The 57,671-nt window shown below is 62.9% G+C and carries 47 protein-coding genes and 1 pseudogene (1 of these 48 running past the window's edge); 17 read left to right on the top strand and 31 right to left on the bottom strand.

The window, feature by feature from the left end:
* A protein-coding gene (locus GYH35_RS15730; protein ID WP_161828932.1) for a DEAD/DEAH box helicase crosses the window boundary here: on the top strand, positions 1-975 show its 3' portion. 540 nt of this gene lie to the left of the window's left edge; 975 of the gene's 1,515 nt are visible here — the last part of the coding sequence; the start codon falls outside the window, past its left edge; it ends in the stop codon at positions 973-975.
* Between the two features lie 21 nt (positions 976-996).
* On the opposite strand, the gene yrfG is transcribed toward GYH35_RS15730, so the two are convergent.
* Positions 997-1,668: a GMP/IMP nucleotidase gene (yrfG, locus tag GYH35_RS15725; RefSeq protein WP_407700218.1), complete on the bottom strand. Its 672-nt coding sequence runs from the start codon at positions 1,666-1,668 to the stop codon at positions 997-999.
* Between the two features lie 127 nt (positions 1,669-1,795).
* Here yrfG and GYH35_RS15720 point away from each other — a divergent pair, with 127 nt between their 5' ends.
* From GYH35_RS15720 to arfB, 4 genes are read left to right on the top strand one after another with little or no spacing between them, the layout of a single operon-like run.
* The gene (locus tag GYH35_RS15720) at positions 1,796-2,332 is read left to right on the top strand and encodes a DUF3301 domain-containing protein (RefSeq protein ID WP_235936790.1); all 537 of its coding nucleotides are present in this window, start codon (positions 1,796-1,798) and stop codon (positions 2,330-2,332) included.
* Between the two features lie 26 nt (positions 2,333-2,358).
* Entirely contained in the window at positions 2,359-2,583 is a 225-nt protein-coding gene (locus GYH35_RS15715) for a YdcH family protein (RefSeq protein ID WP_116808299.1), read from the top strand.
* 9 nt (positions 2,584-2,592) lie between these two features.
* A complete protein-coding gene (locus GYH35_RS15710) occupies positions 2,593-3,909 on the top strand; it encodes a mechanosensitive ion channel family protein (protein WP_161810853.1) in 1,317 nt (438 codons plus the stop codon).
* Complete coding sequence (arfB, locus tag GYH35_RS15705) at positions 3,909-4,328, top strand: alternative ribosome rescue aminoacyl-tRNA hydrolase ArfB (protein ID WP_407700217.1); 420 nt, start codon at positions 3,909-3,911, stop codon at positions 4,326-4,328. The genes GYH35_RS15710 and arfB overlap by 1 nt, the downstream gene beginning before the upstream one ends.
* 13 nt (positions 4,329-4,341) lie before the next feature.
* On the opposite strand, the gene GYH35_RS15700 is transcribed toward arfB, so the two are convergent.
* A complete protein-coding gene (locus GYH35_RS15700) occupies positions 4,342-5,190 on the bottom strand; it encodes a DUF1444 family protein (RefSeq protein WP_161810851.1) in 849 nt (282 codons plus the stop codon).
* A 90-nt stretch (positions 5,191-5,280) separates the two neighbouring features.
* Between GYH35_RS15700 and GYH35_RS15695 the strand changes: the two genes are divergently transcribed.
* Both GYH35_RS15695 and GYH35_RS15690 read left to right on the top strand, forming a co-directional pair.
* Positions 5,281-5,937: a CPBP family intramembrane glutamic endopeptidase gene (locus tag GYH35_RS15695; RefSeq protein ID WP_202624347.1), complete on the top strand. Its 657-nt coding sequence runs from the start codon at positions 5,281-5,283 to the stop codon at positions 5,935-5,937.
* Between the two features lie 18 nt (positions 5,938-5,955).
* Complete coding sequence (locus tag GYH35_RS15690) at positions 5,956-6,414, top strand: hypothetical protein (protein WP_161810850.1); 459 nt, start codon at positions 5,956-5,958, stop codon at positions 6,412-6,414.
* A gap of 10 nt (positions 6,415-6,424) precedes the next feature.
* On the opposite strand, the gene GYH35_RS15685 is transcribed toward GYH35_RS15690, so the two are convergent.
* From GYH35_RS15685 to GYH35_RS15635, 11 genes are all read right to left on the bottom strand, one after another.
* Positions 6,425-7,615 (bottom strand): phospholipase A, encoded by a 1,191-nt coding sequence (locus GYH35_RS15685; RefSeq protein ID WP_161810849.1) that lies wholly within the window; start codon positions 7,613-7,615, stop codon positions 6,425-6,427.
* A 96-nt stretch (positions 7,616-7,711) separates the two neighbouring features.
* Positions 7,712-10,165 (bottom strand): glycerol-3-phosphate 1-O-acyltransferase PlsB, encoded by a 2,454-nt coding sequence (plsB, locus tag GYH35_RS15680; RefSeq protein WP_161810848.1) that lies wholly within the window; start codon positions 10,163-10,165, stop codon positions 7,712-7,714.
* Positions 10,166-10,183: 18 nt separating this feature from the next.
* The gene (locus GYH35_RS15675) at positions 10,184-10,417 is read right to left on the bottom strand and encodes a hypothetical protein (RefSeq protein ID WP_161810847.1); all 234 of its coding nucleotides are present in this window, start codon (positions 10,415-10,417) and stop codon (positions 10,184-10,186) included.
* 62 nt (positions 10,418-10,479) lie between these two features.
* Positions 10,480-10,992 carry an alpha/beta hydrolase gene (locus GYH35_RS15670; protein ID WP_161810846.1) on the bottom strand — a complete coding sequence of 171 codons (513 nt, stop codon included), beginning with the start codon at positions 10,990-10,992 and terminating at the stop codon, positions 10,480-10,482.
* Positions 10,992-11,822 carry a tRNA 2-thiocytidine(32) synthetase TtcA gene (gene ttcA / locus GYH35_RS15665; protein ID WP_161810845.1) on the bottom strand — a complete coding sequence of 277 codons (831 nt, stop codon included), beginning with the start codon at positions 11,820-11,822 and terminating at the stop codon, positions 10,992-10,994. The genes GYH35_RS15670 and ttcA overlap by 1 nt, the downstream gene beginning before the upstream one ends.
* Position 11,823: 1 nt before the next feature.
* Positions 11,824-13,320 carry a carboxypeptidase M32 gene (locus GYH35_RS15660; protein ID WP_202624346.1) on the bottom strand — a complete coding sequence of 499 codons (1,497 nt, stop codon included), beginning with the start codon at positions 13,318-13,320 and terminating at the stop codon, positions 11,824-11,826.
* 423 nt (positions 13,321-13,743) lie between these two features.
* On the bottom strand, positions 13,744-16,887 hold the full coding sequence (locus GYH35_RS15655; protein ID WP_161810844.1) for an efflux RND transporter permease subunit: 3,144 nt from the start codon (positions 16,885-16,887) through the stop codon (positions 13,744-13,746).
* A complete protein-coding gene (locus GYH35_RS15650; RefSeq protein ID WP_161810843.1) occupies positions 16,884-17,969 on the bottom strand; it encodes an efflux RND transporter periplasmic adaptor subunit in 1,086 nt (361 codons plus the stop codon). Before GYH35_RS15650 ends, GYH35_RS15655 begins: the two co-directional genes overlap by 4 nt.
* Positions 17,970-18,162: 193 nt before the next feature.
* Positions 18,163-19,110, bottom strand: a complete 948-nt coding sequence (gene cysK, locus GYH35_RS15645) for a cysteine synthase A (protein ID WP_161810842.1) — start codon at positions 19,108-19,110, stop codon at positions 18,163-18,165.
* 106 nt (positions 19,111-19,216) lie between these two features.
* On the bottom strand, positions 19,217-20,311 hold the full coding sequence (phaC, locus tag GYH35_RS15640) for a class III poly(R)-hydroxyalkanoic acid synthase subunit PhaC (RefSeq protein WP_161810841.1): 1,095 nt from the start codon (positions 20,309-20,311) through the stop codon (positions 19,217-19,219).
* Positions 20,308-21,123 (bottom strand): poly(R)-hydroxyalkanoic acid synthase subunit PhaE, encoded by an 816-nt coding sequence (locus GYH35_RS15635; RefSeq protein WP_161810840.1) that lies wholly within the window; start codon positions 21,121-21,123, stop codon positions 20,308-20,310. Before GYH35_RS15635 ends, phaC begins: the two co-directional genes overlap by 4 nt.
* A 178-nt stretch (positions 21,124-21,301) precedes the next feature.
* Here GYH35_RS15635 and phaR point away from each other — a divergent pair, with 178 nt between their 5' ends.
* Positions 21,302-21,838, top strand: coding sequence for a polyhydroxyalkanoate synthesis repressor PhaR (gene phaR, locus GYH35_RS15630; RefSeq protein ID WP_161810839.1), 537 nt, complete (start codon positions 21,302-21,304; stop codon positions 21,836-21,838).
* Between the two features lie 19 nt (positions 21,839-21,857).
* Positions 21,858-23,321, top strand: coding sequence for a glycogen synthase (locus GYH35_RS15625; RefSeq protein WP_161810838.1), 1,464 nt, complete (start codon positions 21,858-21,860; stop codon positions 23,319-23,321).
* Positions 23,322-23,354: 33 nt separating this feature from the next.
* Here the strand turns inward: GYH35_RS15625 and GYH35_RS15620 are convergent, their stop codons facing one another.
* A complete protein-coding gene (locus GYH35_RS15620; RefSeq protein ID WP_161828931.1) occupies positions 23,355-23,825 on the bottom strand; it encodes an LEA type 2 family protein in 471 nt (156 codons plus the stop codon).
* 80 nt (positions 23,826-23,905) lie between these two features.
* Entirely contained in the window at positions 23,906-25,225 is a 1,320-nt protein-coding gene (gene glgC / locus GYH35_RS15615; RefSeq protein ID WP_161828930.1) for a glucose-1-phosphate adenylyltransferase, read from the bottom strand.
* A 219-nt stretch (positions 25,226-25,444) separates the two neighbouring features.
* On the opposite strand from glgC, the gene GYH35_RS15610 reads away from it, so the two are divergent.
* The 4 genes from GYH35_RS15610 to GYH35_RS15595 are packed head-to-tail and all read left to right on the top strand — an operon-like array spanning position 25,445 to position 28,036.
* Positions 25,445-26,164 (top strand): hypothetical protein, encoded by a 720-nt coding sequence (locus GYH35_RS15610; RefSeq protein ID WP_161828929.1) that lies wholly within the window; start codon positions 25,445-25,447, stop codon positions 26,162-26,164.
* Positions 26,161-26,703 (top strand): DUF192 domain-containing protein, encoded by a 543-nt coding sequence (locus GYH35_RS15605; RefSeq protein WP_161828928.1) that lies wholly within the window; start codon positions 26,161-26,163, stop codon positions 26,701-26,703. The genes GYH35_RS15610 and GYH35_RS15605 overlap by 4 nt, the downstream gene beginning before the upstream one ends.
* A gap of 2 nt (positions 26,704-26,705) precedes the next feature.
* Positions 26,706-27,350, top strand: coding sequence for an aspartyl/asparaginyl beta-hydroxylase domain-containing protein (locus GYH35_RS15600; RefSeq protein WP_161828927.1), 645 nt, complete (start codon positions 26,706-26,708; stop codon positions 27,348-27,350).
* Entirely contained in the window at positions 27,347-28,036 is a 690-nt protein-coding gene (locus GYH35_RS15595) for a hypothetical protein (RefSeq protein ID WP_161828926.1), read from the top strand. The genes GYH35_RS15600 and GYH35_RS15595 overlap by 4 nt, the downstream gene beginning before the upstream one ends.
* Before the next feature lie 21 nt (positions 28,037-28,057).
* On the opposite strand, the gene GYH35_RS15590 is transcribed toward GYH35_RS15595, so the two are convergent.
* Genes GYH35_RS15590 through GYH35_RS15580 form a run of 3 tightly spaced genes read right to left on the bottom strand, consistent with a single transcriptional unit; the run spans position 28,058 to position 31,591 of the window.
* Positions 28,058-28,477 (bottom strand): hypothetical protein, encoded by a 420-nt coding sequence (locus GYH35_RS15590; protein WP_161828925.1) that lies wholly within the window; start codon positions 28,475-28,477, stop codon positions 28,058-28,060.
* Positions 28,478-28,502: 25 nt separating this feature from the next.
* A complete protein-coding gene (locus GYH35_RS15585; protein ID WP_161810830.1) occupies positions 28,503-30,317 on the bottom strand; it encodes a sulfotransferase in 1,815 nt (604 codons plus the stop codon).
* Positions 30,318-30,319: 2 nt separating this feature from the next.
* Positions 30,320-31,591 (bottom strand): aspartyl/asparaginyl beta-hydroxylase domain-containing protein, encoded by a 1,272-nt coding sequence (locus GYH35_RS15580; RefSeq protein ID WP_161828924.1) that lies wholly within the window; start codon positions 31,589-31,591, stop codon positions 30,320-30,322.
* A 21-nt stretch (positions 31,592-31,612) separates the two neighbouring features.
* Here GYH35_RS15580 and GYH35_RS15575 point away from each other — a divergent pair, with 21 nt between their 5' ends.
* The gene (locus tag GYH35_RS15575) at positions 31,613-32,227 is read left to right on the top strand and encodes a 2OG-Fe(II) oxygenase (RefSeq protein WP_161810828.1); all 615 of its coding nucleotides are present in this window, start codon (positions 31,613-31,615) and stop codon (positions 32,225-32,227) included.
* On the opposite strand, the gene GYH35_RS15570 is transcribed toward GYH35_RS15575, so the two are convergent.
* Together GYH35_RS15570 and GYH35_RS15565 are read right to left on the bottom strand one after the other, a co-directional pair.
* Complete coding sequence (locus GYH35_RS15570; RefSeq protein ID WP_161810827.1) at positions 32,175-34,016, bottom strand: tetratricopeptide repeat-containing sulfotransferase family protein; 1,842 nt, start codon at positions 34,014-34,016, stop codon at positions 32,175-32,177. The two genes, GYH35_RS15575 and GYH35_RS15570, sit on opposite strands and share 53 nt — an antisense overlap.
* Positions 34,017-34,094: 78 nt before the next feature.
* On the bottom strand, positions 34,095-36,971 hold the full coding sequence (locus GYH35_RS15565; RefSeq protein WP_161810826.1) for a TonB-dependent receptor plug domain-containing protein: 2,877 nt from the start codon (positions 36,969-36,971) through the stop codon (positions 34,095-34,097).
* 761 nt (positions 36,972-37,732) lie between these two features.
* On the opposite strand from GYH35_RS15565, the gene GYH35_RS15560 reads away from it, so the two are divergent.
* Positions 37,733-38,215: a hypothetical protein gene (locus GYH35_RS15560; protein WP_161810825.1), complete on the top strand. Its 483-nt coding sequence runs from the start codon at positions 37,733-37,735 to the stop codon at positions 38,213-38,215.
* A gap of 137 nt (positions 38,216-38,352) precedes the next feature.
* Positions 38,353-38,697 (top strand): hypothetical protein, encoded by a 345-nt coding sequence (locus tag GYH35_RS34610; RefSeq protein ID WP_202624345.1) that lies wholly within the window; start codon positions 38,353-38,355, stop codon positions 38,695-38,697.
* Positions 38,698-38,748: 51 nt separating this feature from the next.
* On the opposite strand, the gene GYH35_RS15555 is transcribed toward GYH35_RS34610, so the two are convergent.
* From GYH35_RS15555 to GYH35_RS15515, 9 genes are all read right to left on the bottom strand, one after another.
* Positions 38,749-39,066 carry a hypothetical protein gene (locus GYH35_RS15555; RefSeq protein WP_161810824.1) on the bottom strand — a complete coding sequence of 106 codons (318 nt, stop codon included), beginning with the start codon at positions 39,064-39,066 and terminating at the stop codon, positions 38,749-38,751.
* Between the two features lie 119 nt (positions 39,067-39,185).
* Entirely contained in the window at positions 39,186-40,364 is a 1,179-nt protein-coding gene (locus tag GYH35_RS15550; RefSeq protein ID WP_161810823.1) for an aspartyl/asparaginyl beta-hydroxylase domain-containing protein, read from the bottom strand.
* A gap of 15 nt (positions 40,365-40,379) precedes the next feature.
* Positions 40,380-41,636 carry an aspartyl/asparaginyl beta-hydroxylase domain-containing protein gene (locus tag GYH35_RS15545; protein ID WP_161828923.1) on the bottom strand — a complete coding sequence of 419 codons (1,257 nt, stop codon included), beginning with the start codon at positions 41,634-41,636 and terminating at the stop codon, positions 40,380-40,382.
* Positions 41,637-41,735: 99 nt separating this feature from the next.
* The gene (locus tag GYH35_RS15540; protein WP_161810821.1) at positions 41,736-44,717 is read right to left on the bottom strand and encodes a TonB-dependent receptor domain-containing protein; all 2,982 of its coding nucleotides are present in this window, start codon (positions 44,715-44,717) and stop codon (positions 41,736-41,738) included.
* A gap of 423 nt (positions 44,718-45,140) precedes the next feature.
* Entirely contained in the window at positions 45,141-50,927 is a 5,787-nt protein-coding gene (uvrA, locus tag GYH35_RS15535) for an excinuclease ABC subunit UvrA (protein WP_161828922.1), read from the bottom strand.
* Positions 50,928-51,195: 268 nt separating this feature from the next.
* Positions 51,196-53,124: a M48 family metallopeptidase gene (locus GYH35_RS15530; protein ID WP_161810819.1), complete on the bottom strand. Its 1,929-nt coding sequence runs from the start codon at positions 53,122-53,124 to the stop codon at positions 51,196-51,198.
* A 7-nt stretch (positions 53,125-53,131) separates the two neighbouring features.
* On the bottom strand, positions 53,132-53,713 hold the full coding sequence (locus tag GYH35_RS15525; protein WP_161810818.1) for a LemA family protein: 582 nt from the start codon (positions 53,711-53,713) through the stop codon (positions 53,132-53,134).
* A gap of 123 nt (positions 53,714-53,836) precedes the next feature.
* On the bottom strand, positions 53,837-55,171 hold the full coding sequence (aroQ, locus tag GYH35_RS15520; RefSeq protein WP_161810817.1) for a gamma subclass chorismate mutase AroQ: 1,335 nt from the start codon (positions 55,169-55,171) through the stop codon (positions 53,837-53,839).
* Positions 55,172-55,266: 95 nt separating this feature from the next.
* A complete protein-coding gene (locus tag GYH35_RS15515) occupies positions 55,267-55,488 on the bottom strand; it encodes a hypothetical protein (RefSeq protein WP_161810816.1) in 222 nt (73 codons plus the stop codon).
* A gap of 211 nt (positions 55,489-55,699) precedes the next feature.
* Between GYH35_RS15515 and GYH35_RS15510 the strand changes: the two genes are divergently transcribed.
* A complete protein-coding gene (locus GYH35_RS15510) occupies positions 55,700-56,182 on the top strand; it encodes a hypothetical protein (protein WP_161810815.1) in 483 nt (160 codons plus the stop codon).
* Here GYH35_RS15510 and GYH35_RS15505 read toward each other — a convergent pair.
* Together GYH35_RS15505 and GYH35_RS34935 are read right to left on the bottom strand one after the other, a co-directional pair.
* On the bottom strand, positions 56,179-57,534 hold the full coding sequence (locus GYH35_RS15505) for an ATP-binding protein (RefSeq protein WP_161810814.1): 1,356 nt from the start codon (positions 57,532-57,534) through the stop codon (positions 56,179-56,181). The two genes, GYH35_RS15510 and GYH35_RS15505, sit on opposite strands and share 4 nt — an antisense overlap.
* A gap of 3 nt (positions 57,535-57,537) precedes the next feature.
* Positions 57,538-57,671 (bottom strand): annotated as a pseudogene (locus GYH35_RS34935) (DNA-binding response regulator); the annotation flags it as partial.

Here is a 57,671-nt window from a genome sequence, read left to right as displayed (position 1 = left end):
TACATATTGAGGCGGCTGCCGGATCCTCAAGCCCGTCTCAACATGTTGTTCTCGGCAACGCTCTCCCATCGCGTGCTCGAGCTCGCCTACGAGCACATGAACGAGCCGACGCTGGTGCGCATCGAGCCGGACAAGATGACGGTGGATCGCGTCCGTCAGGTGATCTACTACCCATCCAACGATGAGAAGCCGCGCTTGTTGGTCGGCTTGCTCAAGCACATGGACCCGCGCCGCAGTATGGTGTTCGTGAACACCCGACGCGCGGCCGAGGAAATCGAAGGGCTGTTGCGCGGCAATGGCATCAACGCCGAAGCGATTTCAGGCGACGTGCCTCAGCGCAAACGCCTGCGAATGCTTCGTGATTTTCATGAAGGCACGCTCGCGGTTCTCATCGGCACCGACGTCGCTTCGCGCGGTTTGCACATTCCCGATGTGAGTCACGTATTCAACTACGATTTGCCGCAGGATCCCGAGGACTACGTGCATCGCATCGGCCGAACCGCGCGCGCCGGCACCGAAGGCGATGCGATCAGCTTCGGTTGCGAGGAGTACGTGATTTCCCTGCCGGACATCGAGGCGTACATCGGTCGCAAGCTGCCCGTCGCGGCTGTCGCAACTGACATGCTTCCCGAGATCGTTTCCCCTGCTCCACTGCCGAGACGTCGCTTCGGTGGTGGCGGCGGTCGTGGCAAACCAGGACGTGGCGGTGGTGGTCGCTCAGGCGGCGGCGGTCGCGGAGGCGGTGGAGGCCGTGGCGATCGGCGTCGTGGTGGTGGAAGTGGCGGTGGTCATTCATCACCTCGTCCGCCCGCGGCAGAAGCGCCCGCGGCTGTCGTCTCCAACGAAGCCGATGCGAGCGGAGCCAACGGCGAAGCTGCGCACGAAGCGCCGCCGAGAAAGAGACGCCGCAGACGTCGTAGCAAACGTTCGAACAGCACTAGCCCAGGCACGCCGCCGGCGCCGGAAGCGACTTGATCGGAGCGCGGCGAGCCGGCGTTATTCAGCCAGCTCGCCGAGCAGATGGCTCACGGCTTCGACCGACATGAATTCCGTGACCTCGCGCTTGTCCATCCCGGAATCCGGCTTCGAAATGGCGAAGATGTGCGCGATGCCGTGGTTCTTCGCGGCGCGCAGCACCGAGTGACTGTCATCGACAAACAACGTCCGCTGCGGATCGAATCCCAATGCCGCTTCGAGCTGCTGCCAGAACGCCGGATGTTCCTTCGGCATGCCGAAGCTGTGCGAGCTGAACACCACGTCGAAATAGTTCAGCAAGCCGGTCTGGGTCGCCTTCACTTTCAACGAGTCGCGATGCGCATTGGTTACCAACGCGATGCGCACGTCCTTCTCTCGTAACGCGCGCAGAAATTCCTCCGCGCCCGGCAGGAACCGCACGTGTTCGCACACTTCGCGCTTCATGCCGGCGATATCCAGCGACAGCGCGCGCGTCCAGAAATCCGTGCAGTACCAGTCCAACGTGCCCTGCCGGTCCGCGAACATCGGGCGCAACACCTCGCGTGCCTCGTCCAGTGTCAGTCCGTGCTTGGCGGCGTAACGCTCCGGAACCAGATCCAGCCAGAAATAATTGTCAAATCGCAGGTCCAGCAGCGTGCCGTCCATGTCCAGCAACACAGTATCGATAGCCTGCCAGCGCGGCAGGGAAGCCACGGACCGGGCTGCGGAAATCAGGGAGGAGCTCAAGCGCAAATTCTCGGTTCGTGGCGGCGGCGGGTGGCCGTATGATAGGGCAACCTTTGTGGCAGCTTGAGTCGGCAATGTCGGGGGATGCGGGTTAATGCAATTGGGTTGGGGCGCACTGGTGCTGATCGTGATGAGCGCCGCAGGTCTTTGGTTCCTGCGGGACAGTCTCGCGGCCCGTGAACGCGCCAATGCCGCGGCCATGGAGGCCTGCCAGCGCCTGAGCCTGCAATTCCTGGACGGTACTGTCGCATTCGCGCGACTGGCGTTCACCCGTGAGCAGGGTCAACTCGCCATCCGTAGAACGTACGTGTTCGATTACACCGCCAACAGTATCGAGCGGCGTCAAGGATTCGTCATATTGCTCGGTCGGCGCGTCGAGTCAGTAGGTTACGCACCCGGCGAGGAGCGGCGCGGTCAGCCGCAGCCGCCGGCGCCATCGATTTCGCTGTCGGCGACCTTCACTCCGCCACCGCCCGCCGAACCTCCGGCGCCCGGCCCGGTGGAAAGCGCCCAGGTCTTCGACCTTGCGGACTGGCGTGCGCGTCGCCGCGGGACCGAACAACAGCAACCGCCCTCACAGCGGCGCACGGGCGCGACCGACCACACAAACGGTCAGGATCACCATCAGTAGTGCGGCTTGCGCTAAAGTACGCGCCGATGAGCGAAGCGGAAAACAACGTCGAGACTGAAACTTTCCGTCGCCTGGAGCGGCTGCGGGAGTTACGCATCGAGCATCGCGACCTGGATGACGTCATCCACCGGTTGCAGATGGACTTGTACGTCAACGAAGTGCAACTGCGACGCCTCAAGAAACGAAAACTCATGTTGAAGGACCAGATCGCCCGCCTGGAAAGCGAGCTGATCCCCGACCTCAACGCTTGATCCCCACTCATGCAGGAATTGCTGCATAACGCAGGCCTGGCTCTGGAGGCCCTGCTCACTCCTACATCGCTTCTGCAACTGGCAGCGATCGCCATCGCCATTCTGGTGGCCTGGTGGTTCGGCCGGCAGGTGCGCAATACCGAGCGCGGCAAGCTTGCGCTGGTGCAGACCGGGTTTCAGGCACGCCTGACCGAAGCGCTGATGATCACCGCTCCGCACCTCGCGGCGCTGGTGCTCATTGCGGCATTCGGCGGCGCTTTGCATGCGCTCAAGGCCGACAGCAAGCTGGTCGACCTGGCGATCACACTGTCCGGCCTGCTGCTGCTGATCCGCTTCGCCGTCTATGTGGTGCGCGTGTCGCTCGGCAACCGCACCAAGGGCTGGGGCAACTTCATCACGTTCGCGATCTGGAGCTTGCTGGCGCTGCACGTGCTGGGCTGGTTCGATCCGCTGGTGCAGGCATTCGACAGCGTCGGCATCAACGCCGGCAACCGGCGCATCACGCTGTGGTCGGTGATCAAGATCCTGTTCACTGTCGGCGCGTTCATCCTGGTCGCGGTGTGGATCGCGCGCTGGTTCGAGCGGCGGCTGATGTCGATGCAGGGTCTCGCGCTCAGCATGCGCATCGGCATTGCGAAGTTCTCGCAGGCGTTCCTGATCGGCTTGTCGATCCTGCTGGGCCTGAATGCCGCGGGCCTGGATCTCACCACCCTGAACATTTTCACCGGCGCGCTCGGCATCGGCCTGGGCTTCGGCCTGCAAGCCATCGCGGCGAACTTCGTCAGCGGCTTCGTGCTGCTGATGGATCGCTCGATCAAGCCGGGCGATGTCATCAGCTTCACGGGCACGACCGGCACCAGCACCGAAGGCTTCGGCTGGGTGCAGGAGCTGCGCGGCCGTTACGTCGTCGTGCGCGACCGCGACGGCGTCGAGACGCTGGTGCCGAACCAGAATTTGATCACCAGTCCGGTGATCAACTGGAGCTATACCGATCCGCGCGTTCGCCTCAAGCTGCCCGTGCGCGTCAGTTACAAGTGCGATCCGGAGAAGGCGCTGGAGCTGCTGCTCAAGGCGGCGGAGGACCAGCCTCGCATCCTGCGCGATCCCAAGCCGGTGTCGCGCATGATGGGCTTCAACGATTACGGTTTCGACCTGGAGCTGCGCTTCTGGATCGCCGATCCGCAGGAGGGCGTGAACAACGTGCGCTCCGAAGCGAATCGCGCCATCTGGCGGCTGTTCAAGGAGAACGACATCATCATTCCGGTCGCCCAGCGCGAAGTCATTCTGGAAATGCGCGAGCGCGGCCCGGTCGCGCGCGATGTTTGATCATGGCGCTCGAGAATGAGCTGGGCATCCCGGAAGAAGCCATCGACCTGCGCTTCATCCGCTCCGGAGGCCCAGGCGGACAGAACGTCAACAAGGTCGCCACCGCGGCCCAACTCCGCTGCGACTTGAAGTTATGGCCCGCGTTGCCGGAGCGCGTTCGCGCTCGCCTGCGCACCCTCGCCGGCCGCCGGCTCACCAGCGACGACGTGATCGTCATCAGCGCGCAGCGCTTCCGCACGCAGGAACATAACAAACGCGACGCGCTGGAACGGCTGGGCGAGATGATCGCCCAAGCCCGCATCGAGCCTCGCGTTCGCAAGGCGACCAAGCCGACTCGCGCGTCGAAGGAACGACGGCTGGAAGGCAAACAGAAGCGCAGCGACGTGAAGAAAGGACGGAAGGTCACGCACGACTGGTGACCCGCGCCGTCTCCTAGAAGCGCTCGAACTTCCCGCCGCGATAAACAAACAACCGATCGGTGAGTGAGTACGGGCCGTCGGCGGCGGTCTTCTTGGCCAGCTCGCGGAGCTTCTTTACGCCTTCCTTGTTGTTCGAGCCGGTGAACAACAGCACATCGCGCGTCGGCACCGCGATGACGATCTCGCCCTCGACGCCGAGCTCCTCGGCGCTCCAGACCTCATCGAGCAACAGCAAGCTCGGCACATAATCGCTGCCCGCGGTCATCATGGAGACCAGCGGCCCCTTCACAGCTTCGTGATGCGGCAGGATCCGGCGCAGATTCTCGATCGCCAGCGCCCGCAGCTTGTCTTTCTGTACGCCGGCTTCCTGCAGATCCTTCGGGCCGAAATAACGGATGTTCTGCGGAGTGTCTTCGGCGTAGACGATCACCAGGTCATCGTTCAACTCCTCGATCACCTGCTCCGCGGGCGCCTTGCCGCCGCGCGCTCTGGCGGCGCGTCGCGCCTCTTTCGACCACGCGCGATCTTTGACCACCGGCACGATTTGCTGTGGATCCAGCGGCCCCGGCTCCTTCGTGCTCTCGGCGAACGAGGCGACGTAGCGTGCAATCACGTCCGACTTGTCTTCAGGCGCGCGCGAATATTCGCTATAGGCATTGTCGAGAAACGCGCGCGCTGTTTCCCCTTCCGGCGCCTTGATCGTCAGATGCAGCGGCTCGACGACGGCAACCGTCGCATCCGGCAAAGCTGCCGCGAGCGCCGCCCTGAATTCTTCCGTGAATTGCTGGGGCGATAACACATCCGACGCCGCATGCACGCCCAGCGCCAGCAGCAGGCCCACCAGTGCAAAGATCCGTTTCATCGCCCGTTCCTCGAATTGCCAAGCATGCCTCACCCCGTTGCGTCGACCTGAGATATTTTCTGCAGCTGAACGAGCCACGGACGACCGATCTTGAGACAGATCATCGAGTCATTATCGCCACGCGCCGAGTTTGCCACGGTGATGCTGGGCGCGTTCGGCATGTTCGTGATGAGCAGCCTCACGGCGGCCTTCGACGGCGGACCGTCCAGCCCGCTCACCAACGATGCCCTGCTCGATCTGGTCGCCTATGAGGCGGTCCTGTTGGCCATGCTGGGAATCTTCCTGTCGCTGCGCGGCTGGCGCCCGGCCGATGTGGGCCTCTCGCCCACCCTGAAGGACACCGCCATCGGCGGTGTCATCGTTCTGGCAGACTACATGGTTTATATCGTCGCCTGGTCGATCTACAGCCAGTTCGCCGCGGCGGGCGGCAATCTGCCGATCTCGGCAGGTCTGCAGGCATCGAACGTAGTGCTGCTGTCGCTGGTGAACGGATTCTTCGAGGAACTGTTCGTTTGCGGCTATCTGATCACCGCGGTGAAGAAACGTCGCAGCGTGGTGTTCGCGATCAACGTGAGCGTCGCGATACGACTGGCGTATCACCTGTATCAAGGCCCGATCGCCGTGCCGAGCATCGTCCCCATGGGGCTGATCTTCGGTTACTGGTTCGCGAAGACCGGCCGACTGTGGCCGCTGGTGGTCGCGCACGCGCTCATGGACTTCCTGGCGCTGTGGCCGCATGTTGAATGAACTGTCACCGAGGCAACCATGGAACCGGCCCGCAAAAGAGATCTACTGCAAGCAACGGCGCTGGCGCTGCCGGCGCCGATTGCGGTTCTGACCCTGGGAGATCCGCTCTTCATCGGTCTTTGGTATTACCTGGCCATTCCGGCATTCATCATTGGCACCGGGCTGCTGATGAAAGCGCCGCCGCCCTATCTCACGGGCGCGTCGCTAACCGTCGCTGCGGCGTTTTTCGTTTATATGATGGTGAACTACACGGCAACGCGGCCGGAAGGCCTGCTCGGCCTGGGCCACTTGTGCTCTATCCCCGGCGGCGCGATCGGCCATCTGCTCGGCCTGGTATTGGCCCGGCGGCACGCGGTGGCGATTCCGATGCTCGCACTCGGCGCGTTCGGCTGGGGCGCAGGCTTCTTCCTGAACAACCTCGTCATCTGCAACACCGTTATGTATTGCGGCCCGCTGTCGCTGAAAGCGTTGCTTTGACTCGAGTCGTCTACAACGCCACCGCGATGCCCAGACGCAGCTGCGAATCCAGCTTGCGGTTGTAATCCAGCAGGCTCTCGCCGTAGCCGTTGAAGTACTGCAGGGTCAGCCAGCCGGTGAGATCGCCGCCGCTGAGCTTGGACAGCGGATAGGAAACATTCAGCTCGACGCTGCCATTGTTGCCGCGCTTGCCCTTGCGCAGCGTGGTCCAGAAATCCAGGCCGCCTCTCGCGCCGAAGCCGAGCACCCAGTCGACATAGCCCCGATAGTCCGCGATGTCCGGATTCTCGTCGGCGGAAATGTAGTTGTGGACCAGCGGCGCGGCATAGAACCGCAGGCCGGCCGGGTCGCCGAAAGTCAGAATGGGTCGCACATAGAACATGTTGAAGCTGCGCGAGTCCTCGCCTTCCTTGCCGTTGGACTCGTGACCGAAGCCAGTCTCCACGCCCAGACGCAGTTGGCCATCGAACAGCCGGGTGAGATCGGTATTCGAGTAGAACAGCCGGGGCCGGTAGCTCGAGTCCTTGAACGGCTTGGAGAGATCGCCGAGGTCCCACAACGACGTCTGCGAATACGAAAGATACAAATCGTCGATCCAGGGCAGCCGGCTGGCCAGCCGGCCCCGATTGTCGAACAGCTGATAGCGCAGACTGATCTGAAACTTCGCGTTCAGGCCGCCGTCGCCGCCGACGATGAAATAAACCGGCTCATACACCGACACCGCCAGCGGCGGCGGCTTATCCACGAGCGCCGTCGTGTACGTCTGCTTCGCCGGCTCGGCAGGACGGGTAGCCTCGTTAGCCGCGACCGCCTCCGCGTTGGCCGCAGGCGGAAGAATTTGCAGAGCGACCGAGTTCGACGCCAGCCCCGTGGGCACGAGTGTTGCGACCCCTTCGACGTTCGGCGGCAACGCACCTTGCAACTTCATGCGCGTGAAGCCGCCTGAAGCAACCTCGATATGCCCGGTGCGCTCCGGCGTCATCTCGATGACGGACAGCCCGGTAGGCGTCTCGAAGCGCACATGAAGCTTGTCCGGCAGTTCCACGATGAGCGGCTCCGGGTCGCTGTTCGTCAAAGTCAGATCGAGCTGCAGCGGTGTGCCTGAAACGACCTGGGCGTGAGGCGTGGAAAGAATGATGTCGGCGCGCGCGCCCCAGCTGATGAATACAGCGAGCACGAGTAACAGCTTGGAAATATTCATGACACCGGGCGACCGCGAGCAGGCAATGGAGCCGAAGCCTACCGGGCCGCGCCTGATCCGGCCAGCGTGGGTAGTTGGGGAATCTCCGACTGCACGTCAGCGGTGTGTAACCTGGAGCACGCTGTTCCGGATCTGTTCGTGCAAAACCAACTGCGCGTCGTCGGCCACCGCCGGCAGCATGTCCGTATAGGTCAAGCGTCCCTCGGCGTTCACCCCCAGCACATTGCGAGCACGCAGCAGATCGATGAAGTTCTTGAACAGGATTTTGTCGTGGAACTCCGGTGAGTTCAGCTCGTACAGCAGCGACATCCGCTGCGCCATGAGCTGGCATTGGGTTTCGAGGGCGTCCTGGCTGATGCGGCCGCTGCCATGTTTCAACAGCACGGCGATCACCAGATAGTAACGCTCGATGATCTGCACCGTGACCTGCGCGAGGTTCGACAGCTGCACGGCCTCGGCGGATCCGGTCGGCGGACGCCGCCATTGCGCGCCGGCTTCGACCGACTCGAGCAGGCCATGATTCGCCAGGTCATCCAGCGTTTCGAGCGTGACCGCGCTCATTTCCTCTTCCGTCCAGCGCAGGAACAACTCGTCCCGGACATAGGGATAGATTCGCCACATCAGACGCTGGATATCCTCGGTGCGCATGGTGCGGTTGTTCAGGAAGCAGCACGCGATCAGCGACGGCAGCGCCATCAGATGCAGCACGTTGTTGCGGAAGTAAGTCATGAGCACGGAGTTCTCCTCCGTCATCTGCATGACATCGCCCAGCTGATGTTTGAGCCGCTGGATCACGCCCATGCGCTCGCCATGGCGCACGATCGACGCGCCATCGATCTCGGTGACCCAGATCAAAGACGAATACGGCGCCTGTCGCAGCAGCGACGCATACAACTCCAACTGCCGCGCCAGATCGCTTTCGAGCATCGACTGCTTCGGTGTCGCGAGCAATGCCGTCGCAATCAAATTCATCGGCGCGACGCAGGCGGCGCCGTTGATGTTCGTCATGATGCGCGTCGCGAGCTCGTCGACCGCCGGCGACAGCCACGCCGGCCGCTCTATTTTCTCGACCAGATGACGACCGTCCGGATCGTGACGCTTCAGGATCTCGTTCAGATGAATGGCTTCGCCGAAGCTCACATGCACCTTGCCGAAGCGTTTGCGCAGCGCCGGCAACGTCCGCAGCATGGTGAAGATGGATTCCTTCTCCTTGGGCTTGCCGAGCATCTCGTTGACGTAGGTCTTGCCTTCGATCAGTCGCTCGTAGCCGAAGTACACCGGCAGGAACACGATGGGCCGCCGCGGATCGCGCAAGTAGCTGCGTAAAGTCATCGACAGCATGCCGGTCTTGGGCTGTAACAAGCGCCCGGTGCGGCTGCGCCCGCCTTCGATGAAATATTCGATCGAATGACCGCGCGCCATCATCAAACCCAGGTATTTCATGAACACCATGGTGTACAGCGCATTGCCCTTGAAGCTACGGCGCATGAAGAACGCGCCGCCCTTGCGCAGGAAGCGCCCGACGCCGGCCATGTTCAGGTTGATGCCGGCCGCGATGTGCGGAATGGCGTAGCCCTTGTAATAGATGACGTAGGACAGCAGCAGATAGTCGATGTGACTGCGGTGGCACGGCACGTAGATCACTTCGTTGCCGTCGATCACTTTCTGCAGCTGTTCGACGTGATGCAACTCGACGCCATCGTAGAGCCGCGTCCAGAACCAGCTGAGCCCCTTGGCCATGAAGGCCACGAAGATGTGCGAATAGTTGGCGGCAATCTCCCAAACGTAGTCCTGCGCCAGCTTCAACGCTTCGCGGCGGGAGATTTTCTTCGAGCGCATCTCGTCGGCCATCGCACGACGCACGGCGCCCGCACGCAGCACTTGCGTCGCCATCGTCCGTCGATGCGAAAGATCGGGCCCGAGGGTCGCCGCACGCTGGCGCGCCAGGTTGAGCCGCAACGCGCGAGTGAGACGCCGAACGGTGCGCGCCTTGTCGGTGCCTTCGTTCACGGCCGCCCGCAGCGAGACCGGCTCGCCAAACTGAACGAACAGATTGCGGCCATTCACCATCAGCGACAGCAACCGACGGAAGCGCCCGACGCGCTCCCAGTTCTCGGACAGCAGGATGCGCAGCCACGAGTCTTTGCGATTGGGCGCACGGCCCCACAGAACGGTGACGGGGATCAAATCGACATCGAGCGTGGGATCGTCGAACGCCGCGGCGACCAGCGAGCGCATCGAGTCGGAAATACGATAGTCGGTGCGATCTCCCCAAAAACCCGCGCGGCGCTCGAGGAACAGCACGGATTCCGACGGCAGAGGCTTTTTCAACGCCTGCGACGGCGCTGGCAACCCATGCGCGGCACACACCTTTTCGAGCACGACCAGGTCGGCGATCGCGGACTCGCTCAGGACATAGCAGATCGGCCGTTCCCGCTGGGCATAGCGGGCGCGCAGATCTTCGGGCAAAACGTGCGGACGCGCCCACATCGAAACGGGCGCGCGCAGCAAGCTCAACCAGAGTCTGTCGAGTCCGGAGAAATCAGCCATGGGTGGGTTCGCGCCGCGTTATTCGGCGGTCGGGTTCTCGTTCTGTTCGAGCGCGCGGTCGATCGCTTGCTTGTGATCCTGAACCTGGCCCTCGACGGCGCGCGCCTTGTCGACGGCGCCCGCCATGTCACCGAACGCGGTTTCTTCGACCGGCGGCGGCTCGCTCGGTTGCTGCTCGGAACCGCAAGCGGCGAGCAATGACGCCATGAGCGCCAGCGACAGTAGGCTGCGATTCCTGCTCTTCTTGGTCATATGGGAACTCCTGTCGATCGACCTCGCCACGTCCGGTCGCGAATATTAGCAGGAGCGCAAATTCATGCGCTGGCCGCCAGGCGCCGCAGGAAATTGTCCAGTAGCGCGCACACATCGGTCAGGTTGGCTGTCAGCCGGTGATCTGAATCGAGAATATGCAGCGCGCTCTTGTATTGGCGCGCATAACGGATGCTGTTTTCCACCGGAACGATGTCGTCGTTCCAGCCGTGCACGATATCCACGGGACAGGCCGGGGGCGCCGGCGTGTATTTTTCATAGCCCGGCATGAAGAACGCCGGCGCGAGCAGGAACAGGCCGCGCGTGACGACCTGAGTCGACACCGTCGTGCACACGTGCGCGCCGAGACTCGAGCCCACCAGCAGCAACTCGCCCGGCAACTTCTTGCAGACCTCGAGCAGCTTGGTGACGCGCGCGGCCGGATCGGCCATGCCGCGATAGTCCACCGACTCGACCGTCAGACCATGTTTCTTCGCGACCTCGGCCATGGCGACGATCTTCGTGCCCCAAGGGTCGCCATCCTGGCCATGCGAGAACACGATGTATTGCTGACTCACTAAAACAGCTCCCCGGGATTGTTGGTGACCTCGCCTGCCGGGGTCGGTCGTTCGTTGAAATCGTAGCGTGTCGGGTCGGCGAGGTGCGACGGCACCACGTTGCGCAGGCTGGAGAAGATCGACTCGGTGCGGCCCGGGTACTGGCGCTCCCATTCGCGCAGCATCTTCTTGATCTCGACCCGCTGCATGTTCTCCTGCGAGCCGCATAGCGAGCACGGAATCAAGGGGAACTCCCGGGCGCGCGCGTAGCGCTCGATGTCCTGCTCGGCGACATAGGCCAGCGGACGGATCACGATGTGCCGGCCATCTTCCGAATGCAGCTTCGGCGGCATGGCCTTGAGCTTGCCGCCGAAGAACATGTTCAGGAACAACGTCTCGATGATGTCGTCGCGATGGTGGCCGAGCGCGATCTTGGTGATGCCATTGTCCGCCGCGAACCGATACAAGGCGCCTCGACGCAGCCGCGAGCACAGGCCGCACATGGTCCTGCCTTCGGGAATCACGCGTTTGACGACGCTGTAGGTGTCCTGCTCGATGATATGAAACGGAATGCCCAGCGCCTTCAGATAACCGGGCAATACATGCTCGGGAAAGCCCGGCTGTTTCTGATCCAGGTTCACCGCGATCAGCTCGAAGTGCACCGGCGCGCTGCGCTGGAGCGACATCAGGATGTCGAGCATGGTGTACGAATCCTTGCCGCCCGACAGGCACACCATCACCTTGTCGCCCGCTTCGATCATGCGGAAATCTTCGATGGCCTTGCCGGCAAGGCTGCGCAGCCGTGCTTGCAGGCGCTTGAAGTTGTTCGAGTAGTCAGGAACGGCGGACATGTCAGGCTTCCAGGTATTTGCCTTCGATATAGCGCAGCCAGGCGGCCGCGGACAGCGGCTTGCCGGTGGCGTTGCGGATCAGGTCGGGCGTGCTCACGCTCGCGGCGAGCGAATGTACATTCTGCCGCAACCAGTCGAATAATCCCCCGAATTGTCCCGCGGCGATCTCCTCATCGAGCTGCGGACGATCGGAGCGCAGGCTTTCGTACAGCTGGCCGGCGATCACCGCGCCGATCGCGTACGACGGGAAATACCCGAACGAGCCCACCGCCCAATGCACATCTTGCAGGCAACCCTCGGCATCGTTCGCGGGCCGCACGCCGAGCCGGTCGCCCATGCGGGTATTCCAGGCTTCGGGCAGATCCCGGATCTTCAGCTCGCCCTTCAGGATCTCCTGCTCCAACTCATAGCGCAGCAGAATGTGCACTGTATACGTGACCTCGTCGGCGTCGACGCGAATCAGGCTGCGGCGAACCCGCGTCAGCAGCCGATATAGATTTTCCACTTCCCATTCCGGCCCGGTGACGCCGAAGGCCTTTTCCATGAGCGGCTTCAGATAGCGCAGGAACGGCCGGTTCCGGCAGATCAGCATCTCCAGCAGCAGCGACTGACTTTCCTGCATGGCCATGCCGCGGTCACGCCCCACAGGCTGACCGCGCCACTGCTCCGGCAGGCCCACGTCGTACATCGCATGACCTGTCTCATGCAGCACGCCCATCAAGCCGGTCAGCGGCTCGGCTGGATTGAAACGGGTGGTGATGCGGATATCGCCGGGAATGCCGCCGGTGAACGGATGCTCGCTCTCGTCCAGTCGACCGCGATCGAAGGGAAAGCCCATGACCTTCATCAATTCGTTCGCCAGGTGCCGCTGCTTGCTGGCGGAAAATCGTCCGGTGATTTCCAGCGGCGCATGCTTGGCCTGCGTGTCGATGGCTTCTTGAATCAGGCCGGGCAAGCGCCGACCGACTGTAGTGAAAATGGCGTCGATCTCGGCGGTGGTCATGCCCGGACTGAACTCATCCAGCAGGGCGTCGTAGGGATGGAGCTTGAGCGCTTTGCCGAGCAGGTCGGCCTTATTCCGCACCAGCGCCGTGACTTCCTCCAGATGTGGAGCGAACAAGGAGAAATCGCTCTTCTGACGAGCCTCGATCCATTTGATTTCGGCGCGTGCGGTCGCTTTAGCGAGCCGTGAGACGAGGTTCTGGGGGGTGGCAATAGCGTGGTCGCGCTCCCGACGCATCTCCTTCAGGTTGGCCTGCTGCCAATCCTCGAGCCCCTGCAGATTGGCCTCGGCGCGGTCGAGCAGCCGCGACACCCGCGGGGAGGTCACCAGCGAGTGCGATTCGGTCTCCAAAGCAGCGAGCTGTTCGCCCCGGAGTTCCGAGCTGCCGCGGGGCATCATGACCGCGGAATCCCAGCGCAGCAGGCTGGCAGCGCTGCGAAAGGCGTGCAGACGCCGGAATTCCTGTTCGAGTTGTTGATAAGGCGTCAGAGCCATGGCGCGATCCGAAAGCTAGGTTGCCCGATGCGGGCCCATCCTCGAAAGGCGCCATTCTAGCAATGCCCGTTTGGCCACTAGCGCTGCCGGGCCGCAATCGATTTTTAAATTTTCCTAATTAATGCGACAAGCAGGTGCCGCAATGATGCGGCTTCCATTCCAAAAAAGTATTTCTGAATTACAAAATATTTAGGGAACACACAGTATCTGCCGTGGTCTCATACATCGTCCTCCTGCGAGAGTGGTGCAAGCCACTCTGGGACATGAGCCGGTATGTGTTGCAGCCTACCGGCTCTTTCTTTTTATCGGGCACCGGATCGGGGCTCCTGCCCCGCCCGGCGCGCGACGTTGCAAAAAGGCGTGACTTTTTGCTCGTCGCCGCCGCCAGACGGCGGCGGGTACATCCGTGTACCTGGGGCTGCACTAAGTCCCGTCGGTTTGTTCTTTTGGCGCGGCGATCGGCTTGGTACCTGCCGTCGTGCGCAGCTTGTCGATCATGTGGCTGATGTACTCCGGCGACTTCGTGTTGCGAGCGACGAAGGCGTAGATCACGGGCACGACATACAGCGTCAGCAGCAACGAGAACGTGACGCCATAGACGATCACCGAGCCGATGGTGCTCCGACTCTCCGAACCCGCGCCTGAAGCGACCAACAAAGGCACCGCGCCGAACACTGTACACAAGCTGGTCATCAGCACCGGGCGCAGACGAATCGCGGACGATTCGATGATCGACTCGTAGAACTCCACGCCGCGGTCGCGCAGTTGGTTGGCGAACTCCACGATCAAAATACCGTTCTTGGCCGCCAGGCCGATCAGCATGATGCAGCCGATCTGACTGTATACGTTGATCGATCGATCCGTTAACCATAGCCCCGACAATGCGCCGGCCACCGCGAGCGGCACCGTCATCATGATGATCAGCGGATGGCGGAAGCTCTCGAACTGCGCCGCCAGCACCAGGAACACGATCAGCAGCGCGAGCATGAAGGTGACATACAAGGCGTCGCCGGAGCGCTTGAACTCGCGAGACTCGCCGTCGTAGTTGATCACGGCGTGCGCCGGCAACTCGGTGCGAATCAAATTTTCCATGTAGTCGAGCGCCTCGCCGAGCGAATAGCCGGGCGTGAGGTTCGCGGACAGCGTGATCGAGCGCAGTCGGTTGAAGCGCTTCAACTCGGTCGGACCCGCGGTCTCCTCGATGGTGACCAGGTTGGACAGCGGCACGAGCTGACGCGTCGTCGCCGAGCGCACGTAGATATTCGTCAGGTCGCTCGTCGTCGCGCGATCCGTATCCTTGGCCTGCAGGACCACGTTGTATTCCTCGCCACGGTCCAGATACGTCGTGACGATGCGCGAGCCCATCATGGTTTCCAGCGTGCGTCCCACGGCAGTGAGCGACACACCCAGGTCGCCGGCGCGATTGCGATCGACCATGACGCGGATCTGCGGCTTGCGGGCGTAGAAATCCGAATCGAGGTTGGTGAGCCCGGGATTCTCCGCCGCCTTGGCGAGAATGATGTCGCGCCACTTGGCCAATTCCGCGTAGTCGCTGCCGCCGAGCACCACCTGCACCGGAATACCCGAGCCGCGGATACCCAAACCGCCGGGCATGCCGACGTTGACGCGCACGCCCACCAGATTGGACAGACGTTGACGCATGCGAGCCGCGATCTCCTGCGCCGATTCCTTGCGCTCATCCCACTCGCTCAGGTTCAGCGAGACGAAGCCCGTATTCATATCGCTGCCGCCGCCGAAACTCGGAGCACGGGAGTTGTAGCGGCGCACGTTGCCGCGCTCCACTTCCTCCGCCACCACTTCTTCCACCTGCCGCAGGTAACGATCGAGATATTGCAGGCTCGAGCCTTCCGGCGCGGTGACGCGGATGAACACGCGCTGGCGATCCTCGCTGGGCGTGTATTCGGACGGCAGGTCTTTGAATAGAACGAGCGCGAGACCGAAGGCGAGCGCGCCGGCCACGACGACCAGCAAGGGCGCAGCGAGCGCGCGACGCAGGCTGCGCTCATACATATTCGACAGCCATTGGAAAAAGCGATCGACCGCATGCGCCACACGGCCGCGCACGATGCCGTTGGCGAAGATCTTCGAACACATCATCGGCACCAACGTCAGCGACACGAGCGCCGAGATGCCGATTGCGGCCGCGATGGTGATGCCAAACTCGCCGAACAGCCGGCCGACATTGCCCGGAATGAACGAGATCGGCAGGAACACCGCCATCAGGACCAGCGTGGTCGCGATGACGGCGAAGCCGATTTCACGACTGCCGTCCACGGAAGCCAGCAGCGGCGCCTCGCCCAGCTCCATCCGACGCACGATGTTTTCGAGCACGACGATCGCGTCGTCGACGACCAGGCCGATGGCCAGCACCGCGCCCAGCAGCGTCAGCACGTTGACCGAGAAGCCGGCGATCGCCATGACGATACAGGCGGAGATGATGGATACCGGAATCGTCACCGCCGGAATGACGGTGGCACGCACCGTGCCGAGGAACAAATAGATCACGACCAGCACCAGCAGCAGCGCCACGACCAGTGCGTGCTCCACTTCGTAGATCGACTTGCTGACGAACACCGAGTCGTCGATGCTGATATCGAGGGTGAGGTCCTTGGGCAGCGTCTTCTGCACCTCGGCCATCTCCGCATACACGCCCTTGGAGACATCGAGCACGTTGGCCGTCGATTGAGGAACGATGCCGAGACTCACGCCTGCATTGCCATCGGTGCGCGCGATCGATCGCAAATCTTCGGCCGCCACCTCCACGCTCGCGACTTCACCGAGCCGCACCAGATAGCCATCGCCGCCGCGCCCGACCACGAGCTGACGGAAATCGTCCGGGGTGCGGAAGCCGGTGTCGGTGCGCAATGTGAATTCGCGCTCCAGCGATTCGATGCGGCCCGCGGGCAGCTCGATGTTCTCCTGTCGCAACGAATCTTCGACGTCCTGCACGGTCAGCTGACGGGCTGCCAGCGACTTGCGATCCAGCCACACGCGCATCGCATAGCGCCGCTGGCCGCCGATGAAGATGTTCGCCACGCCCGGCACGACCGACAGACGGTCGACGAGGTAACGATCTGCATAATCGGTCAGCTCCAGCTGGGTGCGCGTGGCGCTGGTCAGCGCCAGCCACATCACCGCCTCGGAGGATGTATCGACTTTCGCGATCTGCGGCTGCTCGGCTTCGTCCGGCAACTGCTGCACGACTCGCGCGACGCGATCGCGCACATCGTTCGCCGCTGCCTCGATATCGCGATCCAACGCGAATTCGATGGTGATGCGCGAGCGCTCGTCGAAGCTGGAGGAACGCAACGTCTCGACGCCTTCGAGGCCGGCGATCTGGTTCTCGATCAGCTGAGTGATCTTCGATTCGATGACCGCGGCCGACGCGCCTCGATAAACGGTGTCGATGCTGACGACCGGCGGCTGCACGTTGGGCGTCTCACGCACCGTCAGGCGGCTGAGCGCCATCAAGCCGATGATGGTCAGCAGCAGGCTCACCACCATCGCGAAGACGGGGCGGCGGACCGAGATTTCCGAGAGGATCATGACGCGGCCTGAGGAGCGGCTTCGGAGCGTGCGACCACCGGCGTGCCATCGTGCACGTTCAATGTGCCATCGGTGACGACCACGTCCTGATCGGTGACACCGTTGAGGATCTCGACTTCGCCCGGGCGACGACGGCCAATGGTCACTGCCCGTTTCTGCGCCTTGCCGTCAGCCACGACGAACACGAAATGCTTGCTGTCCTCCGGCACGATCGCAGTCTCGGGCAGCATCAACGCTTTGCCTTCGGAGCGCACCAGCCGCAGCGTCATGAACATGCCCGGTCGCAAGCGGCTGTCCTGATTGTCGACCAGCGCGCGGACCACGACGGCGCGGGTGGTGGGATCGACTCGCGTGTCCACGCTGTCCACCCGGCCTTTGAAGGTCGAGTTCGGATACGCATCGCTGTGGGCTTCGACCGTCAGGCCGGGCTTCAAGCTGGAAAGAAACAACTCGGGCACCGCGAAGTCGAGCTTCACGACACTGAGATCGTCGAGCGTCGTGATGACGCCGCCCGGGTTTACCAATCCGCCCAAGCTCACATTGCGCAGGCCGACGCGTCCATTGAACGGCGCAGTGATGGTGCGATCTCTGACACGCGAACGGGCGGCAGCGACGCGAGCCTGATTGGCGAGCATCGTCGCTTCGAGCTGATCGAGCTGCGCCTCGGACAGCGCCTTGGTCTGGAACAGTTCCTGGCTGCGCTTGTATTGGCTGCGGCTGTCGCGCTCGGCCGCTTCGGCGGCGGCGAGATCGGCCAGTGCTTCGGTGTTGTCGAGCTCGACCAGCACGTCGCCCTTGCGGACCTGCTTGCCTTCCTCGAAATGAATGGCGGTGACGCGGTCGGCGATCTTGGCGGTGATGTCGACCGATTCCTTGGCCCGCACGGTGCCGAGCGCTTCGACCTCGAGCGCGAAATCCTTCAGCTTGGGTTGCGCCGTCATGACCGGCACTTCACGCGCGCCGGGAGCACGGGCGCCGGCCGGCGCCTGGCCTGCGCCTGAGTCGGAACGCCCGAAGTAATACCAGGCGCCCGCGCCGACGACGACAGCCAGCGCCACCGCCACGATGTTATTGCGATTCACGAATCCGCCACGGAGTCAGCTAGGAAGAACGAGTCATTCTCCCAGCTGCAGTGCAGCTTGTCTTCGCAACGTTCATGCGAAAATTCGTAAGACTTGTGCCGAACGTTGCAAAGTTACGCAAATCGGAACGACCGCGCCCGAGGTTCAGAAATTCGAACCGCGGGGCGGGTTCTAGCTGACAGAAATGTAAGCTTTAAATCGTCGGTTCGGCGTCGGAGGCGTCCGGGATGCCTTCGAACAGCGCGGTCGACAAATAACGCTCGGCGGTATCCGGCAGCATCGCCAGAATGACCGAGCCCTGCGGCGCCTTCTGCGCGACCTTCAACGCCGCCGCAATCGTGCCGCCGGCGGAAATGCCGCAGAAGATGCCTTCTTTCGCCGCGAGCTGACGCGATGTCTGAATCGCCTCGTCATCGGTCACAGTCAGGATCTCATCGGCCACCTCGCGATTCAGCACACCCGGCACGAAGTCCGGCGTCCAGCCCTGAATCTTGTGAGGCTTGAACTCGGCGCCGGCGAGCAGCGAAGCCGACGCCGGCTCGGCCGCGATGATGCGCACATCGGGACGCGCCTTCTTGATCATTTCGCCGGCGCCCGTGAGCGTGCCGCCCGTGCCCCAGCCCGTGACCCAGAAATCCAGCTTGCGGCCGGCGAAATCGCTGAGGATCTCGGGACCGGTGGTGTTGCGGTGATATTCGGGATTTGCCTGGTTCTCGAACTGACGGGCGAGGAACCAGCCGTGCTTCTCCGACAGTTCTTTCGCCTTGCGCACCATGCCGGAGCCGCGCTCCGCGGCCGGTGTGAGAATGACCTTCGCACCGAGCAGGCGCATGATCTTGCGACGCTCGACCGAGAACGTCTCGGCCATGACCGCGACGAACGGATAACCCTTGGCCGCGCACACCATCGCCAGCGCGATGCCAGTGTTGCCCGACGTGGCTTCGACCACAGTCTGGCCCGGCTTCAGCGTGCCCCGACGCTCCGCGTCCTCGATGATGGCGATGGCCAACCGGTCCTTGACCGACGACATCGGATTGAAGAACTCGCACTTGGCATACAGCGTCACGTTCGCCGGTGCGAGCCGGTTGATTCTGACGATCGGGGTGCGGCCGATGGTGCCGAGAATGTTGTCGTAGATCATGGCGAGGAACTACTTGGTTTTGGGGGAGGAGCGGCAGATTGCGCGCGGGCCGAAACGGCGTCAACAACCCTTTTGCATGTGACGATTCACTTACTTTCGTGATGGTCTAGGATCGATCCCGCTCTCTCAGCCAGCCGGCAATCTTGTCCGGAATCTGCCGCTGCGCGGTGCCACTCACGTAGATGCCGATGTGGCCGCCCTGGAATTCGTGGGTGCTGTAGTCGCTGCTGCCCGTGAGCTCACCCAGCGGCTTGCTGCTCGACGGCGGCACCAGGTGATCCTGCATGGCATAGATGTTCAGCACCGGCATGGTGATCTGCTTCAGATCCACCTTGCGGCCGCCCACTTCCAGCGTGCCCTTCGACAACCGGTTTTGTTTGACGAACAACGTCAGGAACTGGCGAAACATCTCGCCGGCCTGGTCGGGACTGTCGAAAATCCACTTTTCCATGCGCAGGAAATTCTCCAGCGCCGCGGCGCTGGTGTTCGGGTCGTTGAGCTGATGCAACAGGTCGACGTACTTCTGGCTGTTCAGCCGGAACGGCATCAGGCTCACGAACAATGCATTGAGCGCTTCGCCCGAAACATTGCCCGTCGCCGCAACCAGCGCATCGACATCGACATGTTTCGCCCACTTGGTGAGCAGATTTTCCGGCGTATGGAAATCCACCGGCGTGACCATCGTGATCAGATTACGCAGCCGCTGCGGATGGAGCGCCGCGTAACACAGGCTCATCGAGCCGCCCTGGCAGACGCCGAGCAGATTGATCCGATCCTGACCGCTGGCCTTGCGCACGAAGTCCACACAGTGCGACATGTAACGCAACACGTAATCTTCCAGCGCCAGGTAACGATCGGCGCCGTCGGGATAGCCCCAATCGATGAGATAAACATCGACGCCCCGTTGCAACAGGCCGCGGATCAACGAGCGATCGGCCTGCAGATCCATCATGTACGGCCGATTGACCAGCGCGTAACTGATCAGCACCGGCGTATGCACGCGGTTCTCGGGCGCGACGACTTCCGAGGGCCGATAGCGATACAACGTGATTTTGTCTTCGGTGAAGACGGCCTCTTTGGCCGAGCTGCCGATCGTCACTTCGCCGGCGTTCGCAAGCGCCGCGAGCCCCTGCGACATGCGCCGCATGAAATCGTTGGTGATGGCAGCAAGCTCGGCCGAGCCCGGCGTGGCGCCGCTCATGATCGTTCCTCCCCACGCGCTGCAGCCAGCTGACTTTCCAGCGTGGCAATGCGTTCGCGCAACTCGCGCATCTGCTTATGCACCGTGTTCAACTCGGAGCGCGTCGGCAGATCGAACTGTTTCAACGTGCGCTCCAACACGGCTTGCTGGCGCGTCTTCAAGCGGATGGCTGCATTGCCGAGCTGCGCCTGCAGTTTGCAGTACGATTCGCTGTGCGCCACCTGTGCAAACACTTTCTCTCCGCACTCCACCCACAAGTTGTACAGCTCGCGATAATCGTCGATGCCCGGCGCAGCGCCGTGCTTCGCGCGCCGCTCGCGAATGGCCGCTTCCAACATCGCCAGCGCATCGGTCTGGACCTTGGACCACACCGTGCGCAGCTCTTGCTCCAGGTGTTGATACTCGGCTTGCGCGGCCAGCAGCTCTCGCCATGCTTCGGTCTGTTCGCGAGCCAGACCCAGCGCCGGCATGCGCGAGATCAAGTCGGCGAATTGACGAGTCGCGCCCTCGCCGGCCGAAGCCGCGCCGGCCCAAGTGCCTTGCCACGCATTGAGCATTTCTTCGCCGAACTTCAGCGGCGTCTCGCCTCCCGCACTTCGCTGCGCGAACTGCTGCCATCCCTGCAGATAGGACTGCCCGGCTTCCAGCCAGCGCATGCCGAGATCGCGGTACTGGTCCGAGACGCCTTCAGATTGCGGGCCGCCGGTGCTTGCTGCATCGGCGCCAGGCATGCCGGCGCGGCGCAACTGCTCGCGCTGTTGCTCGATCCAGGCCTGGATCCAGTCGGATCCGTCGTTTTTCGACTCGGTCATTGCCGCTTCCGAAGCTCATCGACACGGCATTATCAATGGTCCTGGCGCGAATTGCCTCAACTCGGTGGTCTTCTGTTGCACCGCCAAATGCACGTCGTTACAGTAGCCCGCCCCCGACGCTCGAGGGTTGTATTGTGTCCACCATGCCGGAGCGCGCCGAAAGCCTGTCGAGCTGAGCATGAGCGAAGAACGACTGATCAAAAAATACGCGAACCGGCGCCTGTACGACGCCGCGCAAAGTCGTCACATCACGATCGACGACATCCGTGACATGGTGATTGCCGGCACGCGCGTGAAGGTGATCGAGGACAAAAGCAATGAGGACATCACGCGCCTCGTGCTCTTGCAGGTGATCGCCGATCAGGAACAATTCGGCCGTCCCATCCTTTCGACCTCGTTGCTCGAATCGATGATCCGCTTTTATGGCAACTCCATGCAGAGCTATTTCAGCAGCTATCTCGAGAAGAGCGTCGAGACGTTCATCCGCCAGCAGGAAGTCATGCAGCAGCAGATGAATCGGACCGGCTCTCCGGGCAGCGCGCCCAATCCGCTCGCCGAGCTGGCTCGACAGAACCTGGAGCTGTGGGCCAAGATGCAGGAGACGCTGTTGGCGACGTTCACGCCGCCTCGCGATCAAGCTCGCGACACCCAAGCCAACAATACGAAGAGCAAGACTGGCGGCAAAGCTCCCGATAGCGACGCCGACGAGTCCTGACGTTTTCGTCCGCGCACGCATGCCGCTGAAGATCTGTTTCGTCGCTTCGGAAATCGCGCCGCTGGCCAAGACTGGCGGGCTTGCCGACGTCGCCGGCGTGTTGCCGCGCCATCTGCATGCGCTGGGTCACGAGGTGCGCGTGTTCATGCCGTTGTACTCGAGCATGAGCAACGGCGTGTTGCGAGATGCGCGGCCGGTGGCCGCCGCACAGAATGTGCCGTTGGCGCTGGGCGCGCATCGTTATTCGTTCACCATTCTCGAATCGCGGCTGCCGAACTCCTCGGTGCCTTTGTATTTAGTGCACTGTCCGGAAGTTTACGATCGGCCGTCCATCTATACCTCGGGCGTCGATGAGCATCTGCGCTTCCTGGTGTTGCAACGAGCGACGCTCGACGCCTGCCAGCGGATGCAGTTCGCACCGGACATCCTGCACTGTAATGACTGGCACACGGCGCTGATGCCGATGATGCTCAAGAGCGTGTACGCCTGGGACAGCCTGTTCGCGGCGACCCGCCCGGTGCTGTCGATTCACAACATCGGCTACCAAGGCATTTTCCCGGCGGGCACGACTTACGACATTGGCGGCGATGTGAGTCGGCTGATATCGCCGGAAACAGCGGCGGGCGGCGCATGCAACTGGCTGCGTGAAGGCGTGCGACATGCGCATCGGGTCACGACGGTCAGCCCGACGTATGCCAAGGAGATTTGCACGCCGATCGGCGGTCACGGCCTCGATGGCGTGCTGCGCTCACGCGCCGACGGTGTCGTCGGCATTTTGAATGGCGTGGACTACAACGACTGGAATCCCGCGACCGACCGTTATTTGAAGCATCACTACTCGCCGGAGAATCTGTCCGGCAAGCGCTTCACCAAGCGCTCGCTGCTCGATTGGTTGAATCTTTCCGTCAGCGACAGCGCGCCGCTGGTCGGCGTCGTCTCGCGCATGACGGTCCAGAAAGGTTTCGATTTGTTGTTCGACTCGCTGCCGCGGATTCTCGAGACGCGCGATATGGGCCTGGTTGCGCTCGGCAGCGGCGAGCCGCACTACGAAAATTTCTTCGTTCATTTACAACAGCGGTTTCCCGACCGTGTCGTCTTCCATCGCGGCTACAGCGAAGAGCTGTCGCATCTGATCGAAGCGGCCAGCGATATGTTTCTGATGCCGTCGCAGTACGAGCCCTGCGGGCTGAATCAAATGTACAGCCTGAAGTACGGCACGGCGCCCATCGTCCGGCGCACCGGCGGTCTGGCGGATTCGGTGCAGATGTGGGATCCGGCGACGCGCCAGGGCACCGGTGTCGTGTTCAACGATTTCGATGTGCCGGCGGTGGAATGGGCCATCCACACCGCGCTCGACTTCTTCAAGGATCAGGACGGCTGGACCCAGCTCATGCTAAACGGCATGGCGCAGGACTTTTCCTGGGACCGGCAGACCGGCGAGTACGTGAAGCTGTATCGCGAGCTCACCGGCAAATGGGATTGATCCCGCTGACTGTTTACAGTCAGGAACAATCGATCATTTCATTACAGCCAGATTGACGCTGCCGGTCTCGTTGAACGGGATTTTCTTCAGGAAACGGATGTCGGTGAGCAGCTTGCCCTCGACCGCGTAATTCACCTGAGTGCGGCCGTTGAGCCGCGACAGCAGCCGGCCGACGCCACTGACGAAGTTGGTCCGCACCGTCATCTCGAAATCCATCTCACCGTTGGCGGGTACGGTGAACGGCTTGTTCAACTTGCCCTCGGCGAAGCCATCGCCTTCCAGGAATATCTTGTAATCCAGCCCCGTGACCGGCAGCTCGCGATCGTTCGGGTTCTCCACGTTCATGCGGATCAGGAACTGCTGGTTGAAAATATCCGCCGACATCATCGCGACCGCCACCAGGGCGAGCCGTGGCGCTTCCAGCTTCGGACGCATGGTGCTACAGCCGTTCACGCCGACTGCCAGCGCGAGAATCACAAGGCAACGAGCGATGATCCTGTTCATCGGGTCCCCCAGAGGAATGGGGGCGAAGGATAACAGAGGGCGGCGCCTGGATTATGTGACGCAGCCCCCGCCCGACCGGCCTAGGGCTGCTGTAACCGAGCCAGCATGTCGCGCGTCACCAGCGCGACGCCTTGTTCGCTCATGTAGAAGCGGCGGGCGTCGTCCTCGCGGTTGACGCCGATCTGGGTGCCGGGAGGCACGACGCCGCCGGTGTCGACGATGGCGCGCTTGATGACGCTGCCGGCGCCCACCTTCACGTCGGGGAAGATCACCGAGCGCTCGATGTAGCTGCGCTCGTCGATGCGGACGTTCGAGAACAATAGCGATTGATTGACGGTGGCGCCGGAGATGATGCAGCCGCCCGAGACCATGGAATTGATCGCCATGCCGCGCCGGCCATCCTCGTCGAGCACGAACTTCGCGGGCGGATACTGGCGCTGATAAGTCCAGATCGGCCAGTGATCGTCGTAAATGTTCAGCTCGGGATTGACGTAGATCAGCTCCATGTTGGCGTCATAGAACGCATCCACCGTGCCCACGTCGCGCCAGTAATGCTGAACGCGCGTCTCGTTGTCCGTGAATGGATACGCGATCACTTTGTGACTGTTGAGCGCGCCGGGAATGATGTTCTTGCCGAAGTCGTGCGAGGTGTCCGGCCGCTTGGCCTGCTCCTCGAGCAAGCGATACAGCAGACTCGCTTTGAATACATAGATGCCCATGGAGCCGAGCGCCATGTGCTCCCGGCCCGGGATGCCTTCGGGCTCCTTGGGCTTCTCGGAAAACTTGGTGATCCGATAGTCCGGATCGACGCTCATGACGCCGAACGCAGTGGCCTGCTCGCGCGGCACTTCGACCACGCCTACTGTGATATCGGCGCGCTTGGCGACGTGCGAGGCGAGCATCACGCCGTAATCCATCTTGTAGATGTGATCGCCCGCCAGCACCAGGATGTGCTTGGGATTGTGCAGCTTGATGATCTGCAGGTTCTGATACAGCGAATCGGCGGTGCCGCGGTACCAGGAATCGCCCATCTGCTGCTGCGCCGGAATGATCTCGACGAACTCGCCGAACTCGCCGCGCAAGTAGCCCCAGCCGCGCTGGATATGCTGAATCAGCGAATGCGATTTGTACTGGGTCATCACCTGAATGCGGCGAATGCCCGAGTTCACGCAGTTCGACAGGACGAAGTCGATGATGCGGAACTTGCCGCCGAACGGCGTGGCCGGCTTGCAGCGGAAATCGGTGAGATGCTTCAGACGCTCGCCGCGTCCGCCGGCCATGATCACCGCCAGCGTATTGCGTGTGATGCGGCTGACGTAACGGCGGGTCCGGGCTTGCGTTTCGTCGCGTCGGCGCCCCAAACCTTCCCTCGATCGAGCGGGCTCTGCTCTATCGTCCATATCGCGCAATCTCGCTTCGCGTCGGGCAGTCCCGTCGGCACGGGAACCATCCGTTGGGTTGACCGACCGCAGTGTCGGCGACGACCGCAGCCGCTTGCCTCGCAGGCGCGGCTTCGGCATTGTGGGCTGCTCGCCATCCCCATCCTCGAAAGATTGGGGCCGGTGAGGCTCCGGCGCCACAGTCTGCCGGAACCCCGCATCCAGAGTAAGCATACCGGCATGCTGCAACGGTTTTATAACGACGTCGTCCTCGCGCTCGGACATGGCTGCGGCTCCTCGCACCTGGCGGGCTGGCGTCGCTGTCCGCCCGCACTAACGATCATCTGTGCATTAACGTTGGGACTGTCCTGCAAGGTCCATGCTCAAGCGACAGGCAACGACGCTGACAACGCTAACAACACGCCGACAGCCCCGACCTGCCTGCCGGACGGCAGTGGTTCTCTCAAGGCCCGGCTGTCGGGCGCAGTGCAAGCAGAGCTCGTTTGGGGCAACGAAGGCACGGAGTGCACCGGCGCCGTGCGCCCCGATGGCGGTATTCGCGTACGTTTCAGCCACAAAGACGGTGTCGACGGCGGCCGCCTGGTGCTGCTGTTCGGGATCGCCGCGTTGCGCGAAGGACAGTCGGCCAAGGCACTGCCGGTGAATGTGACTGTCATACGAGAAGGCCTGGGCGAGTTTTACAGCACCCAGGGAGATAACAAATGCACGCTCGATGAGGTGCGGCAGGAGCCGCTGGTCGGCATACCGCACCGTTCCCGTTCGTACCGCATCATTGCGCGCGGCTTTTGTACACACCCTGCACGGGCCGTGCGGGGCAACGGCGTCATCCTGCTGCCGCGCTTCGACTATGTAGGCCGGATTGACTTCGACGCCGAAGACAAAGATGAAACACTTGAAGGCGGAGCGATGACGGCGCAGGGCCGGATGAAACAGCAATGATCAGCAAATTCACGATGTCTGCATGGCGGCGCCTCGCCCCGGCGTTTTTGATTTGTATGCATCTGGGCGGCCCGGCGCTGGGCGCCGACGCGTCGGCCAGTCCGCCGGCCGCACCCGAGGTCACGGCCAAAGACCTGGACCGCGTCTTCCAGCGGGACAGCCTGCAGATCGCGACTCCGGACGCGCGCCTGCACCGTTTCAATACCTGGATCGCCGATGACGATCAGCGGCGTCAGCGCGGCCTGATGTTCATCCGCAAGCTGCGCCCCGACGATTCCATGCTGTTCATCTATCCGCAGCCAATGACCGTGGCGATGTGGATGAAGAACACCTACGTACCGCTGGACATCCTGTTCGTGGCGGCTGACGGCAAGGTGATCCACATCGCTGAGAATACCGAGCCGCACTCGCTGAAGACGATCGAATCCGGCGGTATAGTGCTGGGCGTGGTCGAATTGCCCGCCGGCACGGCAGCGCGCCTGAAAATCACGCCCGGTGCGCAAGTGATTCACGCCGCCTTCTCAGCGCCTCAACCGTAACCATGCTCGACCTTCCCGGCCATCCCGTCATCGACAAAACCGCTCTGGTGGGTGGCTGTCTGCGGCTGCCGGTGCGGATCGATGCGCAGCGTCTGGCCGCCGAGGTCGCGGTCCTGCCTGCGACGTTGTGGGGCTCGACGGGCGGACGCGTCGGCGTTCATCGCAACGCCGAGGCTTTGTTTCTTCGCGGTTACGCCCCCGCCCAGGGAGCCTTGCCGATCGAGGATCGCGAGCCGCTGGCGATGCTGCCGTATGCCCGCGAGATCATCGAGCAGTTGATACCGGCCCCGCCGCAGCGATGTTTACTCGCGCGCCTGCCCGGCGGTGTATCCATCGACCCGCACATAGATCGCGCACCCTATTTCGCCAAGACCCTGCGGCTGCATTTTCCGATCGAATCGCATGAGCAGGTGCATATGATCGCGGGCGAGCTCACCTATCTGATGCGGCCCGGCGAAGTCTGGGTGTTGAACAACAGCGCGCCGCATGCCGTATGGAACGCGGATCCGGATCGTTCGCGCACTCACATGATATGTGACTTCCTGCCGACGCCCGCCTTGCTCGCACTCATGACCTCGGGCGAGCGCGATCTCGGCCAGCATAACGCTGCGGTCGACCGGCACTTCGCCACGCACGCTACGGGATGATCGTTACCCCTCGATTCGTGTTCCTGCATTTGCATAAGTCCGGCGGCACCTTTGTGAATGCCGGTCTCATGCAGCACATCGCGGGCGCGAGGCAACTCGGGTATCACCTGCCCCGCTCCATGCTGCCTGCGCAGTACGCAGCGCTGCCGCTGCTGGGCCTGGTGCGCAATCCCTGGAGCTATTACGTTTCGTGGTACAGCTTTCAACGCTCGCGCCCTAGACCGAATGCATTGTTTCAAGCGCTGAGCAACGGCGGCGCGCTGGACTTCGCCGGCACGATTCGGAACATGCTGAATCTGGAGCGCGACACGGCGTTGCTGGATCGAGTGCTCGCGGCCCTGCCGGCAGCGTACATCAATCAGGGACTGAATCTGCCGAGCGTTGCTCTCGCACCGATCCGTGGCAGCGGACTGGGCTTCTATTCGTTTCTATATCGTTATTTGTATGGGCCCGATGTCACCGCCGTAAGGCTGGCGCGCATGGAGCAGTTGCGTGTCGAAGTGCCACCCCTGCTGGAGTCGGCAGGTGAGCCTGTGACATCGGCGCTGCGTGACTACATGAGCACTGCGCCGGCACTGAATACTTCAGAGCATGCGCCTCATCGCCAGCTCTACGATGCCGAGCTGGCGCAATTGGTGGCCGAGCGCGATCGGCTGGTCATCGAACGTCACGGCTACTCGTTCTAGCAGTAGCAGCGACGAATCCGCTCACTTATTGGACATGCGCGGCGTGCGCTCGATCGCCTTGAGCTGCAGCTTGTTGTCTTCCTGCAGCCGGTCCCAATCACGCGCGGTCATGCACGACGTCTTTTTTCGGAGCCGCGAGCCGGTCGGCACGTCCTGACGGCACAGCAGTATCTGGCCGTTCTCGTTCTTGATCTGGTAGCCGGCCTTTTGCATGGCGATGATCTTGTCGGCGTCGAGCTCGCCTTCGGTCAGTGAGCTTGCTTTGGGGGCAGGCTCCGGGGTGGCGGCGTTTTCGCTGACTGGCCTGGCATCGGGCGGTGGCGGCGCCGGAGTTGCGGCTTGGGGTGCCGTTGCCGGTTCGGCGGGAGCAGCGTCCTGCGCGAGTACCTGACCCGTCGCACCGATGGCGACCACCATCAACCAGAGCTGACGAAACATCATGACCGACTCCTCGAGCATCCTTAACTCAACTCAGCGCCCTTAACCTATCCCACGTAGCCTGAACGGACGGCAACACCGGAGCAATCTGCGCTTCATTTGTCCTCCACTTGTCCGCGGCGGGCGCGGTCAGTGTGTAGCGGGACGGCGGCAAAGGCGCAGACAAACGTTCGGCCAGCGCTGAATCTACCGGTAGACGCAGGAACTCGCATAGCCTGGCGACCGTGGCGGCCGGATCGCGAAGCAAATTAGCATATTCGACGACCGCCCAGCGTTCAGCGCCCAACCGCTGCAGATCATCGAGGATGTGGGCATTGGTTCGATCCCACTGCCACGCGGCTATTTCGGCCAGCGGCCGGCCGTTCATGCCGCGCCAGCCAGGCGGCAACAACATCGACCACGGCCCATCGAAGCCATCCAGCTTTGGATACGTGCGCCACTGGCCGGAGCGCCAGGCTTCGATGATGCTGCTGATGTTTTCACGCGGATCGCGCCACAGAAACACGAATCGCGCATCTGGAAAGATGCGATTGAAGAACGGAATGCGCAGCGAGTTCTTCGGTGTCTTCTCCAGGAACCATCGCTGGCCGGGCTCCGGCAGCGGCTGACCGGTATGGTCCCGCAGGCGTGACAGAATCTCCTGGCGAATATCATCGGCGATGGCGTCGCTGGCGTGCTCCGCGGTCAGGCGATTTGAATCAACGCCCGGCGCGCCCGGCCGCAGACTCTCGATGCCTTCCACCAGCCAATGCGCTTCTCCGCCGACCGTGCACAGCTGTGAGCTGGCTGCCAACGTTTCGAACAACAGCGTGCTGCCGGAACGCGGTGCGGACACGATAAAAATCGGCGCCTCCAACTTCGTCGTGCGTGCGCGCGACGGCGCAGGCGCGCTCGCAGGCTGCTGTGGCAACGAAAGCATTGCGCGCAACACCCGTCCTTCGAGCACTTGATGGGCCGCCACTCGGTTCGTGCGCATCAACAGACCTTCGGACAACTCGCGCGACGCGTTCCGAATGCTGTCGCGAAGACGGACGAACTCGGGCCAGCCATCCGGCTCGTCGCCATACAACGCGTACAGTTGCCGCCAATCCTTGCAGAACGCTTCCAACAAACCGTGATAGCGAACCAGGCGCGCGCGACCGTCGGGAATGGTTTCCTGAGCGATCAGCTCCGAGCGCAGGTCGAGAATCAAGAAATCGATCTCACCGGGCGTCATGACGGGCGCGAGCCTGGCGCGCTCCATGAGCGGGGACAGCTGACGGTCCGGGATGTATGGAACCTGGCGCACTGGCGCGGCGGGATTGTCACTTTGCGCGACCAGCTGCCAGAAGTTGGCGCTGCCCGAAGTATCCGCGACCAGGTGAATGCGCTCGTCCGTCGTGAAGTTCTCGACTCGATGCGGCCGCCAGTTATCGAATACCCAAGCCTCGCCCGCCGCCATGTGCACGACCTGATCCGCGCAATAGAAACGAACTTCCGGCCGCGTCGCGATGGGAATGTGCAGACGGACGCGCGTGAACCAGTGATAGTTGATATCGGCATGCTCCGGCACAATCGCGCCCGGCGCCAGGCGCAACAGGCGCGAGCGACTCCACACCACGCCGAAGCTCGCCAGAATCTGACGGATGTACGGCGATTGCTGGAGATGCGCCGTCGCTTGCATGCGGCCGTTGACGTCGTCGTTCTCGCCGCCGTCGACGCTGATCAGACGTGCCGCGCTATTGCCCTTGATATCGTTCGGGTGCCGAGCCCAGGCTTCAGCAGGCAAGGCCGCCACCTCGGCGCGCAGGCGTTCCACATCGAAGCGCCACGGCAAACGATAGAACGGCTTGGGCAAACGCATGACTACGCCGCCTCCGACGCTTTCCGGAAATCCCCCATCGCGGGCACGATCATTTCGAGCGCGGCGCGCTCCGCCTCGGTGAGATGCGGATTCCAGATGTCGAAGATCAGCACGACGCGGGTGCGCTCACTGCGATTCCACGCCTCGTGCTCGTAGGTGTCGTCGAAAATGACGGCGCGACCTTCGCGCCACTCGTGCACTTCGCCGCCGACCTTCAAGGCGCAATCGGGCGGCACGAGCAACGGCAGATGTCCGACCAGTCGCGTGTTGGTCACGCCGCGATGGGGCAACAAATGCGTGCCGGCCGTGAACACCGAGAACAACACTTCCGGACCGTGATCGCGCACATGAGACAACGGCAGGATGTCGAGCGTGCTCGCCGTCACGGGGCACGCCGCACAGTTGTCGGCGCGCCGCTCGCCATGACGGTAAAAGTAATAACCATTCCAGCTCGGCGGCGATTGCAGGCCGCGCAGGTTTTCCTTTTCGATCGCCTCCGTCGTAAACACGCGCTCACGGCCGGCGGTGCTAGGCAGGAGCTGTAACAACTCTTGTCGAATCGCGAACGTCTGCGCTTCGAGCCTCTCGATCCAGGGGAACAGCGCTCGATCCAGATAGGCAGCCGGCGGCACGTCCGGCACATAGAAAAATGTCGGTTGCTGGCGCGGATCCGGATAGACCGGCGCCTCTTCCCGAAAGTAGATGCGCAGCGCGCGCTCGACACGGTCGAGCGAATCGGCGCCGAATTTTTGTCGCAACGGCTCGAGCAGATTCGCGAACGTCGCCTTGCGCGTCTGTCTCACCATGCGCACGGCATGTTCGACCATCGGCCGCAAGCCCGGCGCCGTGGTCTCGGCGCTAGTCCAGCGGCCTTGCGCCTGAGCGTCGTTGCTGGCCCGGAAATACTGGAGCGCCGCCTGGTCCTGCTGCCCGGCGCGTTCCAGCGCGATCGCATAGTGCAAGCGGATGATGAACATGCCCGGCGCCAGCTTGATGGCGGCGCCATGCGCTGCGAGCGCGCCATCCACGTTGCCGGCGGCGTCGTGCACGCGCCCGAGATAGTGACGACTCAAGGCATGGTTGGGATTGGATTCGATGGCGGATTCCAGCAACTGCTGCGCGCGTGGCAGCTGTCCGCGGCGCAGGGCGATCAGGCCCAAGGCGTTGAGCGAATCGATATCGCCTGGCCGGGACTGCAACGACTGGCGCGCCAGCCGCTCCGCTTCGTCGAGCCGGCCTTGCTGTAACAGGGTTTGGACGTCGGGTGAATTCATTCCGAGCTACTATAGCTGCCTATGAGCCACGCAGACCTGCGCCGCTATATCCGCACCTACGATCAGGACCTGGATCCGCAGCTGTGCCAGCAAATGATCGGCTCGTTCTCGGGGCTGGAGCGTTTCCAGCTGCGCAACGGCCGCGGCGTGCGTAGAGGATTGGAGGACTCGGCCTGGACCGAGCTGAACGTCAGCCGCCTGTCGGACGCGGCCTTCCAGGGCATGTTCCGCAAGCTCATCGATCGGGCGCTGGAGCGCTACAACCGCGACATCGAGCTGGCCCTTCCCATCCCCAACTCGCCGGTGTTCTCCAACCTGACGTTGAAGCGCTACCGCGCCGGGCAACAGGAGCAGTTTCAGCTGCATTTCGATTCCATCAACCATGTGGCGAATCGTTACCTGGTGCTGCTGTGGTATCTGAACGATGTCGAGCAAGGCGGCGAAACCCGCTTCCCGCAACTGGACGTGGCCATCCCGGCGCGCGCCGGCCGCTTGCTGATGTTTCCTCCGTACTGGATGTACCAGCACGAAGGCATGCCACCGGTCTCGGGCGACAAGTACATCATTTCCACTTACCTGCTGTTCATCGATCCGAGTAATCCCAGCGCTGTAAATAAGGCCGTAGCAGAGGGATGACCGGCGCGAGGTGTCGTTCGTAGGCGCGCCAGCGCCCCACCGCCTTCTGATTCACCGGCTGCACGACCTGCGAATAGCTCGGCGTGCTGATGAAACCTTTGGCGCGTGCGTGCTCGGCCGGCGCCAGCATGCCGTCGTGCCAGGGCAGGTGCAGGAACTCCGCGATCTCGCGCACGCCGCGCTCGAAGTCGGCCACGAAATTCTCGTAGCGAACCTCCAGCACATTCGGCGACAGCAGGGCCGACTGCTGATACCAGAAGTCGAACGAACGACGGTAGCCGTCCGCCAGCGTCTGCAGGTCCGAGCACAACATCACGAAATGCGGCGCGCGGAAGTGCTGCATGAAACAGCTCAGAACCACATCGCAAGGATGGCGGATCGCCAGAATGATGGGGGCGTTCGGGAACAGTCGTTGAATTGCCGGCAAGCGCAGCATGTTCAGCGGATTCTTATCCACCAGGCGCTGCCCGGGCTCCAGCTGCACCTTGGCGGCCGCGCGTGTGAAGTAACGCGCTCGAATCGTGCGCAGTTGCTCGGGCGTGAGCTTCGCCAGCTGCTCCGGGTAGTAAACTCCGGCGGCGACGATATCGTCGAGCGCAGCCTGCACGATCGGCTGCTCGTCCATCGAACGCAGCGCGGGATGCGCGTCCAATGTCTGTTCCAGCAGCGTCGTGCCCGAGCGGGGAAATGCGACGACGAAGATCGGGCTGTCCTGCAGGGAAGGCGGATCGGCCGCGTCCCACCGTTCGATGTCTTGCGGATCGCAGCTCCATTTCGCGATCTCCCAGGTCGGCCTGCCTCGCACGACCGCGAGCGGCGCCGTCAATTCGAGGTGCGCGATCTGCGACTCGTGAGCCTCCACCATGGCCGCGAACGCCTCGTCATAGCTGCGCAAGGCGTCCAGCGAGCGCACCAGAGGAAACAATGCGAAATGCCGGTCGTGAAACTGGCTCGTGCCCTGCAATGTCCGCTCGAACAGCTCACGCGCGAGCTCGTGGTTCCCGGCCCGCTGCGCGATCTGGGCTCGCATGATGAGCAGGTCCGTGCCCAGCGATTGGGCCTGCGGATCCGCTTCCAGTCGAGCGATCAGCTGCTGAGCTTCGGGAATCCGATTGGTGCGTTCCATGATTTGCGCCAACGTCAGCGTCGCGCGAGGGTCGAGTTGCGTGGCATGCAGCTGGCTCACGACCCGCTCGGCGAGCCGGGTCTCGCCAAGATTCAGGATGCGATGACCGGCCTCGGCGAGCTGCTCCGGCGCCAGGCCCGAGAAATCAGTCCAGCCTTGCAGCGCGGCTGTCGCCTCTTCCATCGCCATGGATTCGTAACAGGCCTTGATGTATTCCGAGCGCATCAAAGCGTTGGCGGGCGCCAGTTCGACAGCCCGCTTGAGTACCGCGCGCGCGGATTCGTAATCGCGTCGGTCCAGGTGCGTGAGCCCGACGTTGAAATGAAACTCGGGTGTGGCGCAGCCCAACTCGGCGGCGCGCGTGTACGCCTGCAACGCCTGATCGTACTGCCCCAGTCCCCGTCGCACCGTCCCCAGGTTCATCCAATAGTTCGCGTTGTGCGGCTGCAGTTCGATGAGCTTTGCGAACACCGGCTGGGCTTCGGCGTATCGCTCGAGCGCATGCAATACGGCGCCCCACAAGTTCAGCACCGGCTCGTTGGTCGGCAGCGCGCTCGCAAGCTGGCGGCACAACGGTTCCGCTCGCTCGAACTGACCGGCGCCATACAGCGCGGCGGCTTCACGCATCCATGCCTGTAACGTCGCCTTTGGGACTGGGCTCATGCCATCAAATAACCAGAAAAAAGGCCGGGAGGCAAAGCCCCCCGGCCCTGGATCACCGTCCCACGCGGGACGCCGAAATCAGAACTTCTGCGTCACGCCGACGAACCAGCGGCGACCCAGCAGGTCGTACGTGGACACGTCGGTGTTCGCATTGATCACGTTGTTCTGATACAGCAGCGGCGGCTGCTTGTCGTTGAGGTTGATTCCGCCGAACTGGATCTTGGTATCGGTCGGGAACGTGTAACCGATGCTGGCGTCGATGTACGTCATCGAGCCGATCTGCAGCGGCGGCGCGTTCTCGATCAAGCCGTCCGGATCGTTGACCTGCAGGCTGTGGATGTAACGCACCGACAGCAGGCCGTCGAAGCCGCCCATCGCCCAGCCGATGCCCATCAGGCCGCGCCACTTGGCGTAGTTGCCGAACTGACGATCGAACGTGCCCGCGATTTCGATCGGGGCCGCGCCCGGCGCCGGCGTGCTCTCGTAGCTCAGGATGCGAGTCACATCCAACGAGATGTTGAACGTGCCCGCCGGCGTATCGCGCAGCGAGTATTTCACGCCGATGTCGACACCGTCGGTCTCGAGCTTGCCGAGGTTCACGATGGGCTCCTCGAACACCTGGATCTCGCCTGCGACGGCGGTACCCTCGGGGTAGCGATGGATCAGGCCGCAGAACGCCGGGTTGCCGGTGTTCACGCACTGGGTGCTGGCGAAGTTCGGATCCAGCTGCGTGATCAGGTCCTCGATCTTGTACGTCCAGTAATCGGCCGTGAACGACAGACCTTCGACGAAGTTCGGATCGTAGACGAAGCCGGCCGTCATCACCTCGCCGGTCTCCGGCTTCAGGTTCGGCTGGCCGGTGATCAAACCGGTGACCTGGCTGTTCGGTTGCGTGAAATCTCCGGTTTGCGGCACGCCCTGGCACGCGATCGCCAGGTTCGGGTTCGCCGCCACCATGGCCGGTGTCAGGTTCGTGCACGGATCGGCAAACGTCGGCGAGTCCTGCGTCGGCGCGAGCGACAGGTCGACGATGGTCGGAGCACGGAACACTTCGGCATACGATGCGCGCACCAACAGATCGGAGATCGGACGGTACTCGACGCGGAACTGCGCGTTGGTCGAATCGCCGATCGAATCCTTGGAGTAGTCGGAGTACCGCACGCCGGCGCTGATATTCAACTGCTGCGCGCCCGGCATATCCTTCAGGATCGGCACCAGGAACTCGGTGTACAGCTCGCGCACGTTGTACTTGGCGTAGGAGTCGCCGCTACAGGTTTCCTGCGCGAGCAGACACGACAGGAACAACGGCGGTTCACCACGCGTCAGTACGTCGACCTCGAACTGGCCTTCCTGCGTTCGATATTCACCGCCCACGGCCATGAGCACCGGACCGGCGGGCAGATCGAAGAGCTCGCCGTTGGCGTTCAACGTGGCGCCGGAGCTCTCATAGCTGTACTCCGTGCGGTAGTTGGTCGAAATCGACTGCAGCGCGGCGATCTGCGCCGGATCCTGTATGTTGAACAGATTGATCGGTGTACAGCCGGCAATGATGTTGTCCGCCGTACCACAACGCAGCACGCCGTCGACCATTGTCGTCGGCCCCACCGCGTTCTGCAGGTCCGACCGCAATATATAGCCCGAGATGTTCGAGTCCTGGTTCTTGCGACCGACCTGGACGCCGGCATCCCATTTCCACGTAGAGGTGCCGACGTCGCCGCGCACGCCCGCGTTCGCGAGGATGTCGTCCGTGTCCACGGTGCTGGCGCGATTGCCGAGCGCTTCCATTCGCGTACGGAACGCAGGGCCGCCGACCAGCACGCCGCCGAAGTCGATGCCGAACGGGTTATAGGCGTTGTTGGCCGAGATGATGATGTCGTCGGCGTTGGCGTCGAACGGCAACGGCGCCAGCTCGAAGCCCGAACGGGTGCGGTTGTAAAGCACCTCGCCGTACGCTTCCGTGGTTTCACCCAGCTTGTAATTCAACATCGTGAACACGCTGCTGCGCTCCTGCGGCGTGATCAGCAGGTTGAACGGCTGATAGTTATAAAGGTCGGAGCCGCCGAAGCAGTGATAGTCGCTGGCCGTCGGACTCGTGCCGGCCGCGCCCGGATTGCGGGACACGACGCCGCACTCCTCCCCGTCCTCGAGGAAGTTGCCGCTGAATGCGCTGTCGCCGATCGAAATGAAGCCATTTGGCGTGCGGCTCGAACCGGCAGCGGTCACCACACCGCCATACAGATACAGAGCGTTCGCGGAGAACGCCCGATCGGCCGCCGAGACCGGATCCTGTTTGCTGTAGCGAGCGCCGAACAGCACGCTCAACTTTTCGCCGGTGGAGCCGAGCGTGAGACTGGCGGTCTGCGACTCGCCGTCGCTCTCGCCGGTCTGGCCGTATTCCACGCTGACCTCGGCGCCCTCGTAGTTCTTCTTGGTGATGAAGTTCACCACGCCGGCGATCGCGTCGGAGCCGTACACGGCGCCCGCGCCTTCCTTCAGCACTTCGACACGCTCGATCATGTTGATCGGGATCATGTTGACGTCGACGGCCGATGTCGTCGTGTTGCCGAGAATGTTGAGACGACGGCCGTTCAGCAGCACCAAAGTGCGCTGAGCGCCGAGGCCGCGCAGTTCGACGTTGGATTCGCCGGTGCCGCCGCCGTTGTTCACTTGCGGATTGGTGGCGGCGCCGGAGATCGCCGGCACGCGCATCATCAGATCGCCCATCGTCTTCACGCCGGTGTTGGCGATCGTGCTGGAGTCCATGACGAACACGGGGCTCGCGGTTTCTTCGTCGACGCGACGAATGCGCGAACCGGTGATCACCACTTCTTCAATGGGACGGGCAGCCGAGTCGGTTTCCTGGGCTACCGCGGGGACGGCCGTGACGGCCGAGGCCGCACTGGCCAGCAGCACGCAATGCACTGCGCGCCGAAGCGAGTTACTGGTCGAGATCATTTTTTCCGCTCCTCCTGCGAGGGATTGAAAGTCAACGGCATCCAATTGCGCTGAACGCTCTTGTGATCGATTCACAACAACTGCCGAGCGAGATCGGCGACAGCGCTGGACCGAAGGGCGCGGAGCATACAACCGTTGCTTTCCTGTCAACAAGCGTATTTGCTGCGGCTCCCCCGAAAAGGGAGCTTGAAAATCACCCACTTAAGTGAGTGAATTGGAGCACGAAGTGATGAGTGTCGAACCCTCGTTGCAGGTTGACAACGGCGTGTGAGCGATTTATGCACGCCCCCAGCTGGCCAATTCGGCTGTAGTTTTTCCAGCACGCCCGACCGACGACCGGCACCCGCGACCTGCTCGAGGCGCTGGCGCGCACGCGCTCGCCTCGACTGGACGGCTTGAAAAATCCAGCACTTGACTGCGATCGACGACAGTGGCGGGCCGACCTTTCCAGACGCTCGCTGCAGAGCGCGATGCGGCTCGATCAGTGGACATGCGGCTCCGCACTGCTTGGTGAAGCATGGAAAGCTGTCGCATGCATTGCTCGTTTCGCGCTGAGGGCGATGCAGCGCCATGCATGATCAGCCGACGTCGAAACACGCAGCGTTGCGCACGGGCGTACTCGTTTTTTGTTTGCTTCCAGCGCCCGGCGAGCGAATTTTTGCGATATGCGCGCGAACAACAATGGCGCGTCGATTGCGCGAGTGTCAGTTGAAGATTACTGCACGCGCGACGAAGATGGATTGACGGAAGGAGAGGATCAAATGCGCCGTTGCCTGCTCATCGGATTGTTGTGGTACTCGCTGTCGTCGTTGGCAGCCGAACCGGTCGAGATGCCGCCGGAGTTTCTGACGTGCTCGCGCATTCAGCAGAACGGTGAACGGCTCGCGTGCTACGACCGGGCGGTCGCGTACTTGCAGCGTGGCGGCGAGCATGTGCCGGCGCCGTCCGCCGAGAGCAGCTTCGGGCTGCAAACCAATGTCACTGAATCGCGCGCCGAAAAGGCGGGCTCGGAGCAGAGCGAAGCAGCGCTCTCATCCGTGACTGCAAACGTCAGCGACGTGAGCTCCATGAGGGACGGTTTGCGAATCGCGCTCGACAACGGCCAGACGTGGCGCCAGATCACCGGCTCGACGGCTTTTGCGCCCAAGGCCGGCGACCAGGTCACGATCCGGCGCGGCGCTTTCGGCTCGTTCTTGATGGACGTTCCCAATGGCCCGGCGCTGCGCGTCCGGCGCATCAAGTAGACGCTGTCATAACCTTCGATATGGACCCTCAGCCCGCTTGAGAAAATCCCGCGGCGCGGCTAATTTCGCCGACGCAGTGGCATGAATTGATCAATAAACAGCGGCCTGACAATCGATCAGGGCAGGGAGCGAATTCGATGCGTGCTATTACGATTTACGCAGTGCTCGCGGTGACACTGGCTGGTTGCGGCGCGCCCGCACCGAAGGAGAGCCTGCCAGCGCCCGCCCCGGCCGTGCCGGCAAATGTAGCTCCCGCCGCACCGGCAGCCGAGCCCGCACCGGCGCCACAATCGATCGCTCAGGCGGCGGCCGACGACAGCGAAGTCGTCTGTCGCAACGAGAAGCCGTTGGGTACTCGCATCGGCAAGCGCGTCTGCAAGACCCGCGCTCAATTCAAGATGGAAGAAGAAGCCGCGCAGCAGATGATGAAGGCCCGCGACCGCAAGGGTGGCGGCGGCGCCGACCCGGTCATGGGCAACTAAGCGATGGCTGGAGCAGGCGCCTGACTCGAGGCGCCGCCCAAGCGCGACCGTTCAACAGCCGTGACGGGTCCGCTCACAGGGAGTCATCGTGACTGCCGGCAACATCTGTAATCCATTGCTGGTCGTGCTCTGCACGTAATCGGCGGTCTTCGGTTTGCCGTTGGCATCCAGGGTGCGCGCAATCCGCGAACCGCTGACTCGATACTTCTGCCACGACGGAGTCCGATCCTTGGCTGCCACCCGCTTGGCCGGAGCAGCCTGGGCCTGGTTTGCACCGGCCTGCGGCTGGCTCGGCGCATTTGCACAGCCGAGTAAAAGTGCCGACAGCATCAATGCGCCACTGGCGCACACGACTTCGAGCTTGGCCATGACACGACTCCGCAGCGGTGAAAGGCGCTTGGGACTATATCCGAGACCGCACCGGCCAGATATGTGACCCAGGGCCAATTCAGCTCAGCAGGCCGCCCCCGGACACGAACGGCCAGGACTCACGCGCTCCATGCCTCGCCGCGCTGGCCGAACGAATCGATCGCTGCCAGCAATGCCGCCACCTGCTCTCGTTCCTGGGCGGAAAGTTCCGGCCGCCATATGTCGAATATCAGCACCACGCGCGAACGGTCGCTGCCATTGATGGCCTCGTGCTCGATGGTGTCGTCGAACACCCAGGCTGCGCCGGCGCGCCATTCGCGCCGCTCGTTGCCGACGCGTAAATGACAATTCGGCGGCACGATCAACGGCAAATGACAGATCAGGCGTGTGTTCAAGAAACCCGTATGCGGCGGAATGCGCGCGCCCGGCGCAAGCCGTGAAAACAAGATCGAGGGCGTGCGTCCGGGAATCCGGCACAGCGGCAGACCGGCAAGCGCGGCCAATGTTTTCGGGCAGCGCTCGGCATTGCCCGGCACTGGCGCTCCGTCCTTCCACAGAAAGAAGGCACTCCAGGCTGAATTGTTCAGCAACGGATGGTCCTGGCGCGTCGGCGCATCGGCCGACTGGCGAATGTAAGGCTCGAATCCTTGATCGGTCGCGATCAACTGCTGCAGCTCGGCAGCGATCTCGGACGTTGCCGCCTCGAGGGGCGCGAGCCACGGAAACATCTCGCGCGGAAAGAACTGGATGTTCGCCAGTTCCGGAAAGAAATAAGCGCGCGGCTCCTGCACGTAGCGTTGTTTCTTGCCCATCAGAATTTCGACGGACTGCGCGAACCGCGCACTGCCGCCTTGCGCGTGGCCCGTAGCTTCGAGCTGTGTGCGAACGTGGCTTTCCAGCTGTGCGTTGATTCGTTGATACATTTGTTCGGCGTGACGCGCCATCTGCACCACGCCGGGAGGCAATGCTGTGGCTTGCGAAGCCGCCTGCATCGCTGCTGCATAGAATGCGGTCGCCGAGCGCGAAGCATTCGAGGCGACGAGATGATCGCCCTTCATGACCAGCGCACGGATATTCACAGGATCGAGTGCGAGCGTGCGCTCGATGGCCGCCAGCATGGCCGCTCGATCGCCGAGCGACTGACACGCTAACGCCAGGCCGACAAACACGCCCGCATTGGCCTGCCCGCTCGCAACGATCTGCTCGAAGTGACGGCGCGCGGCGCCCGCATCGCCCGCCTGCAAAGCGGCGGCAGCGGCTTCGACGAGACTGCGCATCTGATCTGCCGGAGTTTGCATGACGAGCCCGATGTCCTATTGGAACTCGCGCACGGCCGCCGTCATCGCGCGCACCATGTCTCGCTCGGCGGGCGCGAGCAGCGGATTCCAAACGTCGAAGATCAACACGACCCGCAGCTCATCGCTGCCATTCATCGCCTCGTGCTCGAGCGTGTCGTCGAACACCACGACCTCGCCGACTTTCCACTCGTGCTTTTCGTAGCCCACTCGCAGCCAGCAGCCATCGGGCACGATCAAGGGCAGGTGCGCAACCAGGCGCGCGTTGGTTTCGCCGTTGTGAGGTGGAATGTGAGTTCTCGGCGCCAGTGCCGAGAACATGGCATTCGGACACAGGCCGCCGATAGTCACCTGCGGCACGAGTGCGAGCGCTTCGGCTGTCAACGGACACAGCTGCAGATTTTCCTGCACCGGCACGCCGCCGCGCCAAAGGTGGAACGCGCTCCAGCGCAGCGAATGATTCAACTCGCGCCACTGATTGACGGGATCGCCTTTGCCATACGCGATGTATGGATTGAAGCGATCGTTCTGGGACTGTAGGGCTGCCAGCAGTTCCGCGCGGATGGCATCGGTCTTCGCTTCGAACTCGCCGATCCATGGAAAGTGACTGCGATCGAAAAATGGAATCGCCGGCAGCCGCGGCACCAGCAATTGATTGCTTTCCGAGACAAACGGTTTGGAGCGGCCAGTGACGATCGCCGCGGCTTCCTGCCAGCGCCCCGCGACCGACGGGTCGAGAGCAGCGCGTGTCTCCGCCAGCTTTGTTTCCAAATGCTCGCCGAGCGCTTTCGAGTAACGCTCGACGACGTCGCGCGCATATTCCAATTGGGGCTTGAGCTGTGCCGGCCAGTGACTCGGCGGCGGCGCGACCTTCAAAGCATTCCGATACATGGTCGCGGCGGCGGACGCTCTTCCATAGCGCTCCATCCAATTGGCTCGCGCCAGCAGCGCCGGCAGAAAATAGGCATCGAGCGCGAGCGTCGCCTCGATGACTTCATGCTCCGCTTCCCGATCGCCCTGCCGGGCAAATGCATTGACCAGCGTCATCAGGATCACAGGATCGGCGGGCGCGACCGAGCGTGCGGAACGTAACAATTCGATCGCCGGCGCCAGCTCGCCTCTCTGCAACGCATGCACGCCGAGACTGAACAATGCCTTCGAGTTGTGCGGCTCGAGGCGGCGGACTTCCAGCCACGTGCGCTCTGCCTCATCCCAGCGCCCGGCGTTGGCCAGCTGGCCGGCGGTGCGTATCAGCTGTTCGACCTGGTTCGACATGCGAATGAGCCTAGCGCAAAAAAACGGCGGGCCGAAGCCCGCCGCAGTGATTTGCTTGGAGACCGGCGGCCCGCGCGGGCCGCCGGATTCGAGGCATGGTTAGAACGTGAAGCGCAACCCGACCGCGTACTGCCGACCCAGGGCGTCGTACAGCTGCGGGAAGGTGTTGCCCGAGTTCGAACCCGTATCGGCGGCTTCGTTGCCGACCACCGGCGGATCCTTCTCGAACAGGTTGCTGATGCCGAAGTTCACCGTAGCCTGTTCCATGAACTGCCAGCTGCCGAACAGATCGAAGTAGTCGTACGAATCGATCTTCTGGAACTTCGGGAACACCGGCACGGCGCTCTCGATGCCGCTCAGGTGACGCCACAGCAGCGACACGGTGAAGTCGTTGTACATCCACGACGTACGCTGCAGCCAGCGGGTCTCGGGCAGCGGACCGCCCTGAGGACCGTTACCGCAGTTCGTGCCGAAGGTGCCGACGCAATCCACCAGCGGGGTCAGATCGCTACTCTGCGACTCGTGTGTCAGGTACTTGTTGACGTTGGCCGACACACGCAGGTTGCCGAACTTGCCGATGTCGAAACCGAGCGCCACGCCCAGCTCCACGCCTTCGGCGCGCAGGTACTTCAGGTTGGTCGTATAGGTTTCGATACCCGAGCCGTCCAGCGTCAAGCCGCCGCCGATACGACGGATCTTGGCGCATTCCTCGGCGATGCCGCCGACATAGCAGGCGTCCAGCACTTCCTGAGCGCCGAACTCGCCGATGACGTCGCTGATGTCGATGTCGTAGTAGTCGAGGGAGATCAGGACATCGTTCGCGAGCGGAATGAAGTCCGGAGTCCACACCACGCCGACCGTCAACGTATCGGCCTGTTCCGGCTTGGGCAGGTTATCCAGGTCGGTGCCCTGGAAGGAGTTGACCTGACCCGACACGAGATCGTTCACCACGCCGACCTGGCCGGCCGTCATGCCCGTGGACATACACAGCGCGCTCAGTTCCGGAGTGATGTTGCCGGCATTTTCCACCGAGCACGGATCGATCGTGGCATTGTCCAGCGCAGTGGTATTCGGCGCCGCCAGCTCGCCCACGTTCGGAGCGCGAGCCGCGCGTTGCTTCATCACACGGAACAACACCTGGTCGACCGGCTTGTAGCTCAGGCCGTACTTGTAGGTACGGTTCACGCCCGACGGATCGTAGTCGGCGTAGCGATAGCCGGCTTCCAGATCCAGCGCCCTGATGCCCGGCAGGTCGCTCGCCACCGGCAGCAGCACTTCACCGAACACTTCGCGAACGTCGAAGCCGCCCGCGATCGGCAGGATGGAGCCGCCGGCGCCGCCCAAGCAGCTGGCCGGTTGCGTCTGCCAGCACAGGTCCGGCGTCGCGGTACCGAATTCTTCGCGGTACTCCACGCCGAAGCTCATCGCCAGCGGGCTGCCCGCCCACGGAATCTGCACGGCATTGATCGGACCGCTGACCGAAGCGCCGACGATCTTCTGCTCGTACGCCTGCTGCTCGATGGCCGAGGCGCTCGAGTACGAAGCCATTTCCTGCGTGATCGAGCCGAAGCCGCCGAACAGGTTCAACGGCACGCAACCGGGGTTGCCGCTGCGGCAAACCGGCACGCCATTGGGGCCCATCACGGCGTCGATGGCGTCCGCAGCCGCGGTCACGTTGGTATAGCCCGCGCTCACGTTGGAACGCTCGGCTTCGCCGTACTGACCGAACACGTCGTAGTCCCAGTCGCCGATCAGCTGGCCGCGCACACCGACCAGGATGTTGTACGAATTGTTCTCGTAGGTCGTGGAACGCGGACCGAACTCAACCGTACGACGCGAGTACGTGATGCGCACGTCGTCGGCGGCGTCAACCACGCCGTTGCCGTTCAAGTCACGCCAGTTGGGGAAGTCACCGCCGGTGCTGACGATCGGCGTGGCGCCCGCGCGACCCGCGTTGTACGCGTTGATCAGCGTCGTCTGAGCGGACGAGTTGATGAACGGGTTGCTGAGCGGAGTCCAGAAGGCGCTGCCGAAGATGCCCGAGGCAGCGATCTGCTGACGCACTTCAGTGCTGGTGTAGCCGAACCGGGCATACGCCTCGGCATGCTCGCTCACCTCGAAGTGGCCCATCACCATACCGCCGACGCGCTGGAGCGGGGTCTGGTAATAGTTGTACGGGTTGAAGTTGAAGACGCTGCAATTCGCGCCGATGGAACCATCGTCGCGGAACTGACCGATGGCGCCGCCACCGGCGATCGCGATACGGGTCGGCAACGTCGTCGTCGAGCCACCCGAGACCACCGAGTTCGGGCCGCCGCAACCGGCTGGAGCCGGCGTCGGCGCGACGCCATTGAGGAAGTTGTCATAGCCAGCGCCGGAGGCGGTCACGATGCCCAGCTGGCCGAGCGGACGATCGCCCAGCATGACCGGGTCGCGATCGGTCCAGTTCAAGCCCACCACGATGTTGCCGCGGCCGTCGGCCACGTTGGCGCCCATCACGAACGACGCCGAGCGCACATCGCCGTCCTTCTCGTCGAACTGCGAGAAGTCGGTGCTGAGGTCGACGCCTTCGAAGTCGCGCTTCATCACGAAGTTGACGGCGCCGGCGATGGCGTCGGAACCGTACACGGCCGAGGCGCCGCCGGTCACGATGTCGACGCGCTCGATCAGCGCGGTCGGGATGATGGACGTGTCGACCTGACCGTCATAGTTGAACGGGGTGACGCGCTTGCCGTCGATCAGGATGAGGTTGCGCTGTGCTCCGAGGCCGCGGAGGTTGAGCGTAGCGGCGCCGGCCGTGCCGTTGTTCACGTTCGAGCCGTCACCCACTGCGGTGACCGGCAGGTCGCGGAACACTTGCTCGATTTCCGTCGCCTGCTGCATGGTGATTTCATCGGTGCCGATCGACAGGATCGGGCTCGATGAAATTGCGCCGGGAACGGAAATGCGGGTGCCGGTGACTACGACTTCCTGGATGTTTTGATCATCGGCCGCGTACACGGACTGCGCGGCCGTCACGGTCGCCGCGCCAGTCCACAATGCCAGTTGGACGGCACGCCGAATCGATTTACTCGTCGACATTAGAAACCCTCCTGCGAGAGGTATGTTTGAATCTGCTTGCAAGCCCACCGCAGGTTGCAGACTGCGGTGCTCCCTTCTTGGCGTCCTTTTTCTACCGATCAGAAAAAAACTGATCCGACCCAAGCGTGGCTCCGAGCATACAACCGCATTTCAGCTATTTAAAGGACTGTCGTTGTATACAAGCGTCACTCCCGCCCAAGAATCGCACACATATACCGATTCGGAGCGGGCTCGCAGTGTCAAGTCCGCCAGCGCACAAGCCTATACGGACGCAATGTTGCTCGAAGACAACCGTAGGAGCACGCCTGGCGCGCGCTATGAGACGAAGCTACTAACTTTGGTTAGTAGTGTGAGCCGACCGAGGCCGGCGACAGGATGTGGGCCTTCCCCCGATCCCTCGCCGCCTCGTCGGTCGATTTTTTTTTAAAGAGACGCCAGACGCCGCTGCGCTGTCGGCCTGGCCCCGGTCGCTTGCGCCCGGTCGCGCAAGAACTCCTTCAGAATGCGCGCCGTATGCGACTCGCGAGCCGCACGCAATATGTCATCGGGCGAGCCCTGCACGACCACCTTGCCGCCCTCGGCGCCGCCTTCCGGCCCCAGATCGACGATCCAGTCTGCTTCGGCGATCACATCCAGATCGTGCTCGATGACCACCACCGTGTTGCCGGCGTCGACCAGTCGATGCAGGACGCGGATCAGCTTCTCCACGTCGGCCATGTGCAAGCCGACCGTGGGCTCGTCGAGCACATAAAGCGTGCCGGGGAATTTCTCGACCGCCTCGCCCGGTTCCGGTGTGCGCAACATCCTCGATTCGCGCACCTTCGACAGCTCGGTCACCAACTTGATGCGTTGAGCCTCGCCACCCGATAGCGTCGGGCTCTGCTGTCCCAGGGTGAGATAGCCGAGGCCCACATCCTGGAGCAGCCGCAGGCAGTGATGAACGCGCGTATGCGCACTGAAGAAATCGACCGCCTCATCGATGCTCATCATCAATACGTCGCCGATGCTTCGGCCCTTGTACTGCACGGTGAGCGTGTCGTGATTGAAGCGGCGCCCGCCGCAGCTATCGCAAACCACGCGCACGTCGGGCAGGAAGCTCATCTCGATCTTGCGCATGCCCTGGCCTTCGCAGGCCTCGCAGCGGCCGCCCGCGGTGTTGAACGAGAACCGCGATGGCGTGTACCCGCGCATGCGCGCTTCCGGCGTCTCGGCGAACACTTTACGGATGGCGTCCCAGAAGCCGATATAAGTCGCCGGACACGAGCGCGGCGTCTTGCCGATCGGCGTCTGGTCCACTTCGAGAATGCGCTCGATCTGATCCCAGCCCGCGATCTCTTTACAGCCGCGCCACTCGAGCTTCGCGCCCCGACGACGGCCCAGCGCCGCGCGCAAGTTGTCATGAAGCACGTCGCGCGCCATGGTGGACTTGCCCGAACCGGAAACGCCGGTGACCACGGTCAGTCGATCCAGCGGCACCCTGCACGTCTGTTTACGCAAGTTGTGCAGCGATGCGTCCTTGACGACCAGCGCCGGCGATCGCGAGCTCACTTCGCGACGATTGCCGATGGGATGCTGTAGCGGCTGCGCCAGCAATCGCCCCGTGACCGATTCGGGCGAGCGCTCCAGCTCGCTGGCCGTACCCGCCGCAACGACACGCCCGCCTCGCGTGCCCGCACCGGGCCCGAGATCGAGCACGTAGTCCGCGCGACGGATCGTTTCCTCGTCATGCTCGACGACCAGCAGCGAATTGCCCTTGGCGGCCAGCTTGTCGAGCGTGTCCAGCAGAATGCGATTGTCACGCGGATGCAGGCCGATGGTCGGCTCGTCCAGGATGTAACAGACGCCCTGCAGGTTCGAGCCAAGCTGCGCGGCCAGGCGGATACGCTGCGCTTCGCCGCCCGACAATGTCGGCGCCGAACGATCCAGCGCGAGATATCCCAGGCCGACGTCCTCGAGGAACGCCAGACGCGAGTGGATCTCGGTGAGCACGTCACGCGCAATCTCGCCTTCGCGGCCTTTCAGCTTCAGCGAGTTGAACTGCTTGCGCATGTCGGAGACCGACTGCCCCGTCACCGCCGCGATGGACTGATCGCGGAAGCGCACGTTGCGAGCAATCGGATTGAGCCGCTCGCCTTCGCAGCTCTCGCAGCTCTCGGCCTCCTGCTCGAACCACTCGTTCCACCAGATCTCCTCGCCGCTCTGCTCCTCATCGAAGCCGCGGATCTGCAAGCCGGTGCCATAACAGCTTTCACACCAGCCATGCTTGGAGTTGAACGAGAACAGGCGCGGATCGAGCTCGGCGAAGCTCTTGGCGCAGGAGGGACAGGCGCGACGGGTCGAGAAGATCGACAGGCCAGCATTCGCGGCCACAACGTTGCTGCCCTTGGCGGCCTTCTTCGCGACCGGGGCCTTCTTTACTTTGACGCTTTCATCCAGCAAATGGACCACGCCCTTGCCGAAGTCGAGCGCGGTGGTCAGCGCTTCACGCAGCTCACGCTCGTTGCGAGCCGAGACCTGCACGGTCGCGACCGGCAGCTCGATCATGTGCTCCTGGAATCGAGACAAGCGCGGCCAGTTCTGCGTGGGCAGCAACTCGCCGTCGACTCGCAATTGTTCGTAACCCTTCTTCGCGGCCCAGGCGGCGAGATCGGTATAGAAACCTTTGCGGGCCACCACCAGCGGCGCGAGCAAGCTAACGCTCTTGCCTCGATAGTCACGGCAGATGCGGGCGAAGATGGATTCGAAGCTCTGCGGCTCGATCGGCACATCGCAATCCGGGCAATACTGAGTGCCCAGCTTCACGTACAGCAGACGCAGGAAGTGATAGATCTCGGTCAGCGTCGCCACGGTGCTCTTGCGGCCGCCGCGGCTGGTGCGCTGTTCGATGGCGACGGTCGGCGGAATGCCAAAGATCGCATCCACATCCGGGCGCGACGACGGCTGCACGAACTGCCGCGCATAGGCATTGAGCGATTCGAGATAGCGGCGCTGTCCTTCGCCGAACACGATATCGAACGCCAGCGTCGACTTGCCCGAGCCGGACACACCGGTCACGACAGTGAACTTGTCGCGCGGCAGTTCGACATCGACGTTCTTGAGATTGTGCTCACGAGCGCCGTGGATGCTGATCGCGTTCGCGCGCGGACGATGAGCGGACGCGGCCAATGGCACGACGGTGCGCTGATCGGCGATCTTCCAGCCGCTCTCGACTTCTCGAAGCGCCTTGCCGGTGTGCGATCCCGGCGCCTTCATGACTTCCGCTGGCGTGCCGACAGCGATGACTTCACCGCCGGCCTCACCGCCTTCGGGCCCCAGGTCGATCAGCCAATCCGACGCGGCAATCACATCGAGGTTGTGCTCGATCACCAGCAGCGAGTGACCGGCCGCGATCAAGCGGCGGAAGGCACGCAACAACTTGGCGATATCGTCGAAATGCAGGCCCGTGGTCGGCTCGTCGAATAGAAACAACTTGCCGGGCGTGGCGTCGTCAGTCCTCACAGTCGCGCTTTCCGCCAGATGTCCCGCCAGTTTCAAGCGCTGCGCTTCGCCACCGGACAGCGTCGGCACCGGCTGGCCGAGCCGCAGATAATCCAAACCGACTTCCGCGAGCGGACGCAACGTCGCCAGCACTTCGCGCTCGCCAGCGAAGAACTCCACCGCCTCCGACACCGTCATGTCGAGCACATCGGCGATGCTACGGCCCGGCCCGGGCCCGCGATTCAATGTGACTTCGAGGATCTCGCCGCGATAACGCCGGCCGTTACAGTCCGCACAGCGCAGATACACGTCGGACAGGAATTGCATCTCGACATGCTCGAAGCCATTGCCGCCGCAGGTCGGGCAGCGACCGTTGCCGGAGTTGAAGCTGAAGGTGCCGATGGTATAGCCGCGCTCCTTGACGAGCGGCTCATTGGCGAACAGCTTGCGGATCGCGTCGAAGGCGCCGACGTAGCTGGCCGGATTGGAACGCGTCGTGCGGCCGATCGAGGTTTGATCGACCATCACGACCGCGCTGATGTGTTCCGCGCCCTTGATGCCGTCGTGCTCGCCCGGCGCTTCCGTCGGCTTGCCGAAGTGCTTGAGCAACGCCGGATACAGCACATCTTGAATCAATGTCGACTTGCCCGAGCCCGACACGCCGGTGACGCACACCAGACGTTGCAAGGGGATGGAGACGTCGATGCCCTTGAGATTGTGCTGTCGCGCGCCTTTCACAGTGAGCAAAGCACTCGGCGCGGACTGAGCAGCATCCGGCGATACTTCGCTGACCTGCTTACGGCCGAGCAAATAATCCGCGGTGAGCGATCGCTCTGCCTTCTTCAGCTCGGAGGGCTCGCCGAAGAACACGATCTCACCGCCCTTCTCGCCCGGGCCGGGGCCGACATCGATCAACCGATCGGCGGCCTGCATGACTTGCGGATCGTGCTCGACGACCACCAGCGAATTGCCCGCGGCCTTCAAGCGACGCATCACATCGATCACGCGCCCCATGTCGCGCGGATGCAAGCCGATCGAAGGCTCATCCAGCACGAACAAGGTATTGACCAGCGACGTGCCGAGCGCCGTCGTCAGGTTGATTCGTTGCACTTCGCCGCCGGACAGCGTGCGCGACTGGCGATCGAGCGTGAGATAGCCGAGCCCCACATCGAGCAGATAACCGAAGCGCCCGCGGATCTCTCGCAGGACCAGGTCGCTCGCTTCATCCAGCGGTGCGGGCAGCGCCAGCCGATCGAAGAATTGTTTGCAACGATCGATGGGCAACAGCATCAGCTCGTGAATGCCGATGCCCGGCAACTCCGCCAGCTGCGGATCGCTCCATTGCACGCCGTTCGGCTTGAATCGCAAGTGATCGGGCAGCACGGCCTTCGCATCCGCCTGCGTGCCGAGACGCCACACCAACGCGTCAGTCTTCAGCCGTGCGCCATCGCACGCCGTGCACGGCGTGTAAGCGCGGTACTTCGACAACAAGACGCGAATGTGCATCTTGTAGGATTTGGTTTCGAGCCAGGCGAAGAAGCGGCGCACGCCGTACCACACTTTGTCTTCCCAGCTGCCCTCGCCTTCGAGCACCCATTGCCGCTGCTCCTCGGTCAGGTCGCGCCACGGCACGTCGATGGGAATGTTTCTTTTACGCGCGTACTTGATCAGATCGTCCTGGCACTCGCGATACGACTCGGTCTGCCACGGACGGATCGCGCCGCCCTTGAGCGTCTTGCTTTCGTCGGGAACGATCAGGCCGAAGTCGATGCCGATGATGCGGCCGAAGCCACGGCACGACTCGCATGCGCCCAGCGGCGAGTTGAACGAGAACAGGCTGGGCGTCGGCTCGCGGTAGTGAATGTCACAATCGGCGCAGTGCAGATCGGATGAGAATCGCCACGTTGAAGCGATCGCGGGCGTTTCGTTTTCGGCCGCGCGAGCACTGCCATTCGACGCGTCCAGGACATGCACCGCGACGCGGCCGCGACCCACGCGCAACGCGGCTTCGAGCGCTTCGATCACTCGTTCGCGATCCGTGTTGTCGAAGCGGAAGCGGTCCTGAGTCATTTCCAGGACGACGCTCGCCGGCTCTTCATCGGCGCTCTTGCGTCCCTTCTTCGCAGACTTCTTTTTGCCCTTGATCGGTTCAGCCGCCGCGGTACGGGCCTCGATCCGCCGGAACAAACGCGTATAGCCCTGCTTCTCCAGCAAGCTCAGCACTTCGGCTTCGCCGAAGTTCGCCGGCACCGGCACCGGGAATGTGACGATGACGCGCGCATCGGAGCGGCCCAGCGTCTGCAGCCGCTCGCTCAACTCTCCATAAATGCTCTGCGCCGAATCGCGCTTCACCGGCGCGGCGCACTGACGGCAATACACCTGCGCGGCGCGTGAGAACAGCAGTTTCAAATGATCGTTGAGCTCGGTCATCGTGCCCACGGTGGAGCGCGAGGTCCGCACCGGATTGGTCTGATCGATGGCGATGGCCGGCGGAATGCCGTCGATGCGCTCGACCTGCGGCCGATCCATGCGATCGAGGAACTGACGTGCGTACGGCGAGAACGTCTCCACGTAGCGGCGCTGCCCTTCGGCGTACAAAGTATCGAACACCAGCGAGGACTTGCCCGACCCGGACACGCCGGTGACGACGATCAGCTCCCCGGTGGGCAGCTCGAGGTGCAAGTTCTTGAGATTGTTCTGGCGCGCGCCACGAATGACGATGGACTGGGACATGCTCACCCATGGCCACAGGCCATGAACACTGTAGGAAAAACGGAACCGGGGACCCGGGAGGAGTAGATGCGGATTGTAAGCGCAGCTTCAACCACGCGCCCAATCGAGGGCGCATTGAATCCCCGAAAGCTGTCAGTCCGTGTCTGGTTAAAAACGAGGGATCAGGCATCCTGCCACGACCCTCGTGCGAGGCGCCAAAAGGCGTGACTTTTGGCGCTCGCCGCCGCGAGCGGCGGGGTACATCCATGTACCCATGGGGTGGCTTCGATTAGGTGTCTATCGCGGACGTGACCAAGGGCGGCAACGGGCAGTGAACCGTCGCGCAGATGGCCCGGAGCAGCTCGGCCTCGCCAAGCGTCAGCTTCTGGTCGTGGGTCACCGTCTTGACCAGCGCCTCGACCAATTGCTCCTTCATGATGGGCGCCAGCCGGTCCAGCCGGCTCAGCGCCAGGTCGAGCGGCTGCGCCCAGTGCGCCAGATTGACGAAAGACGGCCGCTCCCGAGGCAGCAGGTGGTGCACGCCCGCTTCATACGCCCGGCGGGATGCCGCGGCGTCGGTGTGCCCGTGTTGAGCCAGCACCGAGAACAGCACCTGAATATCCTTTTGCACGGCGCTCAACGGCAGCTGCCGGGCGCGAGCGGCAGGGTTCAAATCGTCGTTCAGGTGGACTTGCGCGAGCTTGCGGAGCACGTAGCTCTGCAAGGAGACCCGACCTTCCCGCTGGAGCATGCCATTCAATGTCGACAGCAGCTGCATGCGCTCGTCTCGCGTCAGCTGACGCAGCGCTGGAATTGCCCCCAGCAATGCCGGCATACGCTGTTCCGGCTCGAGCGCATCCACCCAGCTCAACAGCTCGGCCACGTCGTCCGCCGTTTGCGCACCAATCTGCTGGCCGATGAATTGCCGCTGGCGGTCTCGACTCTCGGGATTTGTATCGAGCGCCAGGGCCAGCAGCAGTACGCGCGCCGAATGCGGGTGACGGCTGGCAATGACGATTGCGTCGGGCAGCGACTTGCGAATGTCCCGCGCCACTTGCATATGAAGCGTACTGGGATTGCCGACCAGTGCCGCGACGCTGGCGGATGCGCCGGCGCCGGGCACATTGATCAGCCCTTCCAATCTTTCCGCGGATGTTTGTTTCGGAACCGCGTCCGCTTTCTTCTGTTCGGCGAGGCGCGCCATTTCCGCTCGCGCACGCTCGAATTCTTTCGGATCGAAGCGCGGGTCGAGCGCCTTGAGCCGATCTTCCAGCGCCGGATGCGTGGCGAAGAATCGGCTCATGCCCGGCGCGAACAGCATGTGTGCAACTTCTTCGACTTCCGGATTGCCGATTCTCGAACCGCCCGACACCGCACCGATTTTCACCAGCGCGCCCCGCAATCCCGTGGGATCGCGCGTGAACTGCACAGCCGACGCGTCCGCCAGTGACTCGCGACTGCGAGATACCGCGGCTTGGATCAGGCGACCGAAGAACAATCCGATGTAACCAACGACCATCACGGCGAGCGCAACCAGCAGCACCGGCATCGCCTTCTTGGAATCGCGGCCGCCGGAGGAGAGACGGAGCACGGTGCGACCGATCAGCGCGATCACCAGCAGCCCGAACAGCAAGCCCATCAGCCGGATGTTCAGCCGCATGTCGCCATTCAAGATGTGACTGAACTCATGCGCGATCACGCCTTGCAACTCGGCTCGGTTCAGCGTCGTCAGTGTGCCGCGCGTGACGCCAATCGCCGCGTTCGCCGGATTGTGGCCTGCGGCGAAGGCATTGATGCCGGTCTCTTGCTCGAGCAGGTAGACCTCGGGCATGGGCAGCCCCGAGGCGATCGCCATCTCTTCGACAACGTTGAGCAGGCGTCGTTGCTGCGGATCGGTGGTATCCGGCGAAACACGCACGCCGCCGAGCGAGCGCGCGACCACACCGCCACCCCCGCCGAGCACCACTGTTTTGTAGAGGCTCGCCAGCGCGATGATGCCCACCACCGCTAACGTAGTGAGCAACACCGTTCCCGGGTGAGCGGTCATCCACTCACCCAAGGTCGGCGAGTAACCAGTCCGGTTCGCTTCTCCGAGAGACAACACGAAGCACACGACCGCGTTGACCGCCGCCGCTACCGCCAGCACGGCGGCGACGAACAGTACGACGAGCCAGCGGGTCGTGCGTCGCGACTGTTCCTGTCGCTCGAAGAAGTTCATGCGCGTGTTAGAACTTCACCACCGGCACCGCGCGCTTCTCGGGCGACTCGATCTCCAGCAACTGCGCCGGCAGGAACGAGAACATGTTTGCGACGATGCTGTTCGGGAACATTTCGCGACTGTTGTTGTACGTCATCACGGCGTCGTTGAACGCCTGCCGGGCGAACGCGACTTTGTTTTCGGTCGAGGTCAGCTCTTCCGACACCTGCATCATGTTCTGATTGGCCTTCAGGTCCGGATAGGCTTCGGCCAGCGCGAACAACCGGCCCAGCGCGCCGCTCAGCGCATTCTCCGCACCGGACAGCTGTTGAACGGCATTGGGATCGGTCGGATTCGCGGCGGCATTCTTCAAGCCGACCACCGCAGCGTTGCGAGCCGTGATCACCGCTTCGAGCGTCTCGCGCTCGTGCTTCATGTAGCCCTTGGCCGTTTCCACCAGGTTCGGAATCAAGTCATGACGGCGCGTGAGCTGCACGTCGATCTGCGCGAACGCATTCTTGTACGCGTTCCGGCCGCCGACCAGCTTGTTGTAGATGGAAATGAAGAAAATCGCGATCAGGACGATGACGATGAAAACGATCCAACCCATCTGACGACCTCCACGGCAAATGCCGTATCAGAGCATACCGAATGCGTCCGGCCCCCAGCAGTGTCGCCGGCCAACGGCCGCTCGCGACCGGCAAACGGCATTCGCCGGCGCCGGTGAAGTGACTCAGTTCACAGGCTGTGCTGGGCAGGATGCCCGAATGCCGGGAGCGCAGGGATGCGCAGGACCGGCCCTGCCAGCTTCCGCAGCGAGCGCGCTTTCCAACCAGGCTTGCACCGCGCCGCTGGCGATTTGACCTTGCAACCATCGATCGACCTGGCTGCGGAGCGCTTCGTCTTTTGGCAGCAGGATCGCCTTGTCACCGCGAGTGAACGTGGTCGAAGTCGCGCGACACAGGCGCTTGTCACGGCGCGCCTGCAAGTCGACTTCAACGTCATCGGTCACCATGACATCGGCATGACCCGCCGCGATCTCAGCAAAGATCGTGCGATTGTCCGGATGCACGGTGACCTGCGCGTGACTCAGCCGCTCGCGCACGAACTGCTGATTGGTCCCACCGGGATTCACGACGACGCGCACCTCGGGACGATCGATTTCTTCGACGGTGTCGAAGCGCGCCTCGGTGCCACAGCGAACGATGGGTGTCTTGCCGCCCTGATGATAAGGAACGGAGAACGCCGCCAGCTTGGCGCGCTCCGGCGTAATGCTGACTCCACCGAGCGCGATATCGAAGCGCCCGGCCTGGTAGTCCCGCATCAGCGTGCTCCAGCTCGTGCTCACAAACTGCGGTTGCGCGCCCAGCGATTTCGCTAGCGCCTCGCCCATTTGCACATCGGCGCCGGAAAGCTCGCCGCCGCGCTCCAGCGTAAACGGCGCGTAATCGCCGGTCATGCCGATGCGGAGCACTTTGCTGGCTTCGATTCGTTCGAAGGCCGGCATCGCAGACGGACGCAGCTGGCTCGCTGCTTTCAACAGCGCTTCTTGATCGTCCTCCTGCAACCCCGGCATGACGATCTTCTCGGCTTGCGATCGATAACGAGCGGCAAAGCCGTCCGTCATCAGCTCGGGCAGCGCGAGATAGATGGCGCCCAGCAGCTCGTTACCGAGGCGGTCCAACTGCGGGCGAATTTCATTCTTCAAGTCGCGCACCGGCTCGTTAACGGGCTTCTGAGCCTTCCAGGACGCAATGAAGTGTTCTTGCACGTCGCTGGCCATGCGGATTTGCAGCGCGAATAATTCGCGTGCCGAGTTGGCGTCGATGCCGAGACGCTGCGCTTGGGCAACGGTCGCATCCAGGACCTGCTGCTCGCGGGCGGGGTCCGTTACCGGCACGTTGTTGGCGAACTTCCAGGCTGCGACCGAGCGCATCAGCTCGAGCCGCCGCTGCATCAGATCGAACACACCAGCCACGTCAGCCGGCCCGGTAAAGCTCGCGGCGGCAGCGACGTTCGCCGTGAACAACATCGCCAGCGCGATCAAAATGCATTTATGCAGTGACATACCTTCCCCTGAAGACGAGGAAATGTAGCACTTCGCGCCAATAAAAAACCCGCCGGGGTCATCGGCGGGCTCTTGTGAATCAAGCGGTAGTTCGCTTAGCGGCGCGGTCCAAACAGATCGAACAGCCGGCTGAGCAGCGTGGGCGCGAATACGTCGGCATCGATGCTCGTGCGCATGACCGGCACGTCGGCCAGGTTCACACGGATCTCATCCTCGCCGCGCGGCTTCGAAAAGTCATACACGCGCGTGGTCGCTTGAGAAGGCGCGGCCGCGGCTGTGCGACGAACCTGAGTCTGGGCGGGGCTGGCGGCGCTCATCGATGTCCTCCGAAAGAGATCCGTGGGAGAGTCGGCGGGCAGACTAGAGGAAGTAATCGAGCCGCCATGTGAGGCAAATCACGTTCGCACGTCACGCGCGATGCTCGAATGCCGCGATTCGAGGTCGCGCAGTTTTATGTCGTGCGCTTGTCGCCGACGACAGACGACAGACCCTCTTGCACTCGACGCTGAAATGCAGAACGTTGCACCAATGCTGACCGCACTCAGAATCCCGCCGTTCATCGCGACGCTGCTGCTCGCTGTCGCCTGCTCGAAAGAACCCAGGCCGGCGACCGCGCCGGGCACACCACTCGTCGAGCAAAGCGCTGCCGATCCGGCGCAAGGATCGGCCGATGAATTTCGCGGCTCGTTTGCGCCGGGCGGCATCGCCGCGACTTACAGCGCGCAGTTCAAGGAAGGAAAGATTCAGAGCCTGCAGGAGACGCGCCAGGCGACATCACAAACCGCCACTTACGAATTCCTCGGCGCGCGGTTGATGAAGTACAACGGCGCAGCGCTGAGCTCGAACGACAGCATCGAGCTGGAACTCGATCAGCAAGGCAAAGTACTGAAAGCGAAAGCTGGCGACAAAGATGTGAGCGCCGAAGAGATCGCGGCTATACGTGACCGAGCTCAATCGCTACGCAGCCACGCGGTCTCGCAGTACGCCGTGAAGGGACACGAGAAGGTCTAGTCTCGTCGCAGCGGCAGCCTGATCTCCACCCGCAAGCCGCCAGTCGCCGCATTCTGAGCACGCACCTGGCCTTTGTATAAGCCGACAACGCGCGCGGTGATCGCGAGGCCAATGCCAGTGCCGCCGGAATCCCGATCGCGCGATTCGGCGACTCGATAGAACGGCTCGAAGATGTGCGCCAGCTCGGCTTCCGGCACACCCGGACCGTGATCCTCGATCGCAATCAAGGCATCGCGGTGCTCGCGAACCAATGAGACCGCGACCGCCGTGCCCGGCTTGGTAAAGCGCACGGCATTACGCAATACGTTTTCGATGGCGCTGCGCATGAGGTCGTGATCGCCGTTCAGCCAGAGGTTTTCACCGGGCGTCCAATCGACGTTCTTGTCGGCAGCGCTCGCTTCCAGACGCGCATCCTCGACCACCTCGTTCAACAACGTGGTCACATCGATTGGCTCGAGGGGCAACGTCGGCTTGTACGAGCGCAGCTGCGACAGCTGCAACATCTGCCCGATCAGGGTATCGAGGCGCTCGGCTTCGAGCTCGATGCGATCCAGCTGTTTGACGATGTCCGCCTGCGGCCGGCGTGCCAGCCCCGATGCGACCCGCAACCGGGCCAACGGCGAGCGCAGCTCATGTGACATCGCCCGCAACAGATCTTCTCTTGACGCGATCAGAGTGCGGATGTGGTCCGCCATCGCGTCGAAGTCTCTCGCCAGCACGCCGAGCTCGTCGCGACGGCTCGAGAACTCTTCGCCCACCCGCTCATCGAGATTGCCGGCCGCCAGCGAGCGCGCGCTCGACTGCAAACGTTCCAACGGCTTGCTGATGTAGTGCGCCAGCCACCAGCACACCAGGCCGCTGATGACCAGCGCGAACGCGAACACGACCAGCCGCACGTCCGACGCCTGCAGCGGACTGATCGGCGAGCGCTGCCCGATCATCACTGTATAAACGGTGCCGTCGCGATCGGTGAACAGCGGCGTAAGCAACAGAGGATCGTCGCGCCCGTTGGGCGGCGGCTCACGGCCGAAGAAGCCCGCGTCCTTCAACCGGTTCGCATAGCTGCGATAGGTCGGCGGCAGCGGCCGCTGCAGAATGTCCTGACCGTCCGGACGCACCACATAAATGTGCCGGCCGGGAAAACGATCCTCGGCGTTCTCGATCCAGGCGTATAGATCCTTCATGCCGCCGACCAGCAGCCGGTTCTGTGCTTCCGAAGCCAGTTGTCGAATGTTCGGCGAAGCCGTCTGATCGCGCTGAAAGCGATACCAGGCCACCGCCGCGGTGGTGGCGAGCACCAGCAGCGTCGCTACCCAGAACGACAGGAAGATGCGAAGGAACAGTGAGCGCACGGCTCAGACACGCTGCTCGGCACGCACTTCGCCGGTGGCGATCAGCACGTAGCCCGCGCCGCGAATGCTACGGATTTCTGGCAGGCCGTTCTCACCCAAGCCGAGCTTGCGACGCAAGTTGCTCACGTGGGTATCGA

Origin of the sequence: Steroidobacter agaridevorans (assembly GCF_009932555.1) — a bacterium.
Classification (GTDB): domain Bacteria; phylum Pseudomonadota; class Gammaproteobacteria; order Steroidobacterales; family Steroidobacteraceae; genus Steroidobacter; species Steroidobacter agaridevorans.
The sequence above is the reverse complement of the archived record's forward strand: the minus strand, read 5'-3'. Positions and strand labels throughout refer to the sequence as shown.

Bases quoted from the DNA above. Each gene is read 5' to 3' on its own strand.
- GYH35_RS15720 (WP_235936790.1), top strand. From the start codon at position 1,796: ATGCAATTGGGTTGGGGCGCACTGGTGCTGATCGTGATGAGCGCCGCA.
- GYH35_RS15715 (WP_116808299.1), top strand. From the start codon at position 2,359: ATGAGCGAAGCGGAAAACAACGTCGAGACTGAAACTTTCCGTCGCCTG.
- GYH35_RS15710 (WP_161810853.1), top strand. From the start codon at position 2,593: ATGCAGGAATTGCTGCATAACGCAGGCCTGGCTCTGGAGGCCCTGCTC.
- GYH35_RS15700 (WP_161810851.1), bottom strand. From the start codon at position 5,190: ATGAAACGGATCTTTGCACTGGTGGGCCTGCTGCTGGCGCTGGGCGTG.
- GYH35_RS15690 (WP_161810850.1), top strand. From the start codon at position 5,956: ATGGAACCGGCCCGCAAAAGAGATCTACTGCAAGCAACGGCGCTGGCG.
- GYH35_RS15685 (WP_161810849.1), bottom strand. From the start codon at position 7,615: ATGAATATTTCCAAGCTGTTACTCGTGCTCGCTGTATTCATCAGCTGG.
- plsB (WP_161810848.1), bottom strand. From the start codon at position 10,165: ATGGCTGATTTCTCCGGACTCGACAGACTCTGGTTGAGCTTGCTGCGC.
- GYH35_RS15675 (WP_161810847.1), bottom strand. From the start codon at position 10,417: ATGACCAAGAAGAGCAGGAATCGCAGCCTACTGTCGCTGGCGCTCATG.
- ttcA (WP_161810845.1), bottom strand. From the start codon at position 11,822: ATGTCCGCCGTTCCTGACTACTCGAACAACTTCAAGCGCCTGCAAGCA.
- GYH35_RS15660 (WP_202624346.1), bottom strand. From the start codon at position 13,320: ATGGCTCTGACGCCTTATCAACAACTCGAACAGGAATTCCGGCGTCTG.
- GYH35_RS15655 (WP_161810844.1), bottom strand. From the start codon at position 16,887: ATGATCCTCTCGGAAATCTCGGTCCGCCGCCCCGTCTTCGCGATGGTG.
- cysK (WP_161810842.1), bottom strand. From the start codon at position 19,110: ATGATCTACGACAACATTCTCGGCACCATCGGCCGCACCCCGATCGTC.
- phaC (WP_161810841.1), bottom strand. From the start codon at position 20,311: ATGAGCGGCGCCACGCCGGGCTCGGCCGAGCTTGCTGCCATCACCAAC.
- GYH35_RS15635 (WP_161810840.1), bottom strand. From the start codon at position 21,123: ATGACCGAGTCGAAAAACGACGGATCCGACTGGATCCAGGCCTGGATC.
- phaR (WP_161810839.1), top strand. From the start codon at position 21,302: ATGAGCGAAGAACGACTGATCAAAAAATACGCGAACCGGCGCCTGTAC.
- GYH35_RS15625 (WP_161810838.1), top strand. From the start codon at position 21,858: ATGCCGCTGAAGATCTGTTTCGTCGCTTCGGAAATCGCGCCGCTGGCC.
- GYH35_RS15620 (WP_161828931.1), bottom strand. From the start codon at position 23,825: ATGAACAGGATCATCGCTCGTTGCCTTGTGATTCTCGCGCTGGCAGTC.
- glgC (WP_161828930.1), bottom strand. From the start codon at position 25,225: ATGGACGATAGAGCAGAGCCCGCTCGATCGAGGGAAGGTTTGGGGCGC.
- GYH35_RS15610 (WP_161828929.1), top strand. From the start codon at position 25,445: ATGCTGCAACGGTTTTATAACGACGTCGTCCTCGCGCTCGGACATGGC.
- GYH35_RS15605 (WP_161828928.1), top strand. From the start codon at position 26,161: ATGATCAGCAAATTCACGATGTCTGCATGGCGGCGCCTCGCCCCGGCG.
- GYH35_RS15600 (WP_161828927.1), top strand. From the start codon at position 26,706: ATGCTCGACCTTCCCGGCCATCCCGTCATCGACAAAACCGCTCTGGTG.
- GYH35_RS15595 (WP_161828926.1), top strand. From the start codon at position 27,347: ATGATCGTTACCCCTCGATTCGTGTTCCTGCATTTGCATAAGTCCGGC.
- GYH35_RS15590 (WP_161828925.1), bottom strand. From the start codon at position 28,477: ATGATGTTTCGTCAGCTCTGGTTGATGGTGGTCGCCATCGGTGCGACG.
- GYH35_RS15585 (WP_161810830.1), bottom strand. From the start codon at position 30,317: ATGCGTTTGCCCAAGCCGTTCTATCGTTTGCCGTGGCGCTTCGATGTG.
- GYH35_RS15580 (WP_161828924.1), bottom strand. From the start codon at position 31,591: ATGAATTCACCCGACGTCCAAACCCTGTTACAGCAAGGCCGGCTCGAC.
- GYH35_RS15575 (WP_161810828.1), top strand. From the start codon at position 31,613: ATGAGCCACGCAGACCTGCGCCGCTATATCCGCACCTACGATCAGGAC.
- GYH35_RS15570 (WP_161810827.1), bottom strand. From the start codon at position 34,016: ATGAGCCCAGTCCCAAAGGCGACGTTACAGGCATGGATGCGTGAAGCC.
- GYH35_RS15565 (WP_161810826.1), bottom strand. From the start codon at position 36,971: ATGATCTCGACCAGTAACTCGCTTCGGCGCGCAGTGCATTGCGTGCTG.
- GYH35_RS15560 (WP_161810825.1), top strand. From the start codon at position 37,733: ATGCGCCGTTGCCTGCTCATCGGATTGTTGTGGTACTCGCTGTCGTCG.
- GYH35_RS34610 (WP_202624345.1), top strand. From the start codon at position 38,353: ATGCGTGCTATTACGATTTACGCAGTGCTCGCGGTGACACTGGCTGGT.
- GYH35_RS15555 (WP_161810824.1), bottom strand. From the start codon at position 39,066: ATGGCCAAGCTCGAAGTCGTGTGCGCCAGTGGCGCATTGATGCTGTCG.
- GYH35_RS15550 (WP_161810823.1), bottom strand. From the start codon at position 40,364: ATGCAAACTCCGGCAGATCAGATGCGCAGTCTCGTCGAAGCCGCTGCC.
- GYH35_RS15545 (WP_161828923.1), bottom strand. From the start codon at position 41,636: ATGTCGAACCAGGTCGAACAGCTGATACGCACCGCCGGCCAGCTGGCC.
- GYH35_RS15540 (WP_161810821.1), bottom strand. From the start codon at position 44,717: ATGTCGACGAGTAAATCGATTCGGCGTGCCGTCCAACTGGCATTGTGG.
- uvrA (WP_161828922.1), bottom strand. From the start codon at position 50,927: ATGTCCCAGTCCATCGTCATTCGTGGCGCGCGCCAGAACAATCTCAAG.
- GYH35_RS15530 (WP_161810819.1), bottom strand. From the start codon at position 53,124: ATGAACTTCTTCGAGCGACAGGAACAGTCGCGACGCACGACCCGCTGG.
- GYH35_RS15525 (WP_161810818.1), bottom strand. From the start codon at position 53,713: ATGGGTTGGATCGTTTTCATCGTCATCGTCCTGATCGCGATTTTCTTC.
- aroQ (WP_161810817.1), bottom strand. From the start codon at position 55,171: ATGTCACTGCATAAATGCATTTTGATCGCGCTGGCGATGTTGTTCACG.
- GYH35_RS15515 (WP_161810816.1), bottom strand. From the start codon at position 55,488: ATGAGCGCCGCCAGCCCCGCCCAGACTCAGGTTCGTCGCACAGCCGCG.
- GYH35_RS15510 (WP_161810815.1), top strand. From the start codon at position 55,700: ATGCTGACCGCACTCAGAATCCCGCCGTTCATCGCGACGCTGCTGCTC.